The 40,452-nt window shown below is 58.0% G+C and carries 40 protein-coding genes and 2 pseudogenes; 15 read left to right on the top strand and 27 right to left on the bottom strand.

Annotated features, from left to right (window positions below):
• The 3 genes from J3489_RS37900 to J3489_RS26870 all read left to right on the top strand — a co-directional run.
• Positions 1-596, top strand: a 596-nt coding sequence (locus J3489_RS37900; RefSeq protein WP_242540336.1) for a substrate-binding domain-containing protein, incomplete at its 5' end; no start/stop codon positions are given.
• Positions 597-1,441: 845 nt separating this feature from the next.
• Entirely contained in the window at positions 1,442-1,762 is a 321-nt protein-coding gene (locus J3489_RS26875; protein WP_242540335.1) for a hypothetical protein, read from the top strand.
• A 676-nt stretch (positions 1,763-2,438) separates the two neighbouring features.
• Positions 2,439-3,137, top strand: a complete 699-nt coding sequence (locus J3489_RS26870; RefSeq protein ID WP_207003320.1) for an SDR family NAD(P)-dependent oxidoreductase — start codon at positions 2,439-2,441, stop codon at positions 3,135-3,137.
• A gap of 304 nt (positions 3,138-3,441) precedes the next feature.
• Here J3489_RS26870 and J3489_RS26865 read toward each other — a convergent pair.
• Positions 3,442-3,522, bottom strand: a pseudogene (locus J3489_RS26865) (cold-shock protein); the annotation flags it as partial.
• Positions 3,523-3,611: 89 nt separating this feature from the next.
• A complete protein-coding gene (locus J3489_RS26860) occupies positions 3,612-3,941 on the bottom strand; it encodes an antibiotic biosynthesis monooxygenase family protein (RefSeq protein ID WP_207003316.1) in 330 nt (109 codons plus the stop codon).
• Positions 3,942-6,042: 2,101 nt separating this feature from the next.
• Here J3489_RS26860 and J3489_RS37895 point away from each other — a divergent pair.
• Positions 6,043-6,306 (top strand): hypothetical protein, encoded by a 264-nt coding sequence (locus J3489_RS37895; protein ID WP_242540334.1) that lies wholly within the window; start codon positions 6,043-6,045, stop codon positions 6,304-6,306.
• A 235-nt stretch (positions 6,307-6,541) separates the two neighbouring features.
• Here J3489_RS37895 and J3489_RS26855 read toward each other — a convergent pair whose 3' ends face one another.
• Positions 6,542-6,904, bottom strand: coding sequence for an ADP-ribosylglycohydrolase family protein (locus J3489_RS26855; protein WP_207003314.1), 363 nt, complete (start codon positions 6,902-6,904; stop codon positions 6,542-6,544).
• Positions 6,905-7,461: 557 nt separating this feature from the next.
• On the opposite strand from J3489_RS26855, the gene J3489_RS26850 reads away from it, so the two are divergent.
• Positions 7,462-7,716 (top strand): hypothetical protein, encoded by a 255-nt coding sequence (locus J3489_RS26850; protein ID WP_207003312.1) that lies wholly within the window; start codon positions 7,462-7,464, stop codon positions 7,714-7,716.
• Positions 7,717-7,768: 52 nt separating this feature from the next.
• Here the strand turns inward: J3489_RS26850 and J3489_RS26845 are convergent, their stop codons facing one another.
• From J3489_RS26845 to J3489_RS26760, 18 genes are all read right to left on the bottom strand, one after another.
• Complete coding sequence (locus J3489_RS26845) at positions 7,769-8,275, bottom strand: GGDEF domain-containing protein (RefSeq protein ID WP_207003431.1); 507 nt, start codon at positions 8,273-8,275, stop codon at positions 7,769-7,771.
• Between the two features lie 185 nt (positions 8,276-8,460).
• On the bottom strand, positions 8,461-8,619 hold the full coding sequence (locus J3489_RS26840) for a DUF6471 domain-containing protein (RefSeq protein WP_207003310.1): 159 nt from the start codon (positions 8,617-8,619) through the stop codon (positions 8,461-8,463).
• 2,772 nt (positions 8,620-11,391) lie between these two features.
• Positions 11,392-12,621: a M24 family metallopeptidase gene (locus J3489_RS26835; RefSeq protein WP_207003308.1), complete on the bottom strand. Its 1,230-nt coding sequence runs from the start codon at positions 12,619-12,621 to the stop codon at positions 11,392-11,394.
• A gap of 142 nt (positions 12,622-12,763) precedes the next feature.
• Positions 12,764-13,894, bottom strand: coding sequence for an FAD-binding oxidoreductase (locus tag J3489_RS26830; protein ID WP_207003306.1), 1,131 nt, complete (start codon positions 13,892-13,894; stop codon positions 12,764-12,766).
• A gap of 13 nt (positions 13,895-13,907) precedes the next feature.
• Positions 13,908-15,164 (bottom strand): aromatic ring-hydroxylating oxygenase subunit alpha, encoded by a 1,257-nt coding sequence (locus tag J3489_RS26825; RefSeq protein WP_207003304.1) that lies wholly within the window; start codon positions 15,162-15,164, stop codon positions 13,908-13,910.
• Between the two features lie 172 nt (positions 15,165-15,336).
• Positions 15,337-16,266 carry a LysR substrate-binding domain-containing protein gene (locus tag J3489_RS26820; protein WP_207003302.1) on the bottom strand — a complete coding sequence of 310 codons (930 nt, stop codon included), beginning with the start codon at positions 16,264-16,266 and terminating at the stop codon, positions 15,337-15,339.
• A gap of 89 nt (positions 16,267-16,355) precedes the next feature.
• Positions 16,356-17,504 carry a branched-chain amino acid ABC transporter substrate-binding protein gene (locus tag J3489_RS26815; RefSeq protein WP_207003299.1) on the bottom strand — a complete coding sequence of 383 codons (1,149 nt, stop codon included), beginning with the start codon at positions 17,502-17,504 and terminating at the stop codon, positions 16,356-16,358.
• Positions 17,505-17,528: 24 nt separating this feature from the next.
• Positions 17,529-17,933: a cupin domain-containing protein gene (locus tag J3489_RS26810; protein ID WP_207003297.1), complete on the bottom strand. Its 405-nt coding sequence runs from the start codon at positions 17,931-17,933 to the stop codon at positions 17,529-17,531.
• Positions 17,934-18,056: 123 nt separating this feature from the next.
• The gene (locus tag J3489_RS26805) at positions 18,057-19,091 is read right to left on the bottom strand and encodes a GlxA family transcriptional regulator (RefSeq protein WP_207003295.1); all 1,035 of its coding nucleotides are present in this window, start codon (positions 19,089-19,091) and stop codon (positions 18,057-18,059) included.
• A gap of 91 nt (positions 19,092-19,182) precedes the next feature.
• Positions 19,183-20,184 carry a LysR substrate-binding domain-containing protein gene (locus J3489_RS26800; protein WP_207003293.1) on the bottom strand — a complete coding sequence of 334 codons (1,002 nt, stop codon included), beginning with the start codon at positions 20,182-20,184 and terminating at the stop codon, positions 19,183-19,185.
• A 282-nt stretch (positions 20,185-20,466) separates the two neighbouring features.
• Positions 20,467-21,237 (bottom strand): pyrroline-5-carboxylate reductase, encoded by a 771-nt coding sequence (locus J3489_RS26795; RefSeq protein ID WP_207003291.1) that lies wholly within the window; start codon positions 21,235-21,237, stop codon positions 20,467-20,469.
• 88 nt (positions 21,238-21,325) lie between these two features.
• Positions 21,326-22,819 (bottom strand): aldehyde dehydrogenase, encoded by a 1,494-nt coding sequence (locus tag J3489_RS26790; RefSeq protein WP_207003289.1) that lies wholly within the window; start codon positions 22,817-22,819, stop codon positions 21,326-21,328.
• A 17-nt stretch (positions 22,820-22,836) separates the two neighbouring features.
• Complete coding sequence (locus tag J3489_RS26785) at positions 22,837-24,168, bottom strand: NAD(P)/FAD-dependent oxidoreductase (protein ID WP_207003287.1); 1,332 nt, start codon at positions 24,166-24,168, stop codon at positions 22,837-22,839.
• Between the two features lie 5 nt (positions 24,169-24,173).
• Positions 24,174-25,061, bottom strand: coding sequence for a dihydrodipicolinate synthase family protein (locus J3489_RS26780; RefSeq protein ID WP_207003285.1), 888 nt, complete (start codon positions 25,059-25,061; stop codon positions 24,174-24,176).
• 75 nt (positions 25,062-25,136) lie between these two features.
• Positions 25,137-26,432 (bottom strand): serine hydroxymethyltransferase, encoded by a 1,296-nt coding sequence (glyA, locus tag J3489_RS26775; protein ID WP_207003283.1) that lies wholly within the window; start codon positions 26,430-26,432, stop codon positions 25,137-25,139.
• A gap of 158 nt (positions 26,433-26,590) precedes the next feature.
• Positions 26,591-27,472 (bottom strand): glycine betaine ABC transporter substrate-binding protein, encoded by an 882-nt coding sequence (locus tag J3489_RS26770; RefSeq protein ID WP_207003281.1) that lies wholly within the window; start codon positions 27,470-27,472, stop codon positions 26,591-26,593.
• Positions 27,473-27,625: 153 nt separating this feature from the next.
• Positions 27,626-28,516, bottom strand: coding sequence for an ABC transporter permease (locus J3489_RS26765; RefSeq protein WP_207003279.1), 891 nt, complete (start codon positions 28,514-28,516; stop codon positions 27,626-27,628).
• Positions 28,513-29,802 (bottom strand): quaternary amine ABC transporter ATP-binding protein, encoded by a 1,290-nt coding sequence (locus J3489_RS26760; protein WP_207003277.1) that lies wholly within the window; start codon positions 29,800-29,802, stop codon positions 28,513-28,515. Before J3489_RS26760 ends, J3489_RS26765 begins: the two co-directional genes overlap by 4 nt.
• An 800-nt stretch (positions 29,803-30,602) precedes the next feature.
• On the opposite strand from J3489_RS26760, the gene J3489_RS26755 reads away from it, so the two are divergent.
• Entirely contained in the window at positions 30,603-30,944 is a 342-nt protein-coding gene (locus tag J3489_RS26755) for an H-NS family nucleoid-associated regulatory protein (protein ID WP_207003276.1), read from the top strand.
• Between the two features lie 625 nt (positions 30,945-31,569).
• Here the strand turns inward: J3489_RS26755 and J3489_RS26750 are convergent.
• Positions 31,570-32,103: a Uma2 family endonuclease gene (locus J3489_RS26750; RefSeq protein ID WP_242540333.1), complete on the bottom strand. Its 534-nt coding sequence runs from the start codon at positions 32,101-32,103 to the stop codon at positions 31,570-31,572.
• A 389-nt stretch (positions 32,104-32,492) separates the two neighbouring features.
• On the opposite strand from J3489_RS26750, the gene J3489_RS26745 reads away from it, so the two are divergent.
• Complete coding sequence (locus tag J3489_RS26745; RefSeq protein ID WP_207003275.1) at positions 32,493-32,702, top strand: hypothetical protein; 210 nt, start codon at positions 32,493-32,495, stop codon at positions 32,700-32,702.
• Between the two features lie 77 nt (positions 32,703-32,779).
• Positions 32,780-33,010 carry an RNA chaperone Hfq gene (gene hfq / locus J3489_RS26740; protein ID WP_207003274.1) on the top strand — a complete coding sequence of 77 codons (231 nt, stop codon included), beginning with the start codon at positions 32,780-32,782 and terminating at the stop codon, positions 33,008-33,010.
• Positions 33,011-33,105: 95 nt separating this feature from the next.
• Here hfq and J3489_RS26735 read toward each other — a convergent pair whose 3' ends face one another.
• Positions 33,106-33,309, bottom strand: coding sequence for a cold-shock protein (locus J3489_RS26735; RefSeq protein WP_207003268.1), 204 nt, complete (start codon positions 33,307-33,309; stop codon positions 33,106-33,108).
• Positions 33,310-33,341: 32 nt separating this feature from the next.
• Positions 33,342-33,638, bottom strand: coding sequence for a DUF2442 domain-containing protein (locus J3489_RS26730; RefSeq protein ID WP_207003266.1), 297 nt, complete (start codon positions 33,636-33,638; stop codon positions 33,342-33,344).
• A 91-nt stretch (positions 33,639-33,729) separates the two neighbouring features.
• Between J3489_RS26730 and phaP the strand changes: the two genes are divergently transcribed.
• Together phaP and J3489_RS26720 are read left to right on the top strand one after the other, a co-directional pair.
• Positions 33,730-34,206 (top strand): TIGR01841 family phasin, encoded by a 477-nt coding sequence (gene phaP / locus J3489_RS26725; RefSeq protein WP_207003264.1) that lies wholly within the window; start codon positions 33,730-33,732, stop codon positions 34,204-34,206.
• A 337-nt stretch (positions 34,207-34,543) separates the two neighbouring features.
• Positions 34,544-34,828, top strand: coding sequence for a hypothetical protein (locus tag J3489_RS26720; RefSeq protein ID WP_207003256.1), 285 nt, complete (start codon positions 34,544-34,546; stop codon positions 34,826-34,828).
• A gap of 161 nt (positions 34,829-34,989) precedes the next feature.
• Here J3489_RS26720 and J3489_RS37890 read toward each other — a convergent pair.
• Together J3489_RS37890 and J3489_RS26715 are read right to left on the bottom strand one after the other, a co-directional pair.
• Positions 34,990-35,160: pseudogene (locus J3489_RS37890) on the bottom strand (D-lactate dehydrogenase); the annotation flags it as partial.
• 73 nt (positions 35,161-35,233) lie between these two features.
• The gene (locus J3489_RS26715; RefSeq protein WP_242540332.1) at positions 35,234-35,554 is read right to left on the bottom strand and encodes an MBL fold metallo-hydrolase; all 321 of its coding nucleotides are present in this window, start codon (positions 35,552-35,554) and stop codon (positions 35,234-35,236) included.
• Positions 35,555-36,039: 485 nt separating this feature from the next.
• Here J3489_RS26715 and J3489_RS26710 point away from each other — a divergent pair, with 485 nt between their 5' ends.
• The 5 genes from J3489_RS26710 to J3489_RS26690 all read left to right on the top strand — a co-directional run bounded on the left by J3489_RS26710 (position 36,040) and on the right by J3489_RS26690 (position 39,121).
• A complete protein-coding gene (locus J3489_RS26710) occupies positions 36,040-36,480 on the top strand; it encodes a cupin domain-containing protein (RefSeq protein WP_242540331.1) in 441 nt (146 codons plus the stop codon).
• Between the two features lie 77 nt (positions 36,481-36,557).
• A complete protein-coding gene (locus tag J3489_RS26705; RefSeq protein ID WP_207003254.1) occupies positions 36,558-36,914 on the top strand; it encodes a nuclear transport factor 2 family protein in 357 nt (118 codons plus the stop codon).
• Positions 36,915-36,993: 79 nt separating this feature from the next.
• Complete coding sequence (locus tag J3489_RS26700; RefSeq protein WP_207003253.1) at positions 36,994-37,809, top strand: SDR family NAD(P)-dependent oxidoreductase; 816 nt, start codon at positions 36,994-36,996, stop codon at positions 37,807-37,809.
• Positions 37,810-37,866: 57 nt separating this feature from the next.
• Positions 37,867-38,664: an SDR family NAD(P)-dependent oxidoreductase gene (locus J3489_RS26695; RefSeq protein WP_207003252.1), complete on the top strand. Its 798-nt coding sequence runs from the start codon at positions 37,867-37,869 to the stop codon at positions 38,662-38,664.
• A 61-nt stretch (positions 38,665-38,725) separates the two neighbouring features.
• A complete protein-coding gene (locus J3489_RS26690; RefSeq protein WP_207003251.1) occupies positions 38,726-39,121 on the top strand; it encodes a VOC family protein in 396 nt (131 codons plus the stop codon).
• A 65-nt stretch (positions 39,122-39,186) separates the two neighbouring features.
• Here the strand turns inward: J3489_RS26690 and J3489_RS26685 are convergent, their stop codons facing one another.
• On the bottom strand, positions 39,187-40,164 hold the full coding sequence (locus J3489_RS26685; protein WP_207003244.1) for a helix-turn-helix domain-containing protein: 978 nt from the start codon (positions 40,162-40,164) through the stop codon (positions 39,187-39,189).
• Positions 40,165-40,452: the final 288 nt, after the last annotated feature.

Here is a 40,452-nt window from a genome sequence, read left to right as displayed (position 1 = left end):
TCACCGACATACCGCTGTCCGGCCGCATCGCCTACGCAGGGCTCGACAATCGTGTCGCTGGCGCCACGGCCGCTTACCTTCTAGGCCTGTGGTTGGGACCAAAGCCGGCAAACGTGTTGATAACGATGAGCGACGAGCACTTCCGGGGCGAGGAAGAGCGCGAGATAAGCTTTCGTCGGGCATTGCGCAAACACCACCCTCAACTCAAACTGATTGATGCGAGCGGTGGACAGGGTCTCGATTTGCCAACAGAAGAACGGGTCCGCAGCGTTCTCAACGACGACACGGGCATCGCTGCGGTGTACTCCATGGGCGGAGGTAACGTCGCGATTCTCCGCGCACTTGAGGCCCACCAGAAAACGCCTCTCGTCTTTATCGGACACGACCTGGACCGGGATAACGTGCAGCTTCTACGAGAAGGCCGGATACAGGCAATCTTGCACCACGACCTCCGACAAGATATGCGCTCAGCGTGTCATCACGTCATGCACTACCACAAGCTCTTGCCAGCATCGTCCGTCGCGCCATCGTCTTCGGTCATGGTCGTGACGCCAGAAAATATTCCGGATTACATTGCCAGTCGTTTCCGCGATTGATTCGACTGCTCACACGCGCTTTCCCTTCGAGTTCGGTTGAGGTTGGTTGCGCCACCTGAGGGGCACGAAAGAGCGCTGCAATTCCTGGCCCTGGAAAGCATTAGAACCTCGTCGCCAGCCCCGCAATGACGCCGAACTGGCTCGTGCCATAGTTGGGGTTGGTGCTGGACGCGCTGCCGTTGACGGGGTCCCTTCGGCAGATTCGTCTCGTACACGATACCGTTGTCCACGATGCCGTATAACGTGACGCTGCTTTGAGCCTTCGCGGTAGCCGTCGCCGACAATGCGACTACGCCGGACAGAAGTTTCTTCATCGTTGTCTCCATTAATGTAGTTATACTACGTAATTGACGTGCTCTCGCGTGCGCACAATGTTTTCGCTCAATCGAAGACGCTTGAAGTCGCCGTGGCGAGCACCCACCTTCTCATTGAGCAACTTGACTGACAACGTTGAGTCCCGCAAACGCTAGCGGGCGGAAAGTGGGAAGCCAAAGCAAGCACAAGAGGGTGGCTCATGCGGAAGGCGATAATTTCCGTGAGGCGCGCCTCCTGAACTGCTCCTGTGTATTTTTGCCGGAGTGTATATTCCCCATTCGCTCCGGCGAAGAGCAAAAAGGGGAATCTCTTTCGCGGAATCAGGGAAAATGCACCTTAAAGCAAGCGTGCAAAAGCCTTTCGGCGTTATGCTGTCTCACTTCCTCGCGGTTAACCCCCGTATCGCTTTCGGCGTCCCATCGATTACGGTTCGGGCGTTCCAACTCGAAGAAACACGCTCTTCCCAGGAACCAGTCCAAACGGTCTGTGAGCATTCTCACGTCGCCTAACGCATCCATACGGAGATACGCATGAAGGTCAAGCAACTGTCTGTCTTTGCTGTCTCGGCAATTATGGCTTCGAGTCTCCTCTCGGTCTCGGCACTGTCCGCTCACGCGGCGACGACCGGCGCCGGTGCTTCAGATGCAGCCACGTCAAAGCAGGAGTTGAAAGCGCAGAAGAAGGCCGAGCGCAAGGCGCGTCGCGCAAAGAAGAACGCCGAGCTGAAGACGTTGGAACAGAACGGGTACAACCCAGCGGGAAACCAAATCGACTATCCGCAGAATCTGCAGAATGCCCAGCAAAAGGCCCAGCAGAAGGCCACCGGTCAGAAACCGGCGAGTGCGCCGTGACGCTTCGATTGTGAAGAATGGCTAGCGCGGTCAGGCAAAGGACCGGACCGCGCAGCAACATCACTTGCAATGCAAGATGGCGGGCCGCGCCGACTTATCTCGTACCTGGTTGTGCTCCTCTTGTCATGCAGCGTTGAGCCATAGTCACAGTCTTCGCGGACTGTCGAACAGCTTCAGAAGAATGGGCGTGGAGCGGTCGAACCGGACGGCGCAAAAACCCACTCCCTGGAGAAAGGCTGCAACCAAGAAAATGACGGCAAAGAAGGCGGCGCCCGGTGCCGCGACCGAGGCCACAGGCGTGCCAACCTCCGCCTGAGTTCTCGCGTTACATACTGCGGTAAATGTCGCCATCAACGGGCGAGACCTTCGTCTCGCCCGAATTCATCTCCAAGGCTAGCTTCGTGATGCCGATGCGCAGTAGCTGCAAGCCGGACGGTCAGCCCCGTCTTTGCAGCCAGCGCTGGTCGACGGCGACTTCAACCTCGAAGTCAACGCTCGTCGCGGTTAGAAGTTGGAACGCTAATCATAGATGCAGTTGACAACGTAAGCGTCTCGACACTATTGGGCAAGCAGCGATGTCGCTTTGTAGAAATTCCAGTTCGTCGCTCGAATACACGGCCTGCCACGCCTCCATTTTCGGAGTAGTCTAATAAGGCCATACCATTGTGGAGGAGCCGTGAGCCAAACTGAAACAGCCTTAATCGTTGGTTCTGGGAAGGGATTGAGTGCGTCCTTGGCACGACTGTTCGCTGAAGAAGGAATGCAAGTCGCGCTGGCTGCACGAAACGCGGATAAGCTCGACGAGCTCGCGCGTGAGACACGTGCCATCGCGGTGCGCTGCGATGCGAGTCAGCCCGCCGATGTCGCTGCACTTTTTGACCAAGTAGAACGTACCTTAGGTGTTCCAGACCTCGTCGTGTACAACGCGAGCGGGCGCTACCGTGCCCCGATTGAAAGCATCGAGGCAGACCAACTTGAGTCTGCGCTGCGCGTTACTGCTTTCGGGGGATTCCTCGTGGCGCAGGCAGCGGCCGTCAGGATGCTCGCCCGCGGGCACGGCACCATCCTGCTCACCAGCGCTACTGCCAGCGTGAAGGGGCTTCCCGGTTCGACACCGTTCGCAATGGGCAAATTCGCACTGAGGGGTATGGCGCAGTGTCTTGCGAGGGAACTCGCTCCTCGTAACGTTCATGTTGCTCACTTCGTCATAGACGGCGGCATCGCCAGCAGTTGGTCACAGCCTGGCGATACGGGCTCAGAGGACAAGTGGCTAGACCCGGATGCCATAGCACGTGAATACCTTCACGCCCATCGTCAGCATCGCAGCGCCTGGACCTGGGAAGTTGAATTACGGCCATGGGTAGAGAAGTTCTAGTACCGAGGACGCGCCGTGCATCTTTCGGTCGACAGTGAGGCGCCACCGCCAACGGCATTCCTCGGCGCGTGCGTGCCGTGCGGTTGCGTCCTGCCCGGCGTACAGCCCCCCTCGTAGATTTTCGCTGCCGCAATTTCCCGCGCTCCTGGTCAACACTTTTTCAGCCCGGCGATGAGAGGCAAGTGGCCTCCCGCCCCGCGCCGAGCGTTCGGCGGCGAAGTTGTCAGCCAGCGACAGCGCATGGAGAAGCCATTGGCCCGCGCGGGCGTGCCAATGGCTACGGGAAAGCCGGCGTTCGGGCCGGTTACAGCGGCATGATGTTTGCCGTCTGTTTGCCCTTTGGTCCCCGCTTGACCTCGAAGGTCACCTTTTGCCCCTCCTGTAGCAGGCGCGACACCTAGCGGGCAGGCTCAAGTCGCCAATGTCCTAATGGCACCAGCAACGATATCTGCAGAAACCGTTCTCGAATTGCAGTCAGTCCAACACCACACCATGGTCCGGACGTAGTGGCGTCGGTAGTAGCGGCGACGGCCCCCAAACTTCAACCTTGAGATTGGTCGCAAATGTTCGCAGTTCCTGCTCCAAGGTGTGCCATGGTCCGTCCGCGAACGCTGCCCAGTCAGACATGGACTTCCAGCAACTGGTCGTTCGAATCTGCGGGCTTCCTAACAAATTGCGGTTCGCCCGAAGCTCGAGCAGACCAGGCTGCTGCCGAATCGTTTCCGCTGTCTTCCTCGCCCATTCAGCGTAAGACTCGAGATTCACGCCCAGTTGCAGGTCGTACGTATTGGTGACCTCAATCATTGCAGTCCCCTTACCAATGGAATTAGTGCCCGCAGGCAGTCGCCCCCTGCCAATTCGCGGCATTACAATGTGCCATTTTTCCGCTTGCGGCTTATAGCATACGTCGCCGCTAAGTTGCGTCAAGAAATTCGGGTGACCGAGAAGCTCTGGCAGTCACAGGACAAGCCGCCACGTCAAGCCAACTTTGGTGCCCTGCGTACGTTCGTTATCGGAATGGCACGCCTCAGACAGTGAGCGGCTCGACTGGAGGATGCACCTTCTTCAAGGTATATGGGTTCGAGCGCGGGACGCAGCGCCCCCGCCCGCACACGACGTGACTACAAGGCAGGGGGCCGATACGCGACCCGAGCGGACGCCCGATGAGTCGCGACAACCCGAACCACTTGCGAGCTCGCGTCCGATGAGAACTGCGATGACATCGCTGTAGCCTACGCTTGACCTGCGCATAGCCACGCGACGTCCACGTCGAGAAGTTCAGAAAGACGCTCACAATCCGTACTCTTCGGAACGGTAACTCCGGCGCGCCAAAGAGTCACGTCACCTTCCGGTTCGCCGAGCGACTTGGCCACCCGACTGGAAGTGACCTTTGCGCGCTTGATAGTCATGTCAAGGCGTGCTGCGAAGGCTCGCCTGGAGCCGTTGTTATTGTGACTGCCCTGCAGATGTGCATCTAACTTCTGACGACGATTCATGGCGTGCAATGCTCCGCGTGACTCCATCTCGACCAAGCGTATGTGTTTCAAGCTACGAATGTTTTACGCGGCACGGAAGCTGATGCCTGCGGTCGAAAGCTAGTGCTCGCAGGTCGTTCGCGTGTGAGCTGGAGTGCGTCGAAACTCGTCATCCGACGACGAGTTTGTCGGAACACTTGCTCGAAGGTCCGCTCCTGTTTGCCGTTACCCGCTTTTGTCGCCAACGGGTCGAGGAAGTTCCACTGTGAGAATACGGACTTGTCGGGAAACAGAGGGGCGTACTGTTCCACGACTTCGTCACACATCGCGATGATGACCGTCGAGCGAAAGCGTCATCGCAATGAGAGACGCAGACGAATCCAGCGGGTCGCTGCGAAGAAAAACGCTTCTTCACGCCGTGATAGGCCGATTCAATTGGTTTCCCAACCACCACCGTCCTGTAATCGAATCTTCGTGGTTTTGCAGCCCTTACATCTGTCGACGCCCGGAGAGCACCATCGCGCAGCCCAACGCTGCGGAAGCTGGGGAGACAATCGCGATGAGACCAATACGCCTGCAGACGCCGACACGGTGATTTCCCGACGACGCGCTTCATCACCTGGTCATCGTTGCCGACGCGACCGCCAATCGTACCGCCATTGCTTCTTAAGGCTTCGACGCGCGAGCCAACACGCAGGGCATGGGAATCCGTAGTTCTCCGACATCGTTCCGATACGTCTCAGCGTCGCGTGCTACCGCAAGTTCAATCGATTCGAGCGCCGACGGCGTCTGCGCGTTTAGCATCGCGGCAACTCGGACGCCACCCGCGCGTGAGCATGTGAAAAGGCGTGTCCGGCGCACGAAGCACCAGGGGAGACTTGGATGTGGCTATTTTCCGGTACCACTCTGGTTGCTGTAACTACCTTCGTCACAGCCATAACTGGTCGGCGCGCTGATAGCCAGCGTCGCGCACGCGACAACAAGCAAGCAAAGGAACTTCTTCACGGTAACCTCCAAGCCGGTCAATGGCGGAGAGTAAAAGACAAGATACTCTTTCAACGGCTTCACATCCAGCACCGAAAGCCATCCTGCATAGCAGGACCGGCAGAGAAACTTTCTTCGCCTAATGGCCGCCGGCGGGGGAACGAACTAGGTTCGCCGCCCATCGCCCAGGTTGTGTGGTGCGGCGCACCAACTATCGCCACTCAGACCCGCCAAACCGCACTTTCCGCACTAAACTTTTTCTGTTTCTATTTTGCCTAAGCGTGCGCCGTTGCTGCGTTCTGGCGCTAGAGTTGAAGTAGTTTGTGAAGCCATCAATGCAGCGCGGGAAAATGGGGTCGAGCATCGAACGCGGCTGCTGCGTGCGTGGCGCTTGTGCCATATCCGGCGAATTGGCTGCGAACAAGAATCGGTCCGAGGGGGAGCAGATGAACAACACGAAGGTGCAGTCCCTACGGTACCAAGTGGAAAAATGGCTCACCCCTACAACACAAGTGCACGTGACCGCATTCGGCCGCACCCACTTGGGCGGAGGACGCTACGTATGCATTGAGACCCGGCAGCCGGCCGGGTCTCGCGCATTGTTCTTCTTTCGGCACGACGATGGTTGCTGGCGTGTGTTTCCGCCGGCGGCTGACGCGCGGAGGTTCCGCATGCGGCGCGAAATCACCTTTGCTGGCATCACTGACTAACCGCCACAACAAATCACTGCTATAGCCATCAACGTTGCAGGAGTATGCAGATAACGTGGATTACTTGCAGACATGGCAAGCTGCCCTCGTATCGCGACCCGAAAACGGGAGTCGAATGCATTAGCCCAGACGCGGATGTATTTGCGAGAGCCGGTCGTATTTCTCGAGCTAGAACTGCTGTTAGCCGCGCCGGTACGTGGGTTAGGGCTTCCTCAAGCAGTGGAAGCCGAATGCCCTATAGCGCCTCTCCAAGCAAACCGGCCACTGCACAAATGGTGTCCGTGTCACCGCCATGAAAAAGACATTCCCGCATCAACGATTCGAAGCTGTCGGAATTCTTGAGACACGACAGCACGTCTTCGAGAGTCTCGTCGGCGCGAATTCGCGGCGGGTAGTGTTCGTGCGCTTTCTCCACGCCGTGTACTGATGTACCCGAGGCTTCCATAATGTAGCAGACGGCTTCATGCCCATCGCCGTGAATCGCAGCCCAAAGCGCCTTCGCGTACGTGTCGACCGCCTTCAGGGCAATCGGGTGATTGTGAGTGACTTCGGTAGCCGCGCGCGCCTCTGCGAGTGCGCGGTCGAGGTTGTCTGACATTGCTTGGGCCGTATGCGGTCAATTGAGCGCGCCCTTGCGCGCCGGCTTGAATCAGGGCGTGGCAGCGAATTCGCGATTACCCAGCTTCCAGGGTCGTAACGCCTCGTAGCAGTCCGCGCCGGGCGCATGAGGGAGCGCTGTAAACAAGGCGGTCAGATACCGATGCACGTCGACGCCGAACCCGTCAATCCGCCGATTTAAGTGCGGTTCGGCCTCTACAAACTTCGTGAGTTTCAGCTACTCGACCGGCCAAGTCTGGGGTCTATGGGGCGGCCCGAGCCGGGATTCAGCCTGACCGCCCCAGGTGTAAATGTCTTTGCGCCCCTGTCGTGGACATCTGCCAACGCGTGCGGAGTGCACGTGTTGGCTTTGGGCAGAGCGAATGCGGTGAAGTGTTCGTCTGAATCCAACATCGCGTCGTTCTTCCGTTCACCGCACGGTGGGCGCAACTGAGGCAGCCCCGCGTCCAGCCCCTAGCCACATGGCCGGGGGGTAAGGACTATCTCCATCGGCACGGCCCTTGCAACTGATAGCTGCGTCAACAGGAGGTTGCCGTCATGAGCATCTTGCTGGGCGTGGCCAAATCCAACCCAACTCGTTATTCACTCGTCGCCGTCGCTGCTATCTCGCTTGCGGCCGTGTGCGGGATCGGCATCGCAGCATTTGCCGGTCTGCTGCCCGCATCAGGGGGCGTAGCCGTTGCAGTTACTGCGACACCGTTAATCGACATGCAGGTTGACGCTTCGGTGAACGCCGGTCGCAACCACGGACTTAGCTCCCGCTGCCATGCCCTGCGACACGAGGCACCATGACGGTTTCGTCCGGAGACACTAGGCGCGACGGCGTGCAGTTACCGTGGCCGCGCTATTCGATTACGGTTAGCCTTGAAGACAAGTCTGGTGGCGCAACCGACTGCGGGCGAGGTTGCTGCGGCATCACTGTATTGCGGCCGGCGGCCTTTGCCTCATAGAGCCGCTGGTCGGCACGATGAACCAACTGCTCAGCGGTGACAGCGGACACGGCATCCCCGTCAAATGCACCGACGCCGATGCTGACGCTCAATATTCCTACTGGACTGGTGACGTGCGGCCGCCCTGTCGCCAGGACCGCAGAGCGAATCGTTTCAGCCACCTGAACGGCGCCGGCCAGTTCGGTATTGGGAAGCAGCACACAGAACTCCTCGCCGCCGTAGCGCCCAGCGATGTCTCCTGGCCGACGGATGTTCTCAAGAATGCATTGTGCGACCGTTCTGAGCGCACTGTCTCCCGTAACGTGCCCGTAGTGGCCATTGAAGTCCTTGAAGTTATCGACGTCTACCCCAGGGCGGGGCGCACAAGCAAAGCCCGCGCAAACCTCGTCATCGGCATATATCCCTCTTTCAACTTCTTTTGCTGATACAGCGTTTCATCGAGCGCCCCGGAAAGGGTATTTGAGCCGGCTGAGTATTTTAACGGTGAACCACCTTGCAGCCTACGCGCAAGAAGCGGGTACGCGGATGTGAGTTGTACGTGTGGCGGTTCTGCGCCGCGCGCACAGCGCCGGGCGCGAGTAGCGCTTCAGTCAAGCGGGGTGCCGCGATTGATTTTATTTGTGAGCGCTTTCGGCTCCTCAAACACGCCGATACGCTCGAGCGCGTGGGCCAGTTCCTTGTAGCGCACGTCCTTCAGGGCAATCTGCGCACGTAGCAGTCGTCGCGCTTCCCGCTGCAAATGCACTGAAGTCGACTTTGTTAAAGGCATTAGTTGAGATACCGTCGCGCACAGAAATTCCTCGTTTTTGAGGAAATCACATCGATAGCGATGAATCGACCGATATCAACGATGCGGCGTTCCTTGACGCGAACAGGGCTTCATTTCGCACGCAAGGACATGCCGCAGCACTTTTTGCTTTGCCTGTTGCACGGTCGCTCCCGGACGATGAGTTTAAGCGGCTCGTCACGAGAAACGAGCCGCTTGCGCATCGGCATTATGACGGAGTTACCCCGTTAAGCCTCCCGCCGCCGGCGAATCGATTGCGCAGCCACGCCTTTCCGGACTAACTCGGGCACACGACTTCATTGCCCGTAGGACGGGTATTGCTCTCTATGGCTTCGACGCGCATGCCAAGACGCAAGGCATGCCAATTCGAATCACCGAAACCGCTTCGGCAGGCGACGGTCGTGTGCCGCTCTCGGTGGCAAGGCTTTAGGTTCCAATAGCAGCCGTTTCAGCCGCGAGTCGAAGAGCCGCCGACTACCATCTTTTCAATTGGAAGCGGCCGCCCCAGTCCGGCTCCAATGGTCGCGGCACGCTGGTGGCTCGACCGCGAGTCGGACCAACTAGTAATCGTAGACAGCATGGATAACAATGCCCCGCCATAACACCGTGCGTATCGGCAAAAAATCAAAAATAAATTTTTGATAACACACTCGACCTATACTGCATGCCATTATTGCTTCAGAGCACTCGTCACTTACCATTGTCGACATCACACCACGCATTACTCTAACACCGCACGTGGTCCGCTCACTTTGACGCGGCAGCGCGATGGTTCCAAGTTGTCTTGTCCGAATTTACGTAGTCCAGCAATGCTTTCGGCCAACTTTTGCGCCGCCACCGCCCGGCACCGCGTCGGCCGTTGTCCGTAGGCTCATCGAACATCGTCCACGCAGCTCCGGACCTCCCCCAGAACACGCTTTGGCATGTTGGAGGTCCCCATGAAGCACGCTCATTCTCTTTTGCCTTCCCGTCGCGGCCGCCTCAAGGCCACAAGTGGGGTTGCTTCCGTCGCCGCGTTAGCCCTCGTCGCGTCATCCGTAGGCGCAAATGCAGAGCCAGGGCAATATTCGTTGAGCGGAGCTTCGGGAGAAGTTTTCGGGATTGCTTACGACGCGTGCAGTTATTCCCATGTATTCGTTACCGTCGCCGAACACGGAACTATCCTCAATAACGCCGCGAATAATGTCGCCTATGCATCTATCTACCGCGCTAACTGGTGTCGACACATCTCCACGGCCGCCTATGGTTCCGCGCAAAACATAACGTTCTCCGCAGTGCGTTCTGCCAACGGCCGTCACTTGCCACAGTCTGTCTCGGCATCCGGCCAGATTCCACTGCATGTCTATTCCACCGCTAGCGGCAATGGCACGGACACTCTAACGTTTCAGCTGACTCTATCTCTTGTAGGGCCGGTTACGGAGTATCGTGATTTCGGCCCTTCGAGAAACCAAGTTGGCGGGTCTACTAACCGCTATGCTAGGGACTATGGCGTTGCGACGGTCTCATCGTCTCTGTTCGCCAATACCCTGGGTCCCTTGCCGCCTGTGTCGCATGCTCAAATAGGTGAGCTCATATCTCCGGCGGGCTGGTGAGCACACGGTCGCTGCTCACGGACCACGGCATTTCGCTCTTGTGCGCGCTGGTGGCTGAATTGGGCCAGCCTCGCGTGCAAGCATTGCAGCTTAGCCGCGTTTCGGCAAAATCGTCGTGTCTGATTGCACGCTGTCTCGCCGAGGTAGCTGGACGTGTAAGAGTGCTCCCGGCGATGCTGCCTGACAGCACAAAAGCGGCACAGACCTACAAGCGTGGTGGTTCGATCCCAAAATGCGCCGGCCGCCTGCACTCATTGCGGGTCGGTAGCGGTAAGCCGCAACAATCGCTCCGTCGACACGCGACACCGGCAACAGACGACGGCTGCGAACAGAAGCGCTGCCCGGTGCTGACGGGCACAGCCCACGCATCTCAGCCGTGCGACTGAGTACGCGTTCAACGGGATTTATCGAACTGTCAGTAAGAAGAAGATTTAACGGAACAAGACAGTCAGGCCCGAGGCGCACCAGTGACGGAAGGCTGTCGCCCGACCATAGTTGACCTGGTATCCGACCGCGACGACTGCCCGGTGACTCAACAGACATTTGCAGCGGTCGGACGACCTGACGTCTTTTGCAGGCTTAATGTCGCCGGTCGCGCACGCTTGCCGGAGTAACTTGGCTGCCTGTTCGAGATTCATGCCGAATAGATGGGCAACCTGACGGAATTCGAACCAGACTGTGTTCTCGTCGAGCCTTCCATCGATTTTCCTGCTGCTCGACGCGCATACATACTGTACGGACCTCATCGTGCACACTTCTCCTAGTCGTCGCCGGATAACCGTACCTCCATTCAATAGCAGTAGCTCGTCGCTCGATAGAACAGATGCGCCTCGGAGGGAGAATCGTTTCGTCAGGCGCGTAACGGTAAGACGATGCCTGTCGCGCTGCCTCCATTGAGCGAAGCCTCGCAGAACCTCGCTGCAAGAAATGGCGCGGCCTCGATACGAACCGATTCCATTTGAGATATGTGGGGACACGGTGAAGGATTGCGACACGGAGCTGGGATAAGCTGGCCAATGCCTGTCGCCACGAAAACGAACGGCTCGGCCCGCTGTGTCATTCGATTGAATGAAGGTGGCGCAGATGTTTCCGGGTTCTGTTTCTCTGCGGACGGATTGCAGCTATCCTGGCGGCTACCTCACAGCCAATCAGTTTCAAAGCTGCATGAGGTGAGCGGCACGCACCCGCTCTCTATCAGCACCACCTGCTGTTCAAGCTTCACGCCTTGGGTCCCCGCTTCGGCTCCGATATAGCTTTCCACGCATAGCGTCATGCCGGGCTCGAAAACACCGTCATAGCCACCGCTATCCCAATCAACCTGGTGCGCAACTGAGGGATATTCGTCAACCATGCCGATACCGTGCACGACACAGCTATACCGGTTCTTCAGGTAAATCTCAGGAATCTTCCAAGCTTTCTCTGTGAACTCGCGGAATGACATCCCAGGACGCAACAAATCCATATTGAAGTGAATTTGGGAGTAAGCCTGTTCGTACAGATGGCGCTGCTCATCCGAAGGCCGCGTGTCGCCGACCGTCCAGGTGCGCGAAATATCGGAGCAGTAGCCGTTCGGCCCCACCAAGTCAGTATCGAAAGCCAGCAGTTCACCTTGCTGCAGCACTCGGGACGAGCACTCATGCATCCACGGGTTCGTTCTGTCACCGGATGCAAGAAGACGTGTCTCTATCCACTCGCCTCCGTGTTTGATATTTTCGTGATGAAGGTTCGCCCAGAGGTCCTGCTCGGTGATTCCTGGACGCAATTCGCGGCGCATGCGCTCAATGCCCCTCTCGCAAGCACGGAGCGATTCATTCATCAGGACGAGCTCGCCGGCGGACTTGACAGTGCGTGCCATCTCCATCATGGCCTGTCCGTCAAGGAGCGTCACGCCATTTTTCACAAAGTATGCTGCACCGACGGGGTCCAAACGGTCGACCGCAAGGCGTAACTCGCCCGGCGCGCGGCGCTGCATGACGTCAACAATTTCTGCCCCCCAAATGTCAGCTCGTCGTTCCGCCTCGGTACCTGCGCTAAAGAATGTCCAGGCCACGGCGCTGCGTAGTTCGAAGTCCAGGTCCAACCCGTCCCAAACGTGCTCGCAGCTATGAAGCTCCCAACCAACGACTCGACCGTCGGCAAACACCACGACGTACCGCGACGGGTTGCGTCCCGTCCAAATCTGCATGTTGGAAGTATCCGTCGCGTACCGGATATTTACCGGGTCGTACAACAGAATCGCAGAACAATTGTTTTTCTGCAAAATCTCTTGCACCCGGGACAAGCGGTATGCGCGAACGTCAGGTAGGGTGTGCTCCGTTCTCTTCAGAGAAGTAACATTGTGCGCGTCGAATTGGTTGCCGCCAGCCATGCAATCCCTCCGGGGAATTTATGCGCTTCTTTTGTCTTCTTCGCGGACGTGCGCATCCCTCGCCCGCCCCTTCAAGAATGGGATTTGCGAGGATGCGTCCGTGGCCAGCGAGCAGACGCAGCTTTCAGGGTATGTATTGCTACTACAGCTCGAGTACCAAGTCAGACGTCGGGCGGCTGCAGCACAGGAGCCGGAAGCCCTTCTGGACTTCACGGTCCCGGATGCCACCGTTGTGCTTCATGTCGACCGTGCCGTCGAGAATCTTCGTTTTGCATGTCCCGCAAACGCCCTGGCTGCATGACGAAGGAATCACAACGCCCGCTTTCCGCGCGGCGGAGAGCACCGTCTCAGAGGCGCTCATCGTGAAGGTCTTTGAGGACTTGGAAAGCTTGACCGTGACGGTGTCCTGCACCGCTCCATCGGCAGGCGGTGTGGGCTCCGGCACTACTCCGGTGGAGATATCGAAGCTTTCCTGGTGATAGCGCGCCGGGTCGTGACCGCCTTCGCGAAGCAGGTCTCTGACGGCACTCATGTAGCCGGCCGGCCCACAGGTGAACACTTCCCGGTCGACATAGTCCGGCAGCCACTCTGACAGAAGCGGGAGACTCAGGCGCCCCGTCGCCCCGACCCAGTCTGTCTTGTCTCCAGTTGCTTCGCACACAAAGAAGACTTTCAGCCGTGGAGCGAGCGTGGCCATCCGTTCCAGCTCCTGACGAAAGATGATGTCCGCAGGCGTCCTGGCGCTGTGCACGAACGCGATGTCGCGGTCGAGCCCAAGGTCAATGCTCGCCCGGGTCATGGACATGAGCGGCGTAACGCCCGAACCGGCCGAGAGGTAGAGTGACTTCGGCGCTGCGGATGCGGTCGACGTGAAGGCGCCTGACGGGCCATACGCGCGCAACTGGTTGCCCGACTTCATGTTCTCGTGGAGCCAGTTCGACATGACCCCGCGAGGCACACGTTTGACCGTGATGGACACCAAGTATGGGCGAGTCGGCGGCGACGAAATCGTGTAGCAGCGCTCGACCGATTGCCCATGCACATTCGCCGAAAGTGTCATGAACTGGCCGGGCTCAAAGCGCACCGGCAGTCCATCTTCAGTACGGAACTCGAACGTCTTGACGTCGTGGGTTTCATTGACGACGCGGCAGCAGGTTAGCGTTTGCTGTTCGCCGCTTGGCCAATGGCGCGCGCCGGTTTCCCACGTGCTCGCGCTGGTCAGCCGGTCGACAACGCCCGGCGGACGGTAAAAAGTTGTTTCAACAGCGCTCATGACCAACCTCTGCTTAGACGCCATGTGCATTCAGCCGGGCCGCATACCAGCGCGAAAACTGGTCGACGTAGGCTTCGGTGAACGGCGAGAACACGCCCGGCGCATATGCCGGGTCCTGCGTACCTTCGTGCGTGATTTCCACCAGGTGCTTATCCTGCGTGTTGGTCGCAATCCAGACTTCCGTCAAATCGTTGATGTTGTAATCCACGCCTTCGACCGCATCGGCATGAACGAGCCACTTGGACCGCACCAGCGTCTTGTCCGGGGCAAGCGGAATAATGTATGAGATGACAGCGTGGTCGCTCATGACGTGTGTCCACGAGTTGTGTGTCCAAAGATGCTGGTCGCCGAGGTCACATCGCGTGAGATTGCCGAACAGCTTCGTGCTGGCAACCTTGGTGCTGATAGTCTGCGACTCGCCTGCACCGGCGATGACTAGTTGCTGCGTTCTGAACTGGGTTACCGCGTCCTCGTCAAGATACTCGACAGTGGTTCCAATAAATCCGTCCCGTTCCCAGCTTGCCTGGCACGCTGCGTTGCGCTCCTTGTAGTCCTCGAGGGCGTGGAGCGATTCTTCGCTGAGGTTCTCAGGACAGAAGCCGAAGTCTTCAGGCAGGAACGACGCTGTCAGCTCCGGATGGGTACCCTGGCAGTGGTAGCACTCGCGGTTGTTCTCAATCACCAGCTTCCAGTTGCCGTTCTCGATTATTTCCTGCTCGAAGGCAATCTTGGTGTTTAGCAGGTCGAACGGTGCGAAACGCGGCGCCATCGTCTCTTCCAGCCTGGAGATGTCCGATGGCGGGTTGTCGTCGAGACAAACGAAGATGTGCGTGCCGACAATCCGGGTGTGCACCGGAATCAGGCTGCGACAGGTCGGGTCGAAATCTTTCCCCATGTGCTTGGTGTGACGCAGGCTTCCGTCCAGGTCATATGTCCACTGGTGGTAAGGGCACACCAGCATTCCGACCGTCGACTTCCCGGCTTCCTTGAGCCGCGCACCCCTATGGCGACAGACGTTGCGATAGGTCCGGACGTTCTCGTCGTCGTCGCGGACGATGATGATGGAAGCCTTGCCAATGTCCACGGTCGAAACATCGCCTGGCTCGGGAATATCCGCCGTAACCCCGACCAGAACCCAATGCTTCTGGAAAAAGACTTCGACGTCCGTTTCGAAAACGTCCTGGCGGCCAAAGAGCTCGCCGGGCATGCCGTGGCCGGGCTGACGGCTTCGAATCAACTCACAATGGGTTTTGATTTGCACTTCAGACATCGTCGTTCTCCAACGTTCAGGGGTCTCGGGACTTCTATTGTTCCCGCTATGACTTGAGTATTGGATTGACGAAAAACAGCGTCAACGCGCTTTATTTTCGGTCTGGCATTACTTTAAATTATGCGAGCGCCCAGACCGGGTCCAACCGGTGATGTCGGGCGTCGCAGGCGCTTCAGGTCTCGATGGAATCCTGCCGAAGCCAGTCGATGAGACCTTCAATCGCAGGGGTGATGGTGCGTCCGTGCGGCACTATGACGTAATACGAATCGCTCACCTTGAACGAGTCGACCGGCAGCCGGACGAGTTCGCCGGCCTCGATAAGGCCGTGGACAAGTCTTCCCCAGCCAAGGGCGATGCCCTGGCTATAGCGTGCAGCCTCAATTGCGTCCGTATAAAGGCTGCAGCGCAGGGCAAAGTTCAATCGCACCGGCCTGAGGCCCACAGCCTGAAACCATTCTTCCCATCCCATCCAACTCTCCGAGGTCGAATCCGACTCGATGAGAGCGGCGTTGGCGACCTCCTGCAGCGATTCTGGCGTGCCCCGTGATTTCACCCACTCCGGCGAACAGACGGGAAATACTTCCTCGTCGAAAAGCAGGGTTGCAGAGCCATCCCCCCATCGTCCGTTTCCAAAACGAACGGCGACATCAATCTCCTTGGGTCGGAGGTCAGCGGTGAACATCTGCGTGGAGAGTCGAAGTCGAAGGTTCGGTTGAGCCTTCTTGAGGGACGCCAAACGGGGCAAGAGGCGAAAATGTGAGAATGCAGACGTTGCCGCAAGCACCAGTTCCTGCTGGACCGGCCCGCTGGACAACTGGTCGAACACGCCGGCAATTTTCTGCATCGACTCGGCGACGACAAGATACAGAGCCTCACCCTCATGAGTGAGTTCGATTGAACGATGCAGGCGATTGAAGAGCCGAGTCCCAAGTGTCTCCTCGAGGAATTTGACCTGTCGACTGACCGCAGCCTGGGTGACCCCGAGCTCATCGGCTGCCAGAGTAAAACTGCTGTGACGTGCGACCGCCTCGAATTCGACGAGGGCGGTCACCGAGGGGATGAGCCGCCGGTACCCCTTAGTCCTTCCAGTTGCCGGTTTCATCGCGACTCTCTGGTCAAAAAAGGACAGTGGTGGCCGAGTATTTCCGCCAATGGCATAACGACCGGTTTCAACAATTTCCGCTCAGCTGGCTACTCTGCGCTTATGGTCGTTATAGGCACCCACTTCGCGCCTTTTACCTGATAGAGCGTTGAGGTTGGGTGTTTTAAGTCGCCGTACGAATCGAACTCAATCTTCCCCGTGATGCCGTCGTACTGGGTGGTTCGGAGCGCGGGCATAAACATCTCCGGCTTTGCCGATTTCGCCTGTTTCATCGCATTGATGGCCACCCAGGCACAGTCATACGCAAATGGCGCAAAAGTCAAAGTGTCTGTGCCAAATCTCTTCGCGAACTTTTCCGCGAATGCTTTTCCCTGAGGGAGAGACTCGACAGGCCGTCCGTACTCCCACGCCATTGCGCCTTCAGCAGCACTGCCCGCGACGCTTATGAAGATGCTGTCGGCGATACCACCGCTTCCTACGAATTGTGTCTTCATGCCGAGTTGCTTCATCCGTTTGGTCAGAAGTGCAGCCTGGTTATCAAGGCCGACAAAGAACAGAAGGTCGGCATTTGCAGACTTGATATTCGTAAGTTGCGCGTTGAATTCGACGGCCTTGTCGTTCGTGTATTCCGACGCGACGATGTGCCCGCCGGCCGCCACGACGGCCTTCTTGAATTCGTCTGCGGCCCCCTGGCCAAATGCCGTGCGGTCATCCATTACCGCAATTCGTTGCGCTTTGGTGACCGTTACAGCGTACTTCCCTGCATTTCCGGAGTTCTGTGCGTCGGTAGCGATAATACGAAACACGTTATCCAGGCCCTGTCGGGTTATAGCCGGATTCGTTGCAGCGGGGTCTATCAACGGGATGCCAGCTTTGGCAAATATTGGCTCGGACGGTAACGCCACCCCGGAGTTGTAGTAGCCCACCACTGCCACCACTCCATCGTCGACGAGCTTCTGCGCCACCTGCACGCCAATGCGCGGGTCGCCCTGGTCATCGACGGAGTCCGACTCGAAGCGTACCTCCTGCCCGCCCAGCTTGGTATGTTGGGCGTTAGCTTCTTCGATGGCGAGGCGCACGCCATTCTCGATGTCCTTCCCGTTGGCAGCTCCGGCTCCTGTCAAGGGGGCCGACACCCCAATCTTCACGACCTGCTGTGCAATGGAGGGGTTGCACGCAAGCGACATCGCGACGACAGTCAGCCCGAAGGCAAGAATTCTTCGTGAAGAGTTGAACATTGGTTCGGTCCCGGGTTGTGACCATCATGATTGAGAAACTATCGTTGACCCGATATGAGCAACGACTAGTACCGTACAGCCCTCCTCCGAGGAGGTGCTATGCCGCGAGCCGGCTGGGTAGGACACCGTCTGTCCCGGAAGGAAATCGGTACCATCGTCATCGGTGAACACGCCCTCGAGAATCAGAATCATCTCGGTCGAGTCATGCTGGTGCTCGAACGAGCGCGCCCCTGGTTGCAGACGCATCCAGTAGCTGCTCCAGGCCCCATTCTCATCACCGGCAACTGGAATCCGGAAAAAACCAGGAAGCTCGGTGTCCCCAATTCTCATCGGCCGCCAGTCGCGCTCATCAATCGAATACCAACGGCGTCCGTTCTTGACCTTCAATCCAAAGAGAACCATTTCATCGCGCATATGCTCCGCAGCCATTTTCTGTCGTGTCCGTTGTCTAGTTAAAAAGAGGAAACCCTTGGTTTGTCGCGTGTCAAGCCACTTGCCGCTTTCCCCGTCGAGGCACTTACATTTAACGCCAATGGGCCAATTGCGTGCCCACTACGTAACGACCAACACTGGTGATTGGCTGTGCGGTCGCGCCACGCGATAAGCGTTCGGCGATTCGCCAAACTCCTTCCTGAATTCACGACCAAGATGAGAAGCGTCCGAGAACCCGCAAGACGAGGCGATATCAGCGACGGTACGGTCCGAACTCGTAAGCAGCCAGGACGCCATCCGTATACGAATCTGTCGTCCGTACGCGTGCGGCGATTTACCCGTTTCGGCAGTAAAGAGGCGCTCAAGTTGCCGGACCGACATCTCGAGACGTTGCGCCAGTTCTGCCAGGCTCAGTGGCTGCCCAATGTGCTGCTCCATCAACAGGATTGCTCGCCTTACCTTGGGATGTGTCGCGGGTTCAAGTCCCGGCGGGTACGGCTGCGGAGCATTCCCCTTCTGGGCGTCATCGACAAGCATGATACGAAGCGCTTTTTGTACGACGGTGGCCTCGAAATGTCGCAGCAGGATAGCTGCGGCGACATCAATAGAAGCCCGCCCGCCTGAGCATGTAATCCGGCGTCGGTCGATGACGAACAGCCGGTCCGCGACAAGATTGCGTTCGTCGACGCCTGGAAAGCGCTCGACGAAATCCCAGTAGTGGAACCAGCTTACGCACATGCGATATCCAGCCATCACTTCGGCCCGCATCAAGGCAAATACCCCCGTGCAAATCCCGACCAATGTGGCAGACGTATTCGCTGCGTCATGAATGAACTGCAACGTGGCTTTGCTTGCGGACGGCCCCGAATGCAGGAGGCCGCCGACGACCACCACGTAATCGAAGGACCCGGCTTCCTCAAAGGTTTTCCATGGCGCAACCTGAATTCCGCAGCTTGCCCTGACGGGAACAAGAGATTCTCCGACGATGGTCCACGAACAGCGAACAGGTCTGCTCATGTCACCTTCATCGCTTGCCAGCCTGAGGAGGTCGACAAAACCCGAAAACGCTGTCAACGTGAAGTTAGGCAATAGCACGATTCCAAAGCGGAGTTGCCGGGAGGTACCAGCTTTGGAATAGATGGAGTCGTTAAACATGAGACTACCTGCATTAACGCTTTAAGAATCGGCCAGGACTAGCGTCCTTCGACGGACCTGCTCACGCTCTCCGAACTGATGACAGCAAAAATCATTTGGTCGTTTCGGCTTCCACGCCTCGCCATTCGCGCATCATCGCGCCTACTTCCTCACCGAGCCATTCACGGAACTGTAGATACTCGGGTCGAAGCTTTGCGTTCTTGTGCGTTATCAGATAGTGGTGACGGTCGTGGAATTCGAGCGCATCCTGCACCGGTCGAACCAGGCGGCCCTGTTCGACCTGGCGATATACGAGGTGATGCCAGCCAAGTAAGGTCCCTTCACCCGCTTCGGCCTGTGATACCAGGAGTCGATAGTCGTTGCTTTCCAGGTGTTCGTTTTCGACCAGTCTGTCAGACCCATCACCTTGCTGAAACCAGTTTCGCCACACTCGCCAATCAACATGCTCGCAAACCTGGGCGCGCCCCAACAAGGAGAGGTTCAGCGTGGGGTGTGACAGCAGGTCCAATGGCTTCAATGACCTGCCGTGGAAATGACGCTCGTAGAACAACTGACTGCAGACGGGATAGACCACGTCGTGGAAGAGCGGCTCAATTTCGTACTCCGGCTCGCGCGGCGGATTCTTGGTGATGATGACGTCGGGTTGCAAAAGTTCGTCCAACTCCATGAAATGCTCCGTCACCATGACGTGCAGTCTGATATCCGGAAACCTCTTCCGAAACAACGGTAACCTGAACGACAGCCACAGGGCCGAGAAGGTATGCGAGACGCAAATAGTCAGCGCATGCTTGTCGGACCGACGCACCGCCTCGGCCGCCTCCGCAATATTCATAATCGAGAGGTATGAGGCGTTGTAGAGAATGCGCCCAGCGTCAGTGAGCGCAATGTGCCTCCCGGTGCGCTCAAATAGGGCTACATCAAGGGAATCCTCAAGTTCCTTGATTTGCCTGCTGATTGCCGCCTGGGTTACGCACAGCACCTCCGCCGCCTGAGTGAAGCTTTCGTAGCGGGCCGCAGTGACAAAGCATCTCAGCGCCCTTAACGACGGCATCTGGGCGAGGAGTCTGTCAGCAAATAACTGCTTCTTTTGCATCGTTGTCACCTTTCAGGCGGAAGCGTGCGATTCAGTCCGAGGACTACCTGACGGTCGCCGCAACCACACCCCTCGGCAGCGGCGGCTGTCGCGCCATGAGACGAGACCACCTCAGGCAAAAATAGTTTGCGATTCCCGCGGCTCACTGGCAAGAGAGGTTCACCCGAGGCCGGGTCGCCTCCGCCACCTCTCGCGGGCGCGTAGCGCCGTGCCCGCAGCCGTTGCCTGAGCGATGCGCGGCCCAAATAGCATAGGTTAACGAGCCCATCCCCGCGCCGCCTGCTACACGCGACCTTCAATCCTCATCAACACTCGGTCGAGGGCGTCGCCGAATTGTGAATAGGTACCGCGCTTCGAGAGCTCCCCGTGAACCTGTTCGTTGATGCCACCCGGTGTCATGCAATGCTCAATCAGCTCTGTGAACGGCTTCCCGGTTCTGGTCGTTTCGTGCGCGAGGCCGACACAGTAGCCCGACAGAAATGAGCGGGCGGCATCGTAATCGAGCCCTTGCCGGACGAGCCATGACGCCTGGGCTTCCAGCACCGCAAAGAAGCTCGCCATGGTCGCGGTCACGGCCGAAAGTGCGCCGAACTTGCCCTCGTCGTCGACTTCAACCGCCTCACCCAACGCCGAGAACAGAGACTTCGCAACACGGTCTGCAGGACAAATTGCCGTACTTCCCATGCCCTCGGCGACTGCCGGCAACGGTATGGCGCGAACGACCTTGCTTACTATGCCGACAAGCCGGTGCACTTCATCTATTGAAATCCCCGCGATGAAGCTGATGACATGATGGCGTGAGTCAAAACGAAGCTCGCCCAAAACGTCAGTAGCAAATTGCGGTACGACTGCAAGACAAACAATGTCGGACGTCTCCAGCACTTCCTGATTGTTTGAGCAGACCCGCACCCGTCCGGCAAGAGCAGCGAGCCCAGCGGCAGTCTCTGCATTGCGGGGCGACAGTGAAATGTGGTCGAACGCAACGCCAAATCGAAGCAAGCCGGTAACGACTGCCTGCGTGATGGTGCCGGTCCCGATGAATCCAAGTCGCATTTGGCCTCACATGTGATTAAAGCAGACATCGTCAAGCGGAGCCGCGGCCGAAGGGTCAATAGCCCGCCCCCTGATTGGGTCGAATTATTTAGTCGAGCTTCAGCCACGTGGTCTTCAGCTCACAATACTGGTCGTGGGCGTAGACCGATTTGTCACGGCCACCGAAGCCCGATTGCCTGAAGCCGCCGAACGGCGTCGTCAGGTCGCCCTCGCCGAAGCAGTTCACCGTCACCGTACCCGCCCGGATTCGGGCGGCGATCTTGTGGGCGTTATTGACGTTGTCAGTCCATAGCGATGCGGCCAGTCCGTAGCAGGTGTCGTTGGCAATCCGGACAGCCTCATCGACATCGGCGTATTCGATAAAGCAGACGACAGGACCAAATACTTCCTCGCGGGCAATACTCATCTCCGGGGTGACGTTGTCGAAGATGGTCGGCTCGACAAACCATCCCCCCGTTTCGGTGCGCGTGGCCTTGCCGCCGCACACCAGGCGTGCTCCTTCCGCCTTAGCTTTCTCGATGTGGGCGAGTACCTTTTCAAAGTGCTTCTCTTCAATCAGAGAACCGAGCTTGACCTCAGGGTCCAGCGGGTCGCCCGTTTTCCATCCTTCCAGAACTGCCTGAACCTTTTGGAGCAACTTATCCTTCGTGGTCGAGGGGACCAGAATACGAGAGCCCGCGCTGCAGTTCTCTCCCATGTTCCAGAATGCGGCAGCGACAGCTTGCTCTGCGACAGCGTCAAGATTCGCGACGTCGGGAAGCACGACTTGAGGGTTCTTGCCGCCACATTCCAGCAAGACCCGCTTCAGGTTCGTGTCTGCCGAGTAATGGAGGAATCGTTTTCCGGTTTCCGTCGAGCCCGTGAAAGCAACCATGTCGACGTCGGAATGTCGGCCCAAGGCCTGGCCCGCGCTTTCCCCATAGCCGGTAACGACACTGAAAACGCCTGCGGGCACGCCGGCTTCCATTGCCAGGTCGGCGATGCGCAGCGTCGAAAGCGACGTCTGCTCGGCAGGTTTCACAATGACACTGTTGCCAACAGAAAGCGCCGGGCCGATTTTCCAGGCAAGCATGAGCGCCGGGAAGTTCCACGGCAGGATTGCGCCCACGACACCAATCGGCTCTCGGGTAATCATGCTCACGACGCTCGCGCCCGACGGCGACAGGGCGTCGTATCGCTTGTCGGTGACCTCCGCATGCCAGCGGATACAGGCCGCCGACTCGGGGATGTCCAGCGCCATGCACTCACTGATTGGCTTGCCCGCCTCGAGCGCTTCGAGGAGCGCCAGTTCCTCGGCGTTGTCCTCAATAAGTTGCGCCAGCCTCAAAAGCACTGCTTTTCGCTGGGCCGGTGCTGCCTTTGACCATACACCGGACTCGAACGCATCTCTCGCCGCCACGACCGCCCGGTCGATGTCTCTCGTATCGCACTTTGCAATATCTGCCAGTAGTTTTCCCGTCGAAGGATTCAGGGTCTGGAAGGTCTCGTTCGAGGCTGCCGGACATCGTTGTCCGGCGATGAACGCTCTTCCGTCGAGTGGCAAGGCTTTTGCTTTGTGTTTCCATTCTTGATAGGTCGTCATGTCATGTCCTTACGAATTTATAGCTCGGCCCCAGCCGAAAATTCCTTGACCCATATAGCCGCAGACACAGCGACGTCGGCAATCGGACGGACCGGCAGCGAGCGTGGATGCGGCTGACTCAAAAGCTGGCGAATGAGGTCGTTGTCGTGACCGAGCGCATATTCAGCGATTAGCTTCCCTGAAGCCGACCCTCTGCTTAGGCCAAGGCCATTGCATCCGACGGCTTCAAACACACCATCGTCACGGCGCCCAAAAAGTGCCCCGTTGTTGACAGACAGACACAAAGGGCCGCCCCACGTGTATTCGAGCTCGACGTCTTTCAGCATCGGAAAGCGTCGGTCGAACGACCGTTGATGCAGACTCTTTGCCTTCGCCAGGTCGGCCTGGGACACTTCGAGACTGGGTCGAAACGCGAAGTGGTTGCGAACGCAGATGCGGTCGGTAATCAGACGTCGAACGGTCGAGCCCATCGGGTCGGCCGGAATCAGTGCCCACGACCGCGTGCCGCCGAGCCGGCGTACTTCATCCGGACTCATCACGCGGGTCATCGATGCAAACGTGTACACGGGCAGCAGGCCGTTCGGATGTCCCCCGAATGTCGCCGCATAGGCATTTGTGCATAGAATCACGCGCTTCGCCGCAATCTTGCCGCTAGTAAAGGTCAGAATCCTGTTTGGACCCTGGTCCTCAATTCCCTTTACCGCGCTAAGCTCGAAGACCTTCACATTCTGCGGCAAGGTCGCAGCAAGACCACGCATGAGGGCTGCCGGATGGACCGTGCTGCATCCTGGCGTAAAGAGCGCGCCCTGATAGAAGCTCGTGCCGGTGACATTCGCGATTGCAGCTTCGTCAAGCCACTCAAAGGCTTCGTCGATGCGAGCGAGTCCTTCGGCGAAGTGAGCAAGTCCTGCGTGCCCCTTCTTGTTCACCGAAGCATGAAACTTGCCGTCGTCCCGCCAGTCGCAGTCGATGCTGTGCCGCTTTACCACTGAACGCACGTAGTCGATGCCGTGGCGTTGAAACCGGACATCTGCCTTGTCCGCTTCCACACTGCGCGAGTAGCTTTCACTGCTTATGTCGTGTGGCAAATCGACAAAGAATCCGGAATTTCGTCCGGCTGTGGTGCGGCCGATTCGGTCCGCCTCGACCAGTGCTATCGAGGCATCAGGTGCAAGTTCAGCCAGGCGTCGGGCAGCACACAGCCCCGTAATACCGCCCCCGACAACGACCCAGTCATAATGTCGTTCGGAAGACACCATATCGGCGGGCGGAGGCGGTGGCAGGGTTTCCCACCATCCGTTCACACCGTCCGGAGCGGGAAACCGCACGAATTCCAGTTTCGAGGCCATGCAAGTTACTGCGCGTTGCACAACAAAGGTTGAACGAGCCTGGCAAACGTGCTGCGCTCTTCTTCAGTGAGCGTGCCGAGCGGCGCCCGGGCAACACCGACAGGCGTGCCCGCAAGCTCACAGCCGTACCGGACGTATTGAATGAATTTGCCGCTGCGTTCCAGCAGTTCGAGCACTGGCAGCAGTTGCGCCATCAGCTTGCGGCCGGTATCGAAGTCACCTCGCTTGACGCACGCATCGAAGAGCGCGGTGTGCGCTTCCGGCAAGAAGTTGGAAGCACCCCCGACCCAGCTCTTTGCACCCCACACGAAGAACTCGAGCGCCTGGTCATCCATCCCGCAGCTCAGCACCAGCTTGTCGCGGAAGTGTGTTGCAAGGTGATGCAGACGCGAAATGTCGCCGGTGCTTTCCTTCATCGCAATGAAGTTCGGCCGCTCAAGCAGCTTTTCCAGAACGCCATCACTGATTTCCGTCCCGGTGCGTGCCGGGAAGTTGTACAGCATGATGGGCATGTCGAGGTTGTCGTCCACCTTCAGCAGATGGGTCAGAAGCTCTTCCTGCGTGGGTTGGGCATAGTACGGAGCGGCAACCAGCAAGGCCGACAGGCCGGCATGTTTCGCCTCGTGCCCCAGGCGAATCACTTCTTTCGTCGTGGTCGCATTGATGCCGGCGGTAAGATACGTCTTGCCGCCTGCCGCTTCGGCTACGGTATTAAACGTCTGAACCCGCTCGTCGAAACTCAGCGCATAGTATTCGCCCGTGGTCCCGCCGACCCCGAGACCCGAAACACGTCCTGCGAGATTAGCGGCGTGCTTGCCCAGCAAATCATGGTCAATTTCGCCGTCCGGCTTGAACGGGGTGACCAGCGGTGTATGTACTCCCTCGAAGCTCATCGTCGTTCTCTCTCAATAAAAGAAGCCAAATTTCTTCAACGACTCGTAGAAGTAGTCGTTAAACGTCCTTGTAGTTCAAGCAAGGGCATCCGCGTGTGAGTAAATCGGGAACTGGCCGCAGAGGTCTCGCACCCGGCTACGCACTGCACGCTCGAACTGTTCGTCGCCGTCGGGCTGTGTTTCGAGCGCAGACAGGACTTCCAGAATCATGTGTCCAACCTGCTCGAACTGAGCGGTGCCGAAGCCTCGCGTGGTTCCTGCGGGAGTGCCAAGGCGGATTCCGGAAGTCACTGTTGGGTTTTCGGTATCGAACGGGATACCGTTCTTGTTGCAGGTGATGCCCGCACGCTCCAGCGCTCTCTCAGCCTGGGTACCGGTCAGTCGCTTCGAGCGCAAATCGACCAGCAGCAGATGGTTGTCGGTGCCGCCAGTGACGAGGTTCAAGCCGCCCGACTTCAGGATGTTGCCAAGCGCCTGCGCATTACGCAGCACCTGGTCGATATACACGGTGAACTCCGGACGAAGCGCTTCTCCAAATGCAACCGCTTTACCAGCGATGACGTGCATGAGTGGGCCACCCTGCAGACCCGGGAACACGGCCGAATTGATTTTCTTCGCAATGTCGCCGTTGTTGGTCAGGATGAAGCCACCGCGTGGGCCACGAAGCGTCTTGTGGGTGGTGGACGTCACCACATCGGCGAACGGCACAGGGTTCTCGTGTCTGCCTGCCGCGACAATGCCCGCGATGTGTGCCATGTCAACCATCAACAAGGCACCTACGCTATCCGCAATGTCGCGGAACGCGGCAAAATCCAGAGCACGCGGATAGGCCGAATAGCCCGCGATGATGAGCTTGGGACGATGCTCCTCGGCGAGCCGACGGACCTGCTCGTAGTCAATGCGGTACGTTTCGGGACTTACGCCGTACTGGATAGCGTTGAACCACTTTCCAGAGAGGGCGGGACGTGCACCGTGCGTCAGGTGACCTCCAGCATCAAGCGCCATTCCCATGACCGTCTCGCCCGGCTTCAAGAGCGCGAGCATCACTGCGCCGTTCGCCTGCGCTCCTGAATGCGGCTGCACGTTGGCGAATTCAGCTTCGAACAGGGCTTTCACGCGGTCAATCGCAAGCGCTTCGACCCTATCCACATGCTCGCAACCGCCGTAATAACGCTTCGAAGGGTACCCCTCGGCGTATTTGTTGGTCAGCACGGTACCTTGCGCTTCCATCACCGCCGCCGAGACGATGTTTTCGGAAGCAATCAGTTCAATCTGCGTTTGCTGGCGGCGCAACTCCAACGCAATCTCTGATGCGATAACGGGGTCACGGCTCTGAAGCGTTTCAGCAAAAAAGCGCGAGTTCTCGTTCAAGTGGTCACTCCGGAAGTAATCATGTAAAGCATGTCTTGCAAGACTGCAAAATCTATCGATGTGGGGCCGGCTTCTCGATTGCCCTTCAGGCAATGGACGATGCTCGGCTCCCTGTGAACAAAAAATACCCACCCGTTCACAATGAGCCCACCTTCGACTTATTGCTGCAACCAGACCTTTAACTTTTCCGGATGCGCGTCGACGAATTTCTTCGCTGCTGTCGCGTAATCGTTAGTGGCGTTGCCTTCGTACTCGATGGACTCGACGTCAGCGAGCGTCAGCTTGAAATGCTTGAAGAAAACGTCCGCCCGGGGAAACTTGGTTGCGAACTGTTTGGATGCAAAGGCATGAACCTGCTCCTCGCCGCCCAACGTGCCCTTGGGGTCCTTGAGGTAGCGCATCTGCCACTTCTGGAAGAGCCAGTGGGGGCTCCAGACCGTGGCAACAACCCATTGCTTTGATTGATAAGCTCGCGAAACGCCTGCGAGCATGCCGGCCTCGCTCGATGACTGCAGGTTGTACCCGTTCAGGTCATAGGCCTTGATGGTTTTTTCAGATGCCTGCATCAGACCGCCTCCCGGCTCGATACCGTCGATGGTCCCGTTCAACTTGCTCTTGACGTCCGGCTTGTTGAGGTCGGAAATCGATGACAGTTCTGACTCGGGAACGTATGCCGGCACTGCCCAGCCGTTCTTGCCGCCGGTGTAGATGATGCCGACATCATCCATATCGTTCTTGTACTTCGCGTAGTACGCTGCGTGGGTAACCGGCAGCCACCCGCCCACCATGATGTCAAGGTCGCCGCGTGCGACACCTTGATACTGAATACCAATATCGGCCTGCACAAACTTGACCGGCTGCTGGAGGTTGGTCTCGAGCACGTATTTGGCCACGTTAGCAACGGCCAGAACGTCTGCCCAGTTAGTTACTGCCATCTTGATAGATTCTGCCGCGACAGCAGACCCAACGCCGACACCCATGGCAACGACCGTCGATACCGCCAGTTTCACAACAAGCGACTTGAACAGATTGGTTTTCATGTAGCACTCCTATCTGAATATGAAAATCATTGGAAATTCGCCAGCCTCGGCCAATGTAGCGGCTCCGGTCTCCAAACTCTGTGCTGCTTTTTCTGATTGCACCGCGTCTGCGGCGCAATCACCACTAGTTGACGGTTATCTGCGCGGTCGCTTTTATGTCCGTCGGGTGCGCACGGTAGCGTCTGGGCCAGCCTTGCCGGTTCTAACGCTGCGTTTTACCTTCTTCGCCTTCATGCCGAAGCTTTCCGTGAGGCGGTCAAGCACGATGGCAAGCAATACGACGCCCAGCCCACCTTCGAAGCCAATCCCGATGTCGAGCCGCTGGATGCCGCTCAGCACATACTCACCCAGCCCGCCGGCGCCAATCATCGATGCGATTACAACCATCGAAAGCGCCATCATGATGGTCTGGTTCACACCTGCCATGATGGAAGGCAGGGCATTCGGCAACTGTATTTTCCAGAGAAGTTGCAGGTCTGTGCTGCCAAACGAGCGGCCCGCTTCCAGCAACTCTTCGCGCACCTGCCGGATACCCAAGGTGGTGAGGCGTACGACGGGCGGCATGGCAAAGACGACGGTTGCAATCACGGCTGGAACGCGGCCCAATCCGAACAGGATGACGGCCGGAATCAGATAAACAAATGCCGGCATGGTCTGCATGAAATCGAGCAGCGAGCGCAAAATCATTTCCACCCGCTTGTTCCTCGCCCCCCAGATGCCCAGTGGCACACCAACAACCAGACTGAAGAATGTTGCGGCAATAACGAGCGCGAGCGTGGAGACGGTTTGAGCCCACAGCCCCATGTAATGGATAGCCAGAAGCGCACCGCCCACGAACACCGAAAACACGATGCCACGCCGCCATAAAGCAAAGGTCACGAAGATGACGAGCATGGCGGCGAATGGAGTGGCGCCCAGCCCGTCCTCTAGCAGCTTGACCACCGCACCTAGCGCGGCAGAGAAAGCGTCGAAGCCGCCCCGGAAATGCTGGAAGAGAAAGTTGACGGCGTCTTCTGCCAGCTTGCCGATAATTGACGAATTCATGCTGCCCTCCGTTCCATAACCTGTTTGAGTATCGTCCGACAGGACACCACGCCTGCTAGTTTTCCGGTCGTGTCCGTGACGGGTACGTCGTGTTCCTGGCTCAGCGCGATGGAAGCAAGTTCATGCAAATCGGCGTCCAACGAAACGGCATTCACATCCCTGAGCAATGCGTCCCGGAGGGGGCGCGTGCCCATCTTGTGCAGCGATGCCGGTGTAACACAACCTTGGTAGTGCCCTGATTCGTCGCATACATAGCCGCATTCGACGCCACTATCGATGAGCTGATTGAGGTAACGCTCACAGGGTGAGCCGACGTCGCAGGTAATCAGCCCCCGGTCTGCCGTCGTCATGAGGCTGGAAGCCTTGAGAAAGCGGGACACGTCGACATTGCGGAAGAAGTCCCGCACGTACTTGTCGGCCGGTGACTGGATAAGCTCCGCAGGTGTGCCGACCTGAATCAGGCAACCATCCTTCATGATGCCGATTCGCCCGCCAATCTTGATAGCTTCTTCGATGTCGTGTGAAATGAAGACAATGGTCCGCTGCTCCTCCTTCTGCAACCGGAGCAGTTCGGTCTGCATTTCGAACCGAATCAGAGGGTCAAGAGCGGAGAATGCTTCGTCCATCAGAAGTACCGAGGGATTCACCGCCAGCGCACGGGCAAGACCGACTCGCTGCTGCATACCGCCCGACAGCTCGCTGGGAAGCAGCTTTTCATACGAGCCCAGACCGACTCGCGTCAGTGCAGAGCGCGCGATTTCGTAGCGCTCGGCTTTCTTCTCGCCAGCAACTTCCAGTCCGTAGGCAATGTTGTCGAGTACCGTGCGGTTCGGCAGAAGCGCGAACGACTGAAATACCATCGCCATCTTCCTGCGGCGGACTTCGCGCAATTCCGATGTGGACATGGGAGCAATATCGCGGCCTTCGAGGATGACCTGCCCGGACGTCGGTTCAATCAGCCGATTGAGCAAACGGACAAGCGTCGACTTGCCGGAACCCGAGAGCCCCATGACGACGAAAATCTCACCTGCCTTAACGCTGAGACTGACGTCATTGACTGCGACCATGTTGCCGGTCTGCTCGAAAATTTCGTTCCGGCCAAGTCCTCGCCTCACCAGTTCAGCGGCGCGCTCGGGCTTCGGCCCGAAGATTTTCGACAGATTCCTGACCGAAAGAATTTCGGTCCCGGAGACTGCGATGGGTTTCGATACGGCGGAAATATCTTCCGGGTTGATTGCGCCCGGATGGACTACGCCTTCTGGCGCGAACGTCAGGTGTGGGGCCATTCTGTCATCCCAACTGGCAAGTTCAAGAAATTGAAGCGCGCGACCTATTGGCCTTTACAGATCCTCTACGCATGAAGGTCTCGTTCGCTTTGGCCGCCCTCCAGCCTGTTTCATCTCGGAGCTGCGGATGCAAGAGTCGGAAGCAAACGTCGCAAGACATTAAAGTCGAACAAATCCCCATTCCTCGCGCGAAATGCAGAATAATCGTGCGCCGGTGTCTGGTGTTCAACGTTGCTTGATGCATTGATTGCAGAGTAGCAAGTCAAATTGCCCTACCCAGCTACATTTTCTGGGCACTTTCCCATACCTTTGGTAATGCAAGGCGTTTGTGTAGTGTTCGCAGAAGAGCGGCTCCGAACACGGAATTCTCCCAACGCCAGCGTGAGCGGGGGGTTGCGGCCGATGGCTACCGTTAGGAGTGGTTTTTCGGATATTCGATTCCTACAAAGCTTGGGCCTCCTTATAGGGAATGTCCTAGGTCTGTCGCCTTCCCACATAACCCTTCGTACCGCCTTGACCGCGCGGAAGCCAACGTCGGTTGAGCCTGAGGGAGCAAACCGTCGGCAAGCTGCATTCGGCACGACCTGTATCCCGACCGGAACAGTGTTTTCAGGATTCGATATCGACGCAGACCCTTCGGATGACGATACTGCGCGTATTGCAAGCCGCGCCGCTGATGTCGAGAGGGCTGCGAAGCTCCCCCAACACGCGAACCTTGCACAGACCTGCAATATGGCGTCACGGTGTTTGCGATATTGGCGCAATACCTTTGCCAGGTAAAAACCTTGAAGGGAAAGCAAATGGACGAGCGAAAACGCGAAAGTATGGTTGCGTATCTGCGCCGCCGCATGGCGCAGGTTGGCATTAAGGTGGCCGACCTCGCGGCTGCGCTTGCTGAAGACCGCATGCGAGCGAAATCGGTGCGCTATCGCAACGCTTTCGGGGATACGTGGGATGGCAAAGGCGCTATGCCGCAATGGCTTATGCAGGCCATAAGCGCTGGGCAGTCGTTGGAGCATTTCGCCGTCGCGGACTCATCAAAGTCGGCTAACAGCGGACGTGCGACTGTTGACTGGCGTCAGGACCCCTTCGCGGGCACGCGATTGGCGACTGTCGGACCGTCAAGCACCCACGCACGTTGACTGCGCAGTGCATACCGGCAGCACAGACTACTGCTGAGACAACCGAGACAAAGCTGGTCTGTGTGGCATTCGTCACAATCAGCAGCAATGCGACAGCTGCAATCATTTGCTCGCTCGTCCGGCCGGGTAGGCCTCGCCTCTGATTTCTGTTGGTCAGGTCGTGGCTTTGCTACACGCTTCCTTCAGACGCCGCCTCACGACGGCACCCTTGCGTTTCGCTAGTCCTTCACCACCATCAGGTTGGACAGGGGACTCGCAACCCCCGAGCTGTTGCGCATGCTCGGCGCACAAAAAAAGAAACCCGCCAAGCGGCGGGTTGAATCCATATCAGGAGGAGACATGGAGGAGACGAAATCAGTATAAACCCTATGTTCGCCGCCTGCAACCTGCCAAAATGTCTTTGCTGTTGTTTTCGTTTACCGGGGTAGGCGGGCTGAAGGCCGACAAGACTTTGCGAACCGCCCCTCTTTAAATATCCCTCAAAATCAGTCTGGCTGATGCCGCGCGATTGTTGGGCGGCCTAGTGAGCGGTTGCCTGCTTCAGCTTCGACTGGGACCCAGCGCTCGGCGTCCCGGGCCTCGGTTGCAGTCCGTTCCGCCGCTCGATGGTATAAATCGACGGCGCTCACCCTACACTCGCTTGGCAATAGACGGGCTCAACCGACAACGTTATCGCGAACGTGGAGGCTTGACGCCGTCCCTCGGCTCCCCAAAATTCAATCGCCCCATCCTGTCTGACGACAATGACCTCCTTGGCGCCGCCTTCCAGGTACGACGCGACTCTACGGCCCATCTCGCGCGGCGGGTCGCTATCGAGGAGCACTTCAACACAGAGGTCGGGGACAAACGGCACCGGGTCGTCGCGCTCGAGCCCCTCCCACTTTTCGGGCGGCATCCATACGACGTCCGGGACCCGGATGCCAAATGACGGCGTCACAACGGGCACTGACATGGCGGCCAGATGACCCATTTGGTCGGCCAACTGACAGTAGATGTCCGTGAAGGCCAACTGGCGCGTGCCCGACGGGCAACCATTCACCACCACCTCACCGAACGCGTTCAACTCGTACCGGTCGCGCATGACACCTTCCGATGTCGGGACGAGACGATGCCATGCAGCAAGCAATTCGTTGCAGTCCAGCACGACGGGTGTATCCATAGTCGCCTCACAGGGAATTTATCTAAGCGTATACCCTCCCTTTGTGATTTACCAACATGTAACACTTGTTATTCGTGGTGCCGCGCACAATTGGAGCCAGGCTCTGTGACGGCTAGCATCCGTCGTTGAGTATTGAGGACCCCACATGCATGCTGTCGGGTCGTTGCGTTGTAAGGCTCTTCTGCCTAGTGTTCAAGTAATTTCTCGGGTTCAGTGTGCACCGCAACAGGAGTAACGTAATGAAAGCCACTACCCGAGGTTTCGGGAGGGCATATGGCGGCGTCAATCGCACCCGTGGCTGCGGGACGTCGAGGGCGGTCGCGACACGGAATACAATGCGCTTGGCAGCGGTCGGGTGCGCTCTGCCCGCTGACCACAGGAGTTCCAACATGAAACTTGACGACGCCACTTTCCGGCTACTGCGCCGTCTCGCTCCGGTTCTCGATGACGTACTCAACGCAGGAGAGGTCGAACACGCAGACCAGGCGGTGGACCTGTCTTCACTTGCTCAGTTGTGCTCACAGTTGTTCGACGCGTACCACGACCACCACCCGAGCGAGATTGCCCAAGCGCGACTCGACGCCCTCGAGTCCCAGTAACGCACTCCGTCTGGACCGGCTGGTGGCTTCAGGTATCGGCGATACAATCGAGGGGCCCATCGCATTGACCATAGATCATGACCGCCGACCCCTGCGTACAAGACAAATTTCTAGAGACACTGGTCAAAGAACAGACCGCCGTAAATGTGTTCCTCGTGAACGGCATCAGACTGAGCGGTCAACTGGCCGCCTTTGACCAGTTTGCAGTTCTGCTGGAGTCTGGTCCAGGCGTGCAACTTGTTTTCAAACATGCCATTTCGACCGTGATGCCGGTCAATGGTAGGAGCCAGGTACGTGAGCCGACCTAGGTGCGGGTGAGTGGCGACAAGCCGAACCGCTTGCGAGCGCGTGGCCGATGAGAACTACCATGACATGCTGTGGCCTACGCTTGAGCCCCTTGTGCTTACGCCGGCTTGATGTTCGCCGCCTGTTTGCCCTTTGGTCCTTGCTTGACCTCGAAGGTTACCTTTTGCCCTTCCTGAAGAGATTTAAATCCCTCCGCCTTCACTTCCGAGAAGTGCGCAAACAGGTCTTCGCCGCCATCGTCCGGCGTAATGAAGCCAAAGCCCTTCGCATCGTTAAACCACTTCACAGTGCCGGTTGCCATAGTAGTCGTGTCCAGAATTGAAACAGGCGGGTTTATGTAGTCGTCAATCGCTCGTCGTAGCGGTTCCCACATGAAGTAGTGTTGAGCGACGCTATTGACGCACCGTCGGGCCGGTATGAAAGCAGCGCGGGAACGTTCACGTCCTCATCGATTTCCGGCCAGAAAAGTTGCTGGCGGTCCATCGAGATGGCGAAGTGTTCGCGCTCCGCTGCTGTCGCTGCTTCCAGGACAGGAAACCAGTCCAGTGGGAATTCAACCGTCTGGCCGCCGGACAGGTCAAGAAACAGGTGCGCGCTGTCGAAGTGCGCACCCACCGCAGCGCCTTCCATGGTCGTCTCCTGTATGAGAAGCCATTTAAAGATAGCCCGCCGCAGGGTGCCATACAAGCGCGAATGCTGCCAAGCAGGACGGCGCTAGGCGTTGGGACTGAAGCGATGCAAATCGACCTTCGCCGAAAACCAGGACATCACCGCCAGGGCTGTTTCGGCCAAAGACCCGCAGGAGCCGTTCGCGCTGCTGGCGAGCCAAGTGCAACCCGCCGTGGAAAAAACGCAGTCGTACTGGCGACACGTCTACGAAATCATGTCCGGCAGCCAAGCGGAATTCGCAGCAACCGCTGAAGTGCAGCTCAAGCACCAGCAGTACGACGCGCAAGCGTTTGTCGACAGCCCCGCGAAGAACGTGCCAGCAGGCGGGGAAGCCGTGTTTTCCGCATGGAAGTCCGCTCTCCAGCGTGCCAGCGAGACGGCCAGTTCAGCGTACGGCGCTGCCAAGGAAGCCGCGAAGCGGGCTGTGGAAATCACGGAATGCAATGTCAATGCCGCATCTTCCGCCTCGTCCAGGTCGACCAAACGGGCCGTTGGAGAAGCCGAAGCCGCCGAGAAAAATGAAGCCTGATAGCGACGACCATCGGCATAAGACGTTCAAAACGAGCGCTGCTCGCTTTGATTCGAGTAACCGCCCGATTCGGCCGTATATATGCAGCAAACGCAGCGCAGTCGGGCAGCGCGATTCGATGACCTTTCGTCGTCGCAGCCCGCATCCGGCGACGGCCGTCTCATTTATGAAGCGGTACACTACAAACACTTTCTAGGGTCCTCACGCCGCAAGCGTTCAGCGTATACGAATTGAATCGGCCGTTTGTGTACCGCCGCTGCGCAATCGTCGGTCCGTCGCCAGCGGCACATTTGGTTCCGGCGCGCCTCAAGCGTGTCGAACTTGCAGGAGACATATCATGAAGTACCTGACACTGAAGATCGCCTTGACCTGCGGCACCGTTGCTGCAATCTGTCTGACGGGTGCCGCCTTTGCTGCGGGTAGTGGAATGGGCAACGGTGGGAGTGGCGGAGGCAACGCGCATAGCGCGGCGACTGCCGGAATGACCTATCACGGAGACCCAGTCACAAGCCCGCTGGATACAATGCCCGGCAAAATGGAAAACGAAATGGGCAAGAGCCAGGGCAGCGCACACTCGATGTCGCCGGACGACGCCGTGGACCCTGCGAAGAACGGCCAATAAGGCGCCAAATCCGTCATGCGCCGGGCTTCGAGGAATCACGGTCCGGCGCCATCATTACGCTGATTCGGCTGCGCTCAAAGTCATTGCAGTCCGTCGACGCAGGCACTCCTTGCCGACCGCGAGGTGGAAATCATCGCGGTCCGCGGCATCCATGCAAAGGTAGCTGCAATGCACGCTTGCAATACTTTCCACTGTTCCACGAGCGAGCCGGGCTTGACGACCGCGAGAGCGCTACCCGTACCGAACCGGAAACCTGTGCGGTAGCGACGGGTCGCGCGGTCTCCAGTAAGCACGTTCGCACGCCCGACGACCGCGACCAGATTTGCTAGCAGGTCACGTTTGTCAGTGCGGACAGTCGACCTTGCCGCCGCTGCATCATGCACGGCATCACTCACTTTCTTACCTCTACGTCTGGAATCTACACTCTGTGAACACTGCGGCGACGCATCGACGCTCAATCACCGGTGCGGGTCGCCGCAGTCGACGACCAAAGTACGCGATATGTCCGGCGGTGTGGCCGGGGTCGTCCTTTATCTGACAGTGGAAATTCGGCGCGCTCATTGCGACCTCGGCACCGCCATGCAGCGTCACGGTCACATACTTGATGGGCTCGCTGGCTGGACCGTATACGGCGACATCGGCCGCTACAGGACCGTCCGACAAAAGTTCGGCGACACCGCCGACATGGTCGTCGTGGTGATGGGTGAGCAAGATCGCGGTAATCAACAACCCGTGCTGAGCACAATATGCTTTGACAGGCGAGGATCGCCCGGGTCAACAACGAGCGCGTGACGCCCGTCGGTCACGAGCCAGATGTAGTTTCGCGGAATGCGGGAATAGGAACGTACTGATAGCCCAGCATCTGCGTGCAGCAGTTGCCCTACAGCGCACGCCGAATTGCCTGCGAGGGCAGTTCCCCCGGCGGGCGGGTAGCGCCCTAATTGTCTGTTGACGCGCGATGTTTGATGACGGGTTGCTAGGGCGAGGCGAATAATCCCGTTAGTTCTGCGCTGCTCGATGGGTTGATAAGAAGACACGATGTGATGGCCGCCTACCGTTAAACAGCTGCTACATACTCGCTAACCTGCCAATGCACTGGCATGCAACTCGATTTGCACTGTCGTGCAAACTACGTCCTGCTCCCTGCGATATCGTTGTTTCATCCACAAACCTTGCCGAACTTGAATTCGGGTCGGCGAAATCAGGAGACGATGATGGAAATCAAGCCAAAGGTTCGCGAAGAAGCGGTACAAATCGATGAGATTCCGTGGAAGCGTTTCCCAGATGCTCTCTCGCAGGGAGGAATTCGCTGGAAGATGCTCCACGCCTCCCCCGAAATGGGCGCTTGGACCGCAATTTTTGATTGCCCTGCCGGTTCGTCCTTCAACGCGCACTTTCACGTCGGGCCGGGCGAATACCTCCTGACGAAGGGGCGAATGGATGTTCGTGGTGGTCGCGAACAGGGCGGTGACACGGTTGTTGCGCCGGCATATGGCTACGAGTCCGCCAATGCGCGGCACGACAAGACCAACTTCCCGGTCGATAGCGAGTTCTATATGACCTTCCTCGGACCGCTCGCTTTCATCAAGGAAGACGGGACGCCAATCGTAGTTGTGACATGGGACGAAGCGCAGCGTGCATACGCTGGGTGAACAGGCTCACGGCCTCGCCACGCGCCGGCAATGGCCAGCATTGCCGGCTCCCACCTGACTCTTGATGGATAACCACCATGTCAAATTCCTCTGAACAGGCAGAAGCAGCAACCAAGCAGGTCCTCGACCATCATCTCGGTGCATTTGCCCAAGGCCTCGATGAGATTCTCAAGGACTATGACGATGGCTCGACACTCATTACGCCCGACAAGACCTTCCGTGGTCGGGACGAGATAACGGGCTTCTTCAAGGCATTCCTGGATGGCGCCGACCCCGCCTTCTGGCCGGCGTTCAAAATCACGAGCCGCGGCACGGCTGGCGAAGTCGCCTATCTCGCATGGGAGGCGAAGCCGTGGGTCACCCTCGCAACGGACACGCTGTTCGTTAAAGACGGAAAGATAGCGGTTCAAACGTTCACGTCGTTTTCGGCGTAGCGGACCTGTCAGAGCACAACGCGCAGTCACAACATGGCGCCGTGATGCTATTTAGACGTACTATACAATGAGAAAAGTCATGACACGGAAACTTGAGAATCGTATCGCTGTAGTAACCGGCTCCAGTTCTGGTAACGGACGCGCCATCGCTCTGGCACTGGCGCGAGAGGGTGCCCACATCGTCTGCACCGACCTGAAGAAGTCGGCGCTGCAGGGTGGCTACGAGAAAGATATCGAAACCGATACCGACGCCGTCATCACGCAGGAAGGTGGAAAGGCGACGTTCATCGCGGCGGACGCAAGCAAAGCCAGCGACGTTCAGAAAGTCGTTGACCACGCGGTATCGACGTTTGGCCGTCTGGACATCATCGTCAATAACGCGGGCGTCTTCACCGGCCTGCACAACATCATCGACGAGACCGAAGAACAATACGACTTCACGATGAACGTGAACGCAAAGGGCGTCTGGCTGGGCTGCAAGTACGCTATCACGCAATTCATGAAGCAAGAGCCCTTGACGACGTCGACAGGTGCGAAGGTCCGTGGCCGCGTCGTCAACATCGCGTCTATCGGCGGCCTGGTCGGCCTCGCACTTGAACCGGCCTACTGTGCTTCAAAGGGAGCGGTCGTCAATCTGACTCGCGAACTTGCGCTCGACTTCGCGCCCGAGCGAATCAACGTGAACGCTGTCTGTCCAGGATTTCTAGCTACCGCGATGGTGCGCTCGTTCCTGGAAAACGACGATACCAACAAGCTGCTTCACGACCTCACTCCGTGGCCACGGGTCGGCACTGCAGAGGATGTCGCGAAGGCCGTGCTGTTTCTCGCGTCTGACGACGCGGAGTGGATGACGGGCTCGATGCTGACCGTCGACGGTGCCTTCACGGCTCGCTAAGCACCACGGGGCTGGCCAGCCTTTTGCGGCCGGCCACCACATCTAACAGGAGGGTTCATGGATAGGCTCAAAGGTAAGGTTGCCATTATCACCGGCGCGAGCTCGGGGTTCGGACGTGGCATCGCCATGGCGTATGCCGCCGAAGGCGCTAGCGTGGTGGTCAGTGATGTACACGAAGCGCCGAATCAGGGCGGCTTCGAAGGCAATCCACAGTTGATGACAGCGGCAGCCATCAACGAGGCAGGGGGCAAGGCTCAGTATGTCGCGTGCGACGTGACCAAACAGGACCAGGTCGCAAACCTGGTCGAAGAAACGGTCCGGCTCTACGGCGGTCTCGACGTCATGGTAAATAACGCCGGTATCTATCGGGCCGGAAAACTGGCCCACGAGTTCTCGGTCGAAGACCTCGACGCCTGCTTTGACGTGAACGTAAAAGGCACGTGGTTCGGTTGCCAGGAAGCAATCAAGACGTTTCTGAAACAAGGTCGAGGCGGAAATATCGTCAACATTGTCTCAACAGCTGGATTGCAGGGCCACCCCAAACAGTCCGTCTACAACATATCGAAGGGAGCGGCGGCGAATCTCACGCGCTGCCTCGCAATCGAGTACGGGCGCGACAAAATCCGGGTGAACGGCATCTGCCCGACGTACGCGAAAACGTCCCTGACTCGTGCGCTGTTTGACGACAAGGACTTCGACAAGGTGTTCACCGAAGCAATTCCGCTGAAACGCTGGGGCGAAGTTGAAGACATCGCAAATCTCGCGATATTCCTTGCGTCGGACGAGTCGAGCTACATCCACGGTGACCTCATCCGCATTGATGGCGGCGAGACGCTTTGTCGCTTCTCGGTTTAATTCGATGCTCGCGGCGCAGCGTGGCAGCTGCGTCGCGCATTACGCAACAAGGAAGTACAAATTGGCGAAAATCATTCACTCCATGGTGCGGGTTCACGACCTTGACCGTTCGCTGCAGTTCTACAAGGACGCGCTCGGGCTGTCGACAAGTCACCGCCTTGATTTTCCGGACTTCTCGCTTGTTTATCTTCGAAATGAAGAGAACGACTTCGAGATTGAGTTGACCTGGAATAAAGGCCGCGAGCCGGCATACACGCACGGCGACGGCTATGGCCACATCGCCGTGGCAGTTCCAGAGCTTGAAAATGAGCATGAGCGCATGACGCGGCTCGGTGTCCATCCGACGCCTGTGAAGGAATTCAAACGCGGCGAAGAGATGCTCGCCCGGTTCTTCTTTATTCAGGACCCGGATGGCTACAAAATCGAGGTTCTGGAGCGTTCAGGGCACTACGTATAAGTGCATGTAGGCAACAACGGCGGGCGCGGGGACTGGCCGGACAGGCTAGCTCCTGTCCGCTTTTGTCATGCAAACTCGTCCAAAGGACCGACGCCCACGGTCCTGCGAACATCACCCGGTGAGGCGCCGTACTTCTCCTTGAACGCCCGGCAGAAATGGCTGGTTGTATTGAAACCCCAGCGGAACGCTATCTCCGAGATACGTTGCCGGTTATAGGCTGGGTCCGTCAGCGCCTGCTTGCAGGCGTGCAGCCGCCTGTCCAGAACCCACCCGGAAACGGTCATGTCGCTGCGCTGAAACAGCATGTGCAGGTAACGCAGCGAAATGTGATTTGCCTCGGCAATTCGGGTCGGATTCAGGTCGTCTTCGTGCAGATGTTGCAGGATGAAGTCCTGCACGCGGCGCAGCATGGCCGCGCCCGCATCAAACGTCACGGACGGTTGCTGACCGGATAGTGCGACACCCAGCAGCTCGAGCGTGGACCTGCTGACAGAACCTTGAACGCTCTCGTCTAGCGTCGCGATTTCATTCGAAAGAGCCAGCAGGTGTACCGCCAGCAACGAGCCGACGCCTGTACGGCTCTCGATTTTTCCACCGGTGGGAGGTTGCTTTCGCTCCGGCAACCGTTCCCGCATCACCGACCATGGAATCATGAGTGTCACCTTATGCAGGCGCTCGAGAACCTCGAACTCGATGAACTGGTCGGTCGTCCAAACGACTACATCGCCAGACGCGACCTCTACTCCTGAATCGCCAATCTTGAACCGTTCGCGCCCGCCCGTCGTGAGTTGCACTCCAATATAGAGCTCGTCATCGTGGCGAACTTGCCCGCGCGTGCGTTGACCCATGCAGGGGTCGCATACCGTCTCGACAATCCCGGCTCCTGCGAAATCATGACGTTTGACGTGAGCGTAGAACGTAGCAGGTAGGCGACGGGGGACTTGCCACGCCCTGTAGCTGTTACTGAGCACTGACTGCCAGGCGTCTGTGCGGTCACCAACTGGGATGTCGCTGCTTGACCATTCGGTTGATTGATTTCGCACGTCGTGTCCCCTGTTCCTCGGCGCCAGTCCAGTGTGCTGCCAGATTTACGCCTTGATTATCACGTTACAACATAACGCATGATTCCCCGTACGAGGAGTGGGACGTACCCTGTCCGACTCTTACGTTCGGATTGGGCGCCTAGTCTGAGAGCCGCGGCGCGTTGGTCAGCTACCGGTGGGAGCAACTATTTCTCGCGATGTGCTCAATGACGGTAAGCGCTAGTTTTAGCACACCGAATGCAGATTTGATGGTCGGTGCGCGTTTGTCGTGTCAGCCGACGTTCGTTT

It is taken from the genome of Trinickia mobilis (assembly GCF_017315705.1).
GTDB classification, from domain to species: domain Bacteria; phylum Pseudomonadota; class Gammaproteobacteria; order Burkholderiales; family Burkholderiaceae; genus Trinickia_A; species Trinickia_A mobilis.
This window is presented reverse-complemented; position numbering and strand designations above follow the sequence as displayed.

Excerpts from the sequence above, each read along its gene's own strand:
- J3489_RS26875 (WP_242540335.1), top strand. The coding sequence starts at position 1,442 with ATGAAGGTCAAGCAACTGTCTGTCTTTGCTGTCTCGGCAATTATGGCT.
- J3489_RS26860 (WP_207003316.1), bottom strand. The coding sequence starts at position 3,941 with ATGATTGAGGTCACCAATACGTACGACCTGCAACTGGGCGTGAATCTC.
- J3489_RS37895 (WP_242540334.1), top strand. The coding sequence starts at position 6,043 with ATGAACAACACGAAGGTGCAGTCCCTACGGTACCAAGTGGAAAAATGG.
- J3489_RS26855 (WP_207003314.1), bottom strand. The coding sequence starts at position 6,904 with ATGTCAGACAACCTCGACCGCGCACTCGCAGAGGCGCGCGCGGCTACC.
- J3489_RS26850 (WP_207003312.1), top strand. The coding sequence starts at position 7,462 with ATGAGCATCTTGCTGGGCGTGGCCAAATCCAACCCAACTCGTTATTCA.
- J3489_RS26835 (WP_207003308.1), bottom strand. The coding sequence starts at position 12,621 with ATGGCTGGCGGCAACCAATTCGACGCGCACAATGTTACTTCTCTGAAG.
- J3489_RS26830 (WP_207003306.1), bottom strand. The coding sequence starts at position 13,894 with ATGAGCGCTGTTGAAACAACTTTTTACCGTCCGCCGGGCGTTGTCGAC.
- J3489_RS26825 (WP_207003304.1), bottom strand. The coding sequence starts at position 15,164 with ATGTCTGAAGTGCAAATCAAAACCCATTGTGAGTTGATTCGAAGCCGT.
- J3489_RS26820 (WP_207003302.1), bottom strand. The coding sequence starts at position 16,266 with ATGAAACCGGCAACTGGAAGGACTAAGGGGTACCGGCGGCTCATCCCC.
- J3489_RS26815 (WP_207003299.1), bottom strand. The coding sequence starts at position 17,504 with ATGTTCAACTCTTCACGAAGAATTCTTGCCTTCGGGCTGACTGTCGTC.
- J3489_RS26810 (WP_207003297.1), bottom strand. The coding sequence starts at position 17,933 with ATGGCTGCGGAGCATATGCGCGATGAAATGGTTCTCTTTGGATTGAAG.
- J3489_RS26805 (WP_207003295.1), bottom strand. The coding sequence starts at position 19,091 with ATGTTTAACGACTCCATCTATTCCAAAGCTGGTACCTCCCGGCAACTC.
- J3489_RS26800 (WP_207003293.1), bottom strand. The coding sequence starts at position 20,184 with ATGCAAAAGAAGCAGTTATTTGCTGACAGACTCCTCGCCCAGATGCCG.
- J3489_RS26795 (WP_207003291.1), bottom strand. The coding sequence starts at position 21,237 with ATGCGACTTGGATTCATCGGGACCGGCACCATCACGCAGGCAGTCGTT.
- J3489_RS26790 (WP_207003289.1), bottom strand. The coding sequence starts at position 22,819 with ATGACGACCTATCAAGAATGGAAACACAAAGCAAAAGCCTTGCCACTC.
- J3489_RS26785 (WP_207003287.1), bottom strand. The coding sequence starts at position 24,168 with ATGGCCTCGAAACTGGAATTCGTGCGGTTTCCCGCTCCGGACGGTGTG.
- J3489_RS26780 (WP_207003285.1), bottom strand. The coding sequence starts at position 25,061 with ATGAGCTTCGAGGGAGTACATACACCGCTGGTCACCCCGTTCAAGCCG.
- J3489_RS26770 (WP_207003281.1), bottom strand. The coding sequence starts at position 27,472 with ATGAAAACCAATCTGTTCAAGTCGCTTGTTGTGAAACTGGCGGTATCG.
- J3489_RS26765 (WP_207003279.1), bottom strand. The coding sequence starts at position 28,516 with ATGAATTCGTCAATTATCGGCAAGCTGGCAGAAGACGCCGTCAACTTT.
- J3489_RS26760 (WP_207003277.1), bottom strand. The coding sequence starts at position 29,802 with ATGGCCCCACACCTGACGTTCGCGCCAGAAGGCGTAGTCCATCCGGGC.
- J3489_RS26755 (WP_207003276.1), top strand. The coding sequence starts at position 30,603 with ATGGACGAGCGAAAACGCGAAAGTATGGTTGCGTATCTGCGCCGCCGC.
- J3489_RS26750 (WP_242540333.1), bottom strand. The coding sequence starts at position 32,103 with ATGGATACACCCGTCGTGCTGGACTGCAACGAATTGCTTGCTGCATGG.
- J3489_RS26745 (WP_207003275.1), top strand. The coding sequence starts at position 32,493 with ATGAAACTTGACGACGCCACTTTCCGGCTACTGCGCCGTCTCGCTCCG.
- hfq (WP_207003274.1), top strand. The coding sequence starts at position 32,780 with ATGACCGCCGACCCCTGCGTACAAGACAAATTTCTAGAGACACTGGTC.
- J3489_RS26735 (WP_207003268.1), bottom strand. The coding sequence starts at position 33,309 with ATGGCAACCGGCACTGTGAAGTGGTTTAACGATGCGAAGGGCTTTGGC.
- J3489_RS26730 (WP_207003266.1), bottom strand. The coding sequence starts at position 33,638 with ATGGAAGGCGCTGCGGTGGGTGCGCACTTCGACAGCGCGCACCTGTTT.
- J3489_RS26720 (WP_207003256.1), top strand. The coding sequence starts at position 34,544 with ATGAAGTACCTGACACTGAAGATCGCCTTGACCTGCGGCACCGTTGCT.
- J3489_RS26710 (WP_242540331.1), top strand. The coding sequence starts at position 36,040 with ATGATGGAAATCAAGCCAAAGGTTCGCGAAGAAGCGGTACAAATCGAT.
- J3489_RS26705 (WP_207003254.1), top strand. The coding sequence starts at position 36,558 with ATGTCAAATTCCTCTGAACAGGCAGAAGCAGCAACCAAGCAGGTCCTC.
- J3489_RS26700 (WP_207003253.1), top strand. The coding sequence starts at position 36,994 with ATGACACGGAAACTTGAGAATCGTATCGCTGTAGTAACCGGCTCCAGT.
- J3489_RS26695 (WP_207003252.1), top strand. The coding sequence starts at position 37,867 with ATGGATAGGCTCAAAGGTAAGGTTGCCATTATCACCGGCGCGAGCTCG.